This is a genomic window from Pseudobacillus wudalianchiensis, assembly GCF_001685015.1.
GTDB lineage: Bacteria > Bacillota > Bacilli > Bacillales > Domibacillaceae > Pseudobacillus > Pseudobacillus wudalianchiensis.
In genome coordinates, this window is sequence record NZ_MAYT01000012.1 from 346,030 (window position 1) to 403,700 (window position 57,671).

The following is a 57,671-nucleotide window of genomic DNA, read 5'->3' on the forward strand; positions in this document are numbered from 1 at the left end:
AATCATCCTTTTAAATTTTTGCCGCTGCGCTTTTTAAGCAAAAGTATTTTTAGTTGGCTAGAATGGGCCGGACTCCTATACGCGGGAATTGATACGAAAAAGGGAGAGTGGTTTAGACGGCAAAGTGATCCGATCTTTGGGAAGGAATTAAAGAACTTACTTAAAAAAGACAAAGTCACATTAAAACCAAAAGTCGTTTGCTTAAAAGGGATGGAAGCGACGTTTGAGGATGGCAGTACGGTTTCTTTCCCTAATATTGTCTGGTCTACAGGCTTTGTGCCCTCTTATGAGTGGATTCAAATACAAGAAGCGATTGATTTAGCAGGCAAGCCGATCCATCAGCGGGGGATCAGTCCGGTGAAGGGCATGTACTTTATTGGCCTTCCTTGGCAATACCAACGCGGCTCTGCGTTAATCTGCGGCGTTGGCCGCGATGCTGCCTACTTGCTATTCCCTATCGTCGAGATGAAGAAAAGACGATAGTGGCGATTTGTTCATTGCTCAGGTGAAGTTACTCACGTTTGAGCGGTTTTGGTTTAACTACGAAAGGCTGCCCTAAATAGGAGCAGCCTTTTTGTTTATTTAATCGTTTCATTTGCGAGCATAAGCCCGATTGAGTTATTTTGTTTCCAAATAGAAGAGAAGTAACTGATCGGTACTGGGCCATTGCCGACGTAAGGAGCTACTTCGATGGTAAATCCTGGTTTTTTCTGAGATTGGACGAACCAATCCTTATAACCGCCGCCGCTTGGATTTGGCTGCGGAGAGACGAGGCGATAGCCGGTCTTTTTATTTACTTTTACTGCTAAATTGTAGTCACGTGTTTTCAAAGCGCCTGTTTGTCCAAAATGCCAAAAGACAATTTGGCCGGAGCTATGATAAGAAACGGTCGTTTTGAAGTGATGATTTAATGTAAAATCGTATAATGCTTTCGCTTCTGGCTCACTCAGCGGCTTTGGTCCCTTATAATTTTGCGGGCTTGGTTTGCCGGGGTTACAGCAGATCGTTGGCCATTTGGCTGGGTATTGCCGGTTCAAATCAACGCCGCGTACATTAGCTTTCCAAGCAGCAAAGCTTGTTTTATTGCCGTTGATTCTTAAGGCTGCAGCCTTGTTTTTAGCACTGCTGGCTCCTTTTTGAACGAGTGCCACTCCATCTGGATTGACCATCGGCACAAAATAAATAGACGCACGGTTAAGGATTTGTCGAGCAGAATAGCCATCGATTTTTCCATTTGTTTCGTAGGCGTAAGCGTATTGATCGATCATTTCCATGGTTAGATTGGTAGTGATGTGCTCTCTGGCATGATGGGAGGCGTTGATCATGATTTCTTCTTTACCGGTGCCAAGCTTCAGAGCATAGAGATTCCGGCCATCCACCGATTTTCCGATTACTTCTAAGGAAGCAATCCCCGGATACCATTGTACGAATTTTTTTAAATCAGCCGTCATTTGTTCGTATGAATAGGCAGTAAAAGGATTTACATAATTTCCGCTAAATAAAGTAACATCGCTTTTCTTTACGTAAGCGTTTCGGCCGCCGATGTCTGTAATGTAGTAATCACGGTAGGTGGCAGTGAAGGTAATCATTTCGTTTGACTGCACCCTTGCCATAGAAGTAAGAGTGTTGTCTTTACTATAGAAAAGATCAGTCACTTTTTTCGTTATCGCTTTATTTTTATAGGGAGTGCCGGATTGGACACCGCCGGGCAGGGAAGTTGTCGTCACAGGAGTCGTTTCTGCTTTTAAAATATAAGCAGGCTGTCCGCTGAAGTTAATTGTTACATAACCAGCTTCTTCGCCTGTTTTTAGAAAAGTCTCTCCTTTTAATGCACGGGCAAATTTCGTGAACTTTCCATTCGCTTTCTTATAAATGGCAGCGTCCGCCGTTGTTTCAAAACGGGTGGCCTGCGGATAAATATCCCAATTACTGACGGCTGTTAAATCGGCTGAAGGAATCCATCCTTGCCGGCCGTTCCAATCGACCTTTGTTTTATCGGTCCCTTCAGTCAGCAGCTTTACATTTGTACCAGCCGGAATAGGAGAGGTTGTTGTGCTATCGTCGTCTGCATTTGTTACATAGAATTCGGAATCTCGTACCACTTTCATATAATGCTCTTCTCCAGCTGCAGAAACAGCGTTCGTGAAAGGCAAGAGCATAAGAGTAAATAAGAAAATGGCAAGGGAGATCCTCTTTTTATTGTTCATTCCTTTTCCTCCATTTTTTTCAATATCATTCATAGTTTAGCAGATTGTTAGGAAAAAAGAAGGGGGAGAATGAAAAAAAACAGAGCGATTTTTCGCTCTGTTCAAGCTGTTGACAAACGTTCGCTTTCTTCGTTGCTCGCCTGTCTGCGGTGCTCATGACCCTTTTGGTCACTCCGCTCCTCGCCAGGTGTCGCGCCTTGAAAGACAAACGCTTGCAGTCAATCCGATGGTATATATAGCAGACTTTGTCTATTATCGCAGTAGAGCGGTTTTTCCCTCTGTTGCGTGTTTTAAGACAATATTCCCATTAGCAATAATTTAAGCCGTTCTGTTTTGGACATTTGCTGCAGCTGCTGTTTTTGTACGGCTGTATAATCAAGCGGCGTAACAAATCCGCCATGATCGGTTAAGAGCTCTTCGGGATGGGCGACTACTTTTTCGCCAGGCTTTAATCCGCTCTTAATTTCTTGAATGCCGTCAACGAGCAGTCCTTTTTTAATGTCTCTTTTTTCAATTTGGCCCTTTGCATTTAAGACAAGCACGTATGACTTCTTGCCGTCCTTGATTAGAGCAGAAGCTGGAACCGTTACAGCTTGTAATGCCTCTTTTGTGACGACTGTCACGTTCGCTTTCATGCCTGGCAATAATTGATTAGCTGCTTCTTCCATTGTACTTTTGTCGAGCTGTGCAGTGAATGGGTACAGGCTTTTTCTTTTGACAGAAGGTTCTTGTTCTGGGAATTTTTCGATACTGGAGATTTCTCCATGAAACGTAACGGGCAGAGGATCGACGGAAGCATGAATCATCAATCCTTCATTTACCTTGTTCATTTGCTGTTCGTTAAAGACGCCTTGAACGGCTGCTTCCGGCGAACGAATCGTAATAATTGGGTTATCTAACCGGGAATTTAACGTTTTAACAATTCCTTCTCTTTCACTTCTCACGACCAGATTGCTTTTCTTTGACTCAGCTTGTGAAATTAACGTATCATACTTGCTAATTTCCTCTTGCAGTTTAAGCTTTTCTGTTTCCTGGTCAATGATGTCTTTTTCAACCGTTACTTTGGCTGCACTGTCTTTTTCTTTTTTATCGTCTGTCTCATCATTCGCTTCTTTTTTGATCTCATCTAAAATGGAATTTAATTTAGCTATTTGTCCATCGATTAGCTGAATCTGTTTCTCAGTTTGTGTTTTTTCTGCTTTCAGTTCTTCTATCTCTTGTTCAAGACGGGAGGATGAATATTCAAATAGCGGTGTGCCTGCACCGACTTTTTGTCCTTTTTCTACGAGGAATCTGAGAAATGTACCCTCATTTTTATCAAAGTAAATTGGATATTCATCTGCCGGGGTAATGACGCCGGTCGTCTGGAAGGTTTCAACGACATCATCATTCGCTGACTGCTTCCATTCCGACAGCCATTGTGATCGGTCAGCTTTGCTGTCTTCTTTAAGAGTTAAATAAAGGTTGCCGGCAATAATCAGCACGCTTGCTGTTAGCCAGACTGATTTCTTTACTCGTTTCATTTATTTCGCCGTCTCCTTCTCTATTAAAATAAGCGGCCAACCTGGATGGATGTAAATAAGGTGGAAAAGAGCCAGAGTGCAAGAGTCACGGCCAAAATTAATAAAAGAACAAAACGCGGACTTTTTGCCGAGCTTTGTGTTAAAAATTTATACTGCAGACTGATGGCCCAAATTTGAAAAAGTGTAATAAAGCTGAAAAAGCTCGTTACTAATTCATTTTTTGTTGCATATTGAGCAAGCACGCCGAGCGAAAAAGGGGAAGAGTCTCTCGGAATAGCGAGCGTCATATTTAATAGGATCAATAAGCAAAATTCAATGAGATAAATGACATAAACAAATGATTGCAAAACAACTAATTTTCGAAAATCTATTTCTAAAAAAATCCAAAATAAAAGCGCAGGCAGGAACAGAATAATAAGTGGATATAGAAAGCCCCAAATGGTGCTCCCGATCATGAACCACATTTTTTGTCCCTGAAATTCCGCGTTGTTTATGTTTGCCAGATGGGCAGAAACGGATTCAGATTGGATGCCTAATAGGCCGCTTAGAAAGTATAAGGCTGTACTCATGATGATTAATAAAGAGATACGGCTCCATAATCCTTTAAATTGTTCCGCATGGTCCAGCTGATAAAAACGATCGTTCGGGCGAAACAGCCCTTTAATTAGCTGCACACGATAAATCATCTAACATCCTCCAATGAAGTAATATAAATTGACATCTTTTTTTATTATATACAACTCCCTCCCTTCATACCAATATAATCTAACAGAATTTGATAAAAAGTGAGGGGATTTGAAGGTGTCATAATAGATAACGATCGTAAAATAATGTAACAAATAAAGGGCTAGACTTTAAAATAGCAATGAAATAACTGCTATTTTCTAAAACGATTAAATACGACAAAACCCTTGTTATATCAAGGTTTGTGCCGATTTTTGAAGAAGAAGTTTTATTTCAGAATATTATAACGTTTGAAATGTGTGTGTAAAGAAACAAACATGCTAGTGTAATAGTCTCGTTATATTTAAATGGTAGAATGAGGCACATGTTAGAGAAAAACAAGGGGGTCTTTCATTCGTGAGGAAAGCTATTATGTCTTTAGTTGTTGCTTGCGTACTATTTAGCACGTCTGCTGTAGAAGCAGCGTCAGTAAGTCACACAGTACAACAGGGAGATACATTATGGAGCATTGCACGAGAGTATAAGACGACTGTTAATCAATTAAAACAATGGAATAACTTAAAATCAGAACACATCAAAGTCGGCCAAAAATTGGTCCTTCAAAATACAACTACGAAAGCTGCAAGCAAGCCGCAGGCAGCAGTCAAAGCAGCAAAAGTTATTACAGTGAAATCAACAGCTTATACAGCTTCATGTAAAGGTTGTTCAGGAGTTACAGCAACAGGCATTAACTTAAAGAAAAACCCAAACGCAAAAGTAATTGCGGTTGATCCAAAAGTGATTCCACTTGGCACAAAAGTATATGTAGAAGGATATGGCCAAGCGGTTGCCGCTGATAAAGGCGGTGCTATTAAAGGGAATAAAATCGATGTTCATGTTCCGAATAAAGCACAAGCATCTCGCTGGGGAGTACGAACAGTAAAAGTACAGATTTTGAAATAAATAGATTGTAAGAAAAAAAGAAATCCGCTTTGCGGGTTTCTTTTTTTGTTTAGGTTCTAATAAAGATAAATGTTCATTGTTCAATAGTTAATTAGGGGAAAAGCGTCCGCCTGAAGTGAAAACCACTAATCAAATATAACAGAATCTTTATCCACGAAAAGAAAAAAACGCATTCTACAGCTTGCAGGAATTGTCTTATTTATTTCATCGAAGTTACAAGTATGCATAAAGTATCTTTTTGTAACAAGAACGTTATATAAGGCGGAAAAGCGTAATGGCATCTTAAAATCATTACACGCCCTCGCATGATACAATGAATTTCGTCAGCGGGTTATCGAGTGGATGACCGCGTTGTTTATATAAATCTCATTCCTTATCAATAGTGCCACTGGACGCATAGTTTTAAAAAAAGTTTCTTGCAGGCGGTTGTTTCTTATTTTCCCACTTCATTGGAAAGCTAAACTGGGAAGTTACCGCGTGTTAGAACAATCAGGAGGTTTTTCTATCATGAAAAAACAAATTATCGCACTTGCAGCTACTACAATGATCGGCGGAGGTCTTTTTGGAACAGCTGCATCCGCACAAACATATACAGTAAAAAGTGGAGATACATTATGGGGCATCTCTAAAAATCACAATACAACAGTTCAACAATTAAAATCTGCTAATAGCTTATCATCTGATTTAATTTTTCCTAATCAAAGATTAGAAGTAGGAGGCAAAGCGTCAGGAACAGCTTCTGCAGCATCCAACGGAAACGGTACATACACTGTTAAACCTGGAGATACTTTATTCAAAATTGCTTCTAGAAACGGTTTGTCTGTACAATCATTAAAAGCCATTAACGGCCTGTCTTCTGACAGAATTTATGCGGGTGATAAGCTTTCTCTTTCCGGTCAGGTAAAAGGAGTATCAGCTTCAAGACCGGCAGCAGAGACTAAGGCAGCATCAGCACCAGCTCAAGCTCCACAAGGAAAAACGATTTCTGTTTCTGCTACTGCTTATACAGCAGAATGTGCTGGCTGTTCAGGTGTGACAGCGACAGGCATTGATTTAAATGCTAATCGAAATGCGAAAGTCATCGCAGTGGACCCTAATGTCATTCCGCTAGGTTCAAAAGTGCATGTAGAAGGGTACGGTACAGCTGTTGCAGGTGATACAGGCGGTGCCATCAAAGGGAATCGCATTGATATCCACGTGCCAACAGAATCTGAAGCTCTTAACTGGGGACGTCGTACAGTCAACGTTACGATTTTAAACTAAGTCAAAAGCCGGCAACTGCCGGCTTTTTTTGATGAAAAATATAATCCAAAGTTGCCGGTGCGTGGACAATGGGCGCGGAATGGTGAGGATTCGTGAACAACAGGTCCGAAGCTATGAGCAAGGTATTGTTCGATAGGTTTTCGTTTAAAAAATAAAAGCCGGCTGCTGTAGAGAACATGTAGCAGTCGGCTTTTCGTTATTCTTTTAAGGCGTTTAGCACAGCGCGGGTTAATATATCAGTGCCAATTTGGATGGCACGCGGGTCAAAAGACATTTTGGGGTGATGCAATCCTGGCTTTAAGTCGGCCCCGATTCCCATCATGGCGGCTTTTAATTTTGACCGTTTAATCGTATAAAAGTGGAAATCGTCACTGCCTGATGTGATCAGCGGGTCCGCCAGCATGGCGCGGCCGCCATATTCAAGAATGCTTTCACGCAGTAATTCTTCGGCTTCTTTCGCCACTTCCGCTCCTGGAGTGAAATCCAGCCACTCTGTTTCAATTTTCACCTCAAATAGCTGGCTCACTTTTTTGATTTTCTTTTCAATGATTTTCTGCATGTCCATTAAGACTGAATTTTTTTGAGCACGGACATCGAGCCCAAATTTAGCAGAGCCAGGAATGATATTTAAGCTTTGGCCGCCGGCTTCGACGTGAGTCATTTTCACAGAGTACGGTTCAAAAGGTGAAAAGTGGATCAACTTTAGCTGTTCATTGAGCGCAGAAATGACATCGATTGCGTTAATTCCCTGATGAGGGCGGGCGCCGTGCGCATCGTCACCTATTACTTTTCCGGTTAGAAAGGTAACCGCGCCGTGGTGAATGGATGGAGTTACTTTGCCGAAGGGCAGCTCCTCAATCGGGCGCAAATGAATACCGAATAAATAGTCTGCATCATCGACTACGCCTTTTTCAACCATTTTCAAGGCGCCGCTTCCCGTTTCTTCAGCCGGCTGAAAAATAAAGCGGGCTGTACCGTTCGTTACTTGATCTTTCAGCTGTAAAATGGTACCGATCACGATAGACATATGGGCGTCATGTCCACATGAGTGATTGGCTTGGAAAACGCCATCTACCTCTTGCCAAAGGGCATCTATATCAGCACGGACGGCTACGATTGGCTTGCCATTGCCAACTTCAGCGATTAGTCCTGTACAATCATCAAATAGAGAAACAAAAATTCCTTCTTTCTTTAATAAATCTGCAATATAAGCAGTTGTTTCTTTTTCTTTCCAGCTAACTTCGGGGTGAGTATGCAAGTGCTGGAAAATATCCATTAGCTGGTTGTCTATCTTCTTCACGAATGATCCTCCTTTCTTATTTTATCATCGCTCGAGAGACGGTTAGTTCTTCTAAGATCGATTCATCGATCACAAGGCCGAGGCCTGGTTTTGTATTGAGGTGAACAAAAGGCACTTCATATGAGAGGTCGCCAATATCCTTACTGAACAGCAATGGGCCGGTCAATTCGGTGCTCGTAATGTTCTTCCGAGAGATTGCAGTGTGATAGCCGGCGGCTGAGCCGATTGATGATTCCACCATGGAGCCGATCTGGCAGTCGATTCCAGCGTATTCAGCGGCTTTGGCGATATGAATAGCCGGAAAGATACCGCCGCTCTTCATTAACTTAATATTGATTTTATCCACTGCTTCTTTTTTAATCATTTCCATTAATTGTTCGCCATTTTGGATGGATTCATCCGCCATAAGTGGAATCGTACAATGCTGCTTGATTTGCGCCAGGCCATCAATATCGCCCATTCGGATTGGTTGTTCCACCCAGGCAAGCTGTAAAGGTTCAAGCTGTTTCAGCGCCTGAATCGCCGCCGTATAGGTGTGCCAGCCTTGATTGACGTCTACCCGAATAGGAATATCAAAACCGACTGCTTCCCGAACTGCCTGAATTCGTTTGACGTCCATTTGTGTATCCAGGCCGACTTTTAGCTTTAATGAGTGGAAACCGTTTTGGATGGCTGCTTGTGCTTTTTCCGCCATTACTTCTGGTTCTTCGATGCTTAACACTTTTGGATAAGTCAATTCTGTATGACTCTTTCCACCGATCAGATCGTACACAGGCAGTCCAGCCGCTTTGCCCATTACATCATAGCAGGCAATATCGATTGCAGCTTTTGCGGCTGGATTGGCAGTGATCGCTTGATTCATTTTATGATGAAGGTGTTCGATTTGGAAGGGATGTTCCCCCAGAACGGCTGGTAAAAGAATGTGCCGCAACACTTCGATACAGCTATAAAAGTTTTCACCTGTTACATGTTCATCAGGCACGGCTTCTCCCCAACCGATTAGTCCGGTATCTGTTTCTAATTTAAGAATAACAGATGGCATAGAATCAAACGTGGCATAAGAAATAATGAAAGGGGATTTCAATGGCAAATGAATGCCAAAGAGTTCAGCTTTTACAATCTTCATTCGGCTCTCTCCTTTGTATGTATATATCCCAGTATAAGTGAAAAAGTCAGGTGAAGCAGAGGATTTTAAAATCCGTCTCACGAGTGAACAGAACTTTCAAATTTTTTCTTGAAATAAAAAATGCACCCAATAGCAGGAACCAGAACGAACGCCATTCCTAAAAAAGCAAGCCCGGGTTCTTCTTTGTATAAATAACCGCCAGCGACTGTCAGCAGCGAAGAGCTTAATCCCATGCTGAGGGAAGCGTACATTCCTTGAGCCGCTGGGATTTCACGACTGTCAAATTCTTCGTAAAGAAGACGGATAAAAGCGAAGTGTGCCAATGCAAAAGTCAGGGAATGTAAAAGTTGGGTCGCTATATAGACTGCCACATTAGGAAATAAAAATAAGAGCGACCAGCGCACGATAGAGGCGACAGCTGAAATAAGGAACATGGAAGAAATGCGTGTCTGCTTCTGCATCCGGTCAGCAACGGCGAAAAAAAGAATCTCGGAAACAACGGCAACATTTAGAATGACACCACCCCATGTGTTGCTGACGCCTAAATCCTGCAAGTAAATAAAGCCATAGCTATAATAAGAAGCATGTGCCCCTTGGACCAATAGAGAAATGACCATCGCGATCACGAAACGCTTAGAATGAAAGAGGGAACGAAAAGGGACAGAGTGTGTTTTGGATCGCTTTTTTAAAGAAGCTGGTGTGTAATAAAAAGCGGCTCCTATCATAAATAAAGAACCAAGCATCATCACATAGATGATAGAAGTATCTCCAAAAGAGGCGGTTACTCCGCCGACAACAACTAAAGCGACGGCATAGCCGATCGAGCCCCAGGAACGGCTTTTTCCGTATTGGACTCCTTCGTTTTGCATCATCGTTCCGATACTTTCTGTTAGAGGCAACATTAACGGGTAAACTAAGCTGAATAAAATCATGGCTGTCATGATCGCGTAAAAGGAATCAAAAGGGATAAAAACAAAAAGCAGGAGGGTGCTCACTGCTGGAAAAGCTTTGATCAATGTGCCGATGGAAAACTTAGCGCTTAATGATGGAAAGATGAAAAAGGTGGAAAAAGAACGGATGAATAAGCCAGCAGCGATGATGGTGCTTGCCGATTCAACGGTTACACCTTTATCGGCAATGAGCCAGGCCGTCCAATAAGGTAAAAAAACACCCCATGTAAAGAAAAAAGCAAAGAAATTAAGTGATAACCACGTCTGCGCTCTATACACAACGAAAACCTCACTTTTTTAATTTTGGCGATCTTTTATTATATCGAAACTAGCAATGGCTGTCATGGAAAAGAACACCAATTTAGGAGCGTTGGCTGGCACTTTTATTCACTTGCTCCATTTGTCAAAAAAAGAATATAATTGAAACTTTTTTCCGATCTGCTCGTAAATAAGGTATAAAGGATCGGAGAAAAAGGAGAGAACGTACATGACAAGTACAATGAAATGGATCACGGGCGGCATAGAAGCCTTCCTTGGCATACCGCTGATCGGTGGATTTTTTATTATGGGACACGCCTGGGCACCGCTTGGATTTATGGCGATTTTGCATATTATTACGTTGCTGATTGCCTTAAATGCCGGAAAAAGCTTAGCTGGCAGCATTCTTGGTATTATTACCTCTGTGGTTGGCTGGATTCCATTCGTCGGTATGGTGATGCACTGGATTACGGCATTAGTTCTTATCACAAGCGCTTTTAGAGGAAAGTAAAATAGTGTAAGTGGACGAGCAGAAGTAAAGGAGGCAAATTGGGATAGTCATCTCATTTTGTCTCCTTTTTAAGTTCCTCCTTTATTTACAATTAAAAATAGAGGGATTTCTCCCTGATTCAGCTAAGATAAAGAAAAACATAGAAAGAGGGGTCAAGATGAACATTTTAATCGCGCCTGATTCATTTAAAGGGTCGCTCTCAGCTATTGCTGCCGGAGAAGCGATAGCAGAGGGAGTGGCAAAAGCTGTTCCGCACGCTAAGGTGAAAGTGGTGCCGATGGCAGATGGCGGTGAAGGCACAATAGCAGCGTTAACGGGCATGCCTCAAAAGCTAACCGTTCATGATCCGCTCATGCGGCCAATTGAAGCTTCCTACCTTGCGATTGACTATGAGGGAAAGCCGGCAGCTTTGGTAGAATGCGCAGAAAGCAGTGGTTTAATTCTGCTGTCGGAGAAAGAACGGTCACCGATGATGGCGAATACATATGGGCTTGGTGAACAGATTAAAGCGGCACTTGATGATGGGTTCCGCCAAGTCATCATCTCACTTGGCGGCAGTGCCACAAATGACGGCGGTCTGGGGATGCTGCAGGCGCTTGGCTGGAGGTTATATGATCGTGACAAAAACGAAATCCGCACAGCGGGCAATCCACTGCTGTGTGTAGATTCACTTTCTGATGAGCAGGTTCATCCAGCTGTTCGAGAAACACGGTTTCTTGCAGCGAGTGATGTCCTGAATCCATTCCATGGGCAAGAGGGAGCCGCCTATATGTTTGCCCCACAAAAGGGAGCAAATGAGCGCGAGGTGCAGCAGCTTGATGAGAAGTTGCAAAAGCTCGCTCGTTTATTTCAAGAAGCGTACGGAATAGACGTGCAGGAGACGAGAGGGAGTGGAGCGGCCGGCGGGCTCGGCGGGGCTATAGCTGCAGCGCTTGGCGGTGAAATCGTATCGGGCATTCAAATGGTGATAGAGTTAACCGGCCTGGAAGCGGACATGAAGTGGGCTGACTTAGTTATCACGGGAGAAGGCAGCCTGGATGGACAAAGCTTGCTTGGGAAAGTACCGGTTGGCATAGCAAAACTTGCAAAGTTGCATGATAAAACCGTGATCGCTCTTGCCGGCAGACTTGGAAAAGATATCGAGGCACTCCACCCATATTTCGACGGTATTTTCTCTATTCAGACAGACTGTCTTACGATTGAACAAGCGATGAACCCTGAGACCGCTGTCCGTCAATTGAACCAAACTGCAGAGCAGCTGCTTCGTCTATACACAGTAAAGGGAACAAGGGGCTGAGTTAATCTGTTTCCTAAATGCTCAGGATGCATTTTTGCAAGTTTGTTCACCTGTTTGTTTGATTATTTTCATAGAGTCTAAATAGAGTGTTTCGGGACCGCATAAGTTACTTTTCCTTCTATACAGTTTTCTATATATGAAGCAAAATTGTGTTTGCTCTGAAAGCTTTTCTGTTTTTGTAAAAAGAGTTAAAAAGAAATCGTTGTCTATTGCTTTATCATAGAAAAGTCTTCTTGCAGAATTGCAAGTTAACTTGCAATTCTGCAAGAATGAAAAAGGGATTATCAGGAGAACTGTCGAATAGCGTTGCAGACAAGGGGAAAAAGAGGAGAGCCTAAATCGCATTAGAAGAAGCCTTCTTTTCAGAATTTTTGTTTTATTTATGTGTTAGTCTCTGTTTGGCACGATACTTGCTTATAGAAAAGCAGATGTAAACGTATTCAAATACGTTTCAGTCGTTTGACTGACACATAAAAGGTTCTTTTCCCGTTGATGCGATGGAAAGGGGTTTGGTCATGATGAGATGGAAATGGCAGGAGATCTTATTGCCTTTGCCACCCGGCGTATCAAGTGAAGCAACGGTACAAGATGCTATCAGCTTGCTTACCCGGGAAGAGAGCCAGACGGCATTTGTTTATGAAAAAGAGGAACTTGTTGGTTATCTCACGCTCGGCGCTTTGATGAAACAAGTAAAGGGAGCCGAGTCATTGAATCAGCGGATTCAGTATAAAAAAGACCTGCTTCTTGTTCGTGAAACGAGCTGGGTGGAGTTTTGCCACAACTGCCATATCGTTGCTGGCATGAATGAACAGAGAGAAATAGTAGGCTATATCACGATGCAAGAAGCAAAAAATCAGCTTGCTGAGCTGCAGTTGGAGATTTTAAATCATAGCTTGAACAGTGCTGAAATCGGTATTGTCACAACAAACCGGCAGTTTGAAGTAAATTTTATGAATGAGACCGCCGGCCAGATTTTAGGATTGCCCCGTTCCATCTTGGCAGGAAGAAATTATAGGAAAATCGTTGCCGCCGATGTGGATTTGGAAGAGATCCTGGCAGGAGAGAGGAAATTTGGTGTAGACAGTTCCTTTAATTTTAAAAAGATGACAGGCCACTTTTCACCTGTATACCATGAGGGGCAAATAGAGGGAGTCGTTCATGTATTTTACCTGCAGGAGCATTTAGAAAAAGCAGTAAGCGGATTGGAGTTTGTCCGTGAGCTTACGGAGGAGCTGCAAACGATTTATGCAGCCTCTAATGAGCAGATTATGGCGATACAACCGTCTGGGGAGATTTCCAATATAGCTGGTGCTTTTCTCGAAAACTTTTGGCAGCCCTATTCAAAGGGTGAATTAATTGGGCAAAACATTTACGAGCTTGAAGCAAAAGGTCTATTTGAGCCTAACATTGTGGATCTCTGTTTAAAGGAAAAGCAGAGGATCAGCATAACACAAAGCAGCCGGGGGAATGTAAAGATTCTATCGACGGCAGCGCCGGTCATGAAAAAAGGCAAATTGGAGAAAATCATTGTTCTCTCTCGTGATGTCAGCACAGAAGAAATTTCCGAGAGGAGACAGGAAGAAAGCGACCATTCGCTGGTGCCAGATTTAACGAAAAAGCTAGTGTATCGTTCACAGGAAATGTCAGAGCTTGTGAAAAAACTAAAGGAAGTAGCAGAAACAGAATCAACTGTGTTAATTACCGGAGAATCCGGAGCGGGCAAAGAAGTAGTGGCTAGTCACATTCATTCTTACAGCCGGCGTGCGGAGGCACCGTTTGTGACGATCAATTGCGGTGCGATCCCTGAGAATCTCTTGGAGAGTGAATTGTTTGGACATGAAAAGGGTGCCTTTACAAGTGCCGTAGAAAAAAAGAAAGGGCTATTCGAAGCGGCAGACGGCGGAACAATTTTTCTTGATGAAATTTCCGAGATCCCACTCCATATGCAAGTAAAGCTTCTGCGGGTCTTACAGGAACGCGAGGTTGTCCGCGTCGGCGGTCTTGTGCCTATTAAAGTGGATGTGCGTGTTTTAGCGGCAACAAATAGAAGCTTAAGAAAAATGGTCGCAGCCCAAACATTCCGGGAAGATTTATTTTATCGGCTGCACGTTGTTCCGCTTCAAATCCCACCGTTAAGAAGAAGAAAAGAGGATATTGCTCCACTCGCTCTTTCTTTCCTAGAAAAATTAAATGAAACCTACAATAAGGAAAAAAGGCTGTCGAGGGAGGGATTGCAGTTGTTGGAAAGCTATCAGTGGCCGGGGAACATTCGGGAATTGCAAAATGTGATGGAAAGGCTTGTCGTAATCGGAAAACAGGAAGTGATCTCTGGGGATGATGTATTTCGGGCTGTCTGGGACAGTGAGTCGGAAGAGCCGGGTCACTTAACTGTCCGGGGAATTATGCCGCTGAAGGAAGCGGTTCAGGAAGTGGAAGACCAGTTGATACGACTGGCTCTCGGCAAATATAAAACAGCGGCCAAGGCGTCAGATGCACTGGGAGTCAGCGCCTCGACAGTCAGCCGGAGAATGAAGAAGGCATCCAAATGAAGGAGAAAACAACATGCTAATTTTTCCGGAAACTAAATTTGACTTTTGTGGAGATGAGTACATCTACGCAGAAATTTCAACAGAAATGAGAATCGAGAGTAACTTTAAGTCCATTTCCATCACGAATGAATTAAGGAAGCGCAATATCCCTGGCATGATTGAAGTTTATCCGAGCAATGCATCCTATTTAATCCGTTATGATCCAACGGCGATCTCTCCCCATCATTTGCTGGATTATTTGCAGGAAATTGACCAGCAAAAAAGTCATCGCTCAGAATTGCATTTTAGCAGCCGGATTATTGAAATTCCGGTTTGGTACAACGACAAAATTACAAAAAATACGATTGAAAGATACCAGCATCTTCAGCCAGAAGCAGGTGGGGATGACTTTATACATGTTATGAGAGCGAATGGATTCACGGAGGCGGATGCTTTTATAGCGGCCCACTCATCACCGCCTTATTTTATTACATCACTTGGCTTCAAGCCAGGGACAGCGTGGGGATTTCCGCTTGGCGTGCCGCAAAATAAAATCATTCAAGCACCAAAATATCCAAGTCCGCGGTCCTACACACCAGGGGAGGCGCTAGGAATCGGCGGCGCTTTCACAGTCGTGTATCCGACGGAATCAACCGGCAGCTATCAGCTGATTGGAATCTCGGCTGTTCCTGTCTACGATCCGGGACAAAATCTATCTCTCTTCCGGGATTCATTTTTTCTCGCCAAGCCGGGAGATTTATGGAAATACCGACCGATAACAGAGGCGGAATATTATAATATCCGCGAAGAGGTAGAAAAGCGTACATATGAATACAAGGTGAAGGCCATTGAGTTTTCCGTAGAGCAATATGATGAAAAGGGTGATCACTACATTTCTCAACTGATGGAGGGATTTTAAACCGTGCTCAACATACTTGAACCAGGATTAAAGACAACTATTCAAGATACTGGCCGGTTTGGCCACTACCATATGGGCGTTCCTCCATCTGGAGCAGCAGATAAATACTCTTTTTTGCTAGGAAATACCCTCCTTGGCAATCCGCCTGACTATGCTGGTTTGGAAATGATGTTAACGGGTCCGGTCATTGAATTTCAAAAAAAGACCGTCATTGCCCTAACGGGGGCGTCAGCAGAAGTGAAATTGAACGGGGAAGTGATCCCGCTTTGGCAGCCCATAGCTGTATCACCGGGAGATGTGCTGATGGTGGGGAAGATTTACGATGGGATCTTTACTTACCTTACTGTCTCCGGAGGGCTCGCCACACCGGAAATTTTAGGCAGCCGTTCTGCCTGCTTTGCCAGCGGCTTTCCCGGCGTGCTAGGCCGAAAGCTGTTAAAGGGTGATCAGCTTCCGCTTAATGAACCGCTTCCGGGCGTTCTTCGACAAGTTGGAAAAAGCATACCGAATGAAATCAAGCCTGTTTTCAATCGGCAGCTTGATCTTCATCTCGTCTTAGGCATTGCCAGTGAAAGAATCAGTGACGAGGGGCTAACGGGGCTGCTCAATCAAGAATGGACTATTCATACACAGTCCAACAGGGTAGCTTATCGGCTGTACGGAGGGCGTGTCCGTTATAAAAAAGAGGCTGCCCCATTTGGATCTGGAAACAGTCCGGGCAACATTGTTGATATTCCTTATCCTATTGGCGGTGTCATTGTGCCGAACGAGGAAGAGCTCATCATTTTACTGAATGATGGCACGGGCGGCGGCGGCTTTGTGACAACAGGCACCGTGATTAGCCCAGACCTTAGTGTGCTCTCACAGGCGAAGCCGCACTCTGTGGTCCGCTTTCATGCGGTGACGGTTGAGCAGGCCTTCCAGCTGCGCCGTGAAAAAGAACAGCTCATTGAAAAAGTAAAAATGACCGTTCAGCAAGCGTAATTCAGCGCTTGCTATTGAAAGTTAGTTCAGAATATTCAGTCTCAATACTCATTTTGGGAGGTGGTGCCCAAAAGCACTAAAAAGGCAGCAGAGAAACATTTTTATAAATGAATCATTCATTTTATTAATAAACAATGGGGGCGATGAAGTGAGTAAATACCATGTAGCTGTTGATGTTGGAGGAACATTTACGGATGTGTTCATATTTGATGAAAAAACAGGAAAAATCCACGTAACGAAGACGTCTTCTACACCGTCTAATCCGGAAAAGGGAATGATGGATGGAATCGCTAAAGCAAAGCTGACAGGTGATCAAATCGCGATGTTCTCTCATGGTACAACAGTTGGAACAAACGCGCTGATTGAAAGAAAATTACCAAAAGCTGCACTTGTGACGACGAAAGGCTTCCGAGACGTAACGGAAATCCGCCGCGGGACGAAGCTTGATCTGTGGGATGCTTATAACGATGTAGCAGAGCCTTATATTAAACGCCGTGATCGTTTTGAGGTAACAGAGCGGGTAGATTTCGCTGGAAACATTATGACAGAGGTAAATGAAGCAGAAGTGCGTGAACTGGCAAGGGTATTAAAAAGACGCCAAGTAGAATCTATTGCGATCTGTTTTATGAATGCTTATGTAAACGGTGACAATGAAAAACGCGTAAAAGATATTTTACAAGAAGAGATGCCGGAAGTATACATTTGTACGTCTTCTGAAACATTGCCGGAAATCTTCGAACATGAGCGGATGAGTACAACAATTGTGAATGCAGTTCTTGGTCCGACTATTAGTAAGTATATTAAAGTGCTGGAAGAGGAAATGAAGGGAATTGGTTACAAAGGTGACATTCTTGTTCTTCACTCTGGCGGCGGCGTGATGACATCTGAAACGGTTCCCCGCTATGCAGCCCGCCTGGCAAGCTCCGGAATTGCAGCAGGAGCCATCGCAAGTAAACATATCGCCAACATGTGTGGCTTCAAAAATGCCATCGGGCTGGATATGGGCGGAACAAGTACAGACATTTCTTTAATGTATGATAACGATTTGCGTGTAACGAAAGATTGGTACATTGAATACGGCTATCCAATTGGCTTCCCAAGCATTGAAATTTTAACGATCGGGGCTGGCGGCGGAAGCTTATCATGGATCGATGAAGGCGGCTCTTTACGTAATGGTCCGCAAAGTGCTGGTGCTGTACCTGGACCCGCTTGTTATCAACGAGGCGGAACGGAGCCGACAAACTCAGATGCAAACGTCGTGCTTGGCCGGTTAGGAACGAAACTTCTTGATGGCCAAATGACATTAGATAAAGAAGCGGCTGTTAAAGCGATTGAGAAGACGGTCGCTTCGAAATTGGGCTATAGCGTGTATGAAGCAGCCGATGCCATTATTAAAGTGGCTAATGCTAATATGTGTGACGCGCTTCGCTTAATTTCTGTGCGCCGCGGTTATGATCCGCGTGATTTTGCTCTTGTTGCCTTCGGTGGTGCGGGTGCTCTTCACGGAGCGGAATTGGCGAAAGAGATGGAAATACCAAACGTTATCGTGCCGGCTCATCCGGGCGTAGCAGCAGCAATGGGCTGTTTACTCGTGGATGTTCGTCATGATGTAACGAAAACATATTTGGCGAACGTGGCAGAAATTGAAAAGGATGACGTGGAAAAAGAGTTTATTGAGATGGAAAAAGAGGCCATCCGCTTGCTTGAAGAAGAAGGCATCGCGCCAGAAAACATGAATTTAATCCGCTACGTTGATATGCGCTATGTAGGCCAGTGGAGAACATTGTCTGTCACGGTGGATCGACCGCTGCAATCACTTGAAAATGCAGTTGAACGTTTCCATCAAGAGCATGAACGTGAATTCGCGTTCAGAGACGAGGAAACAGGTATTGAAATTTACGGCTTGCGTGTAGAAGCGATTGGTACAGTAAATAAACCAGAATTTAATAAAGAAGAACCATCAGGAACGTTAGAAGAAGCATTAAAAGAAACACGTGAAGTGTATTTTGAAGAAGCGGACGGCTTTATTGAAACGGCTGTTTACGACCGGGTGAAAATTCCTGTTCTATCTGAGTTCTCTGGTCCAGCTATTATTGATCAGCTTGATTCAACGGTTGTTGTGCCTCCGTATTGCACAGTAAAAGTAGATGAATACCGCAACATCATTATGTCCTTCACAAAAAACAAAGAAAAAAGTCAAAATCAAACAGACGAAACAGTACCAACATTAGCTAACTAAAGGGGTGGGAGTATGAGCAAAGTATTTGAAAGCCAATTAGATCCTGTTACATTTGAGGTTTTAAAAAATGGTTTTGTCAACTTAGTTGACCAAATGTCTGAGCAAGTATTAAGAACTTGTTATTCCTTCGTTATTTATAACCGTGATTTTAGTGCCGCTTTATGTGATGCAGAAGGAAATACAGTGATGCAGGGAACGCAAGATATTTCTGTTCACGTCGGCACACTGCATTTAACAGCAAAAGCTGTTATCGAGGATTTCGGCGATGATATTCATCCGGGAGACGTTTTTATCGTCAATGACCCGTATCGCGGCGGTACACACTTTAACGATACACGTGTCATTCGTCCGGTATTTTATGAAGATAAGCTGATTGCTTTCATGCAGCTGAACGGTCACTGGGCAGATATGGGCGGTTCTGTGCCGGGCTCTTTTGATATTACGTCAAAAGACCATTACGGAGAAGGGGTAAGAATTCCTCCGCTGCGTATTTGGAGAAAGGGCGAATATTTGCACGATGTAGCGAACGTGCTTGTTTCCAACATGCGGCTGCCAGAAGAGCGTCTCGGCGACTTGCGCTCTCAGACAGAAGCGACAAAAACAGGTGAGACACAGCTGTTGGCTCTTGTTGAAAAATACGGATTAGATACCATTTTAACCGCTTTTGCGGAGGTGCAGGATTACGTAGAACGCCTGGCGCGGGCGAAAGTAGCTGCTCTTCCAGACGGGGAGTGGGAGACAACGGATTATATTGACATGGATCCTGAAGCAGGTGATGGACTCATCCCAATTAAAGTGAAAATGACCATTAAAGGTGATGAGATCTTTTACGACTTAGCTGGTTCCCATGACTATATCGGCTGTTTCTTGAACTCAGCATTTGGTTCTTCGCTGTCTGCTGCTTATGCCGGTACGAAAACCTTTTTCCCGGATATTCCGTTAAACTCCGGCTTCTATCGTGTCGTGCATGTGGACTTGCCGGAAAATTCAGTTGTTAATGCGGCATGGCCAGTGGCTGTAACTGGTTTCTGTTCCGGTGCTTATGAAAAAATTATGAATGCCTGCTTTGAACTTTGGTCTCACGTTATGCCAGAGCGCGCCCTTGCCTGCTCGTTCAACTTAGAGTATTTATTGATTGGCGGCTGGGATAAGCGTCAAGGCTATGACAATTACTTCATGTGGTACGACTGGATGGCAGGCGGACATGGCGGCCGTGATAAGCGTGACGGAGCAAACGCATTATCTCCAGTATTTGGCGTAGGTCTGAGCATTCAGCCGTGTGAAGGACAGGAGCGTCTCTCTCCGGTTATTACAACGAAACATGAAATCGTAACAGATTCGGCAGGTCCGGGACAATTCCGCGGCGGCTGTGGGGTCGAAAAAGGCGGGATTCTAACAGATGCAAATGACACCGTGATGTCTTATTGCTGTGACCGCTCCCGTTCTGTAACATGGGGAATCTTTGGCGGGCTTCCGTCTACTCCGCATGGTGCTTGGTTAAATAAAGATACAGAAGATGGAAAATTTTTAGGTGCCATTTTCTCGAACATTAAATTGAAAAAAGGTGATACGTTCACAAGACCATCGGCAGGCGGAGGCGGACTTGGTGATCCGCTCGAGCGTGATCCAAAAGCGGTGCTCGAGGATGTTATTGATGAATATGTTTCGATTGAACGTGCGAAAAAAGACTATGGTGTCGTCATTCGCGAGATTGATAGAGAGATTGATTTATTTGAAATTGATGAGGAAGCAACAAAAGCAGAAAGACAATTTATTCGCGATTCGCGTGCCGGTTGGCTCGAAGAAGATATGGACAGTGTTATCGCTAAATATCGCAGCGGTGAAATCGATCAATTAGACCTGATCCGCCGATATGGTGTCATCGTTGACATGGCAACAGAACAAGTCCTCACTAAAACGACAGAACAAAATCGCGAAATGATGAAAAAACGCTCACTCGCCTACTGGGCATAATGAAAACAGAGGGACTGGCCCCAGCGCTTTATAGCACTAGGGGTCAGTCCCTCATTGCTGTAAAGCGCTAAGCCGTTCACTTTCTGAAAATTTTTCATTGCGTGCAAATTTAAAGATACGTTATAGTGAGGGCAGGAAGGTTTGATTGTCATTGGGGGATTTTGGATGAGACCAATTGTGTTAGGTGTACTTTCTGCTTTTTTCTTTGCTTTTACATTTGTGTTAAATCGACTGATGGAGGCGGAGGGAGGCAATTGGATGTGGAGTGCTTCCCTGCGCTATTTGTTTATGGTGCCGTTGCTTGCCATCATTGTCGGCTGGAGAAAAGGCTTTGGTTCGCTATTTGCTGAAATGAGAAGAAGCCCTTCTGCCTGGCTGCTCTGGAGCATTATAGGGTTTGGTTTATTTTATGCACCGCTTTGTTTTGCAGCCGCTTACGGACCTGGATGGCTTATTGCAGGCACATGGCAAGTGACCATTATTTCCGGCTCACTCCTAGTACCGCTTTTTTACATAACGATTCAAACGCCAAGCGGTCCGAAAAGAGTAAGAGGGAAAATCCCATACAGAGGCCTTGCCATGTCACTTATTATATTGGCTGGTGTCGCTCTTATGCAGGCGGAACAGGCGCGTCAGCTGTCATTGCAGGCTGTTTTACTATGTATTGTGCCAATTGTTATTGCATCCTTTGCTTATCCGCTCGGCAATCGTAAAATGATGGATGTTTGCTCTAACCGTCTTGATGCTTATCAGCGTGTACTTGGAATGACACTGGCGAGTTTGCCTTTTTGGCTCATTTTATCAGGTATTGCTGTCTACACAGATGGATGGCCGAGTAAAAGCCAAGTCGTCCAATCAGGTCTTGTAGCCCTCTTTTCGGGCGTGTTTGCAACGGTCTTGTTTTTTGCAGCGACTGACCTTGTCAGAGGCAACATGAGTAAGCTAGGAGCAGTAGAAGCAACGCAATCATTGGAAGTGTTATTTGCGGTAATCGGAGAAATGGTATTGCTCGCTGCCCCTTTACCAGCCCCGATTTCGATGATCGGGATGATTTTAATCGTGATTGGCATGGTGCTGCACAGCTATGTCTCTCACGCAAAACAAACAACGCCAGGCACTTAAGTGTCTGGCGTTCAGGCTGTTGGCAAACGTTCGCTTTCTTCGTTGCTCACCTGTCTGCGCCTTGAAAGACACCCGTTTTCAACTAGCCTGATAGTTAGAGAATAAAGTTTACCAATAAACTTAGAAGAAGCTTGTCTCCTTCCGCAGCTGCTAGTGAACGAGAACCTCTAAAATAAACTTTGTCTGATGCGATGTTTGTTATAATAAAGAGAAGAGGCAGTGAAAGATCCGCTGAATGTAAATCCGGGGGTGAAAGGATGAAGAAATATTTGTTTTTAACCGGCCTGCTCGTACTGCTTTTCAGTCTAGCCGGCTGTAACAAACTAGCTTCACCGGAAGAACGGCTAAGCGAGTATACAAAGCTTTGGAACGATGAAAAGTTTGCAGAGATGTATAAAAGCTATGTCGCTCCTTCTAGCAAAAAACAAGTGAAAGAAAAGGATTATGTAGACCGCTATGAAACGATTTATAAAAGTTTAGGAGTAAAAAATATAAAAGTAACCTCACTTGCGAAAGAAGAAAAAGATTGGAAAGGGGACAAAGCGGTTCTTCCGATCAAAGTAAAAATGGATACAAGTGCAGGACCTGTTTCGTTTGAAAAGAAGGCCGTCTTGAAAAAGGAAGAAGTAGATAAGAAAGAGGCTTGGTTTATTGATTGGGACGCTTCTTATATCTTTCCTCAAATGGAGGCAGGCGATAAGATTCGAATCAAGACAACGAAAGGCAGCCGCGGCCAAATTTTTGACCGCAATGGCAACTCACTAGCTGTTAACGGCCATGGTTACTCAGTCGGAGTCCAAGCTGGCGAAATAGATGATAATTCGGCGGCTAAAAGCAAATTAGCTAGCTTGCTCGGTGTGACAACGGAATTTATTGACAAGCAGCTGCAGCAAAGCTGGGTACAGCCGGGCTATTTTGTCCCGTTAAAAGAATTATCCGCCTATGAGGAACAAAAGCTGCAACAGCTGCGGGCGATACCAGGAGCGGCGGCAGAAGAAATAACAATGCGCCAATATCCATATAAAGAAGCGCTTGGACATCTAACCGGCTATATTGGCGACATTAACAGCGAAGAACTCAAGAAGCTAAAGTCAAAAGGATATAGTGCACAAGATAAAGTAGGAAAACGGGGATTAGAGCAATTATTGGAAGATCAGCTTCGGGCACAAGACGGCAAAAAAATTTACATTGAAAAAGAGAAGGGTGAGCCGATAACGGTTGCAGAAAAGGCTCCGAAAAACGGGAAAGACATAAAAGTGGCCGTGGATGCTGAACTGCAAAAGATGATGTATGAGCAATTTAAAGGAAAGCCTGGAACTGCGGCGGCTGTTAATCCAAAAACCGGTGAAGTATTGGCATTAGCAAGCTCTCCAGCCTTCGATCCGAACGAGTTTGTTCTCGGTGTATCAAGCAGTCGTTATCAGCAGCTTGAAAATAATCCAGCTAAACCGCTTTTAAACCGTTTCGCCGCTACTTATGCACCTGGCTCATCCATTAAACCAATTACAGCAGCCATTGCGTTAAAAGCAGGCACGCTTGATCCGGCAAAAGAACGGCCGATTAAAGGGCTGAAGTGGCAAAAGGATGCTTCGTGGGGCAGCTATTCCGTCACAAGGGTGAAAGATCCAGGTGAACCGGTAAATCTCCAAAAGGCTTTTATCTACTCTGATAATATTTATTTTGCACAAACCGCCATTGAAGCGGGGAAAGACAACATGACAAACGGACTTCGTTCATTTGGCTTGGGAGAAAAATTCCCGTTTGCCTATCCGATACGGGCATCGCAGATCTCTAATAGCGGGACGCTAGATAAAGAAATTTTGCTCGGCGATACAGGGTATGGCCAAGGAGAAGTGCTAACAAGCATGCTGCATCTTGCCTCCACTTATAATGCAATTGTCAATGATGGCGTAATCATGAAGCCTCAGCTTTATGCGGAAGCAAAACCAGAAGTGTGGAAAAAAGACCTTCTTTCCAAAGAGTCAGCTGATTTGTTAAAGCAAGATCTGCGGCTTGTTGTCCAAAAAGGAACGGCTAAAGAAGCCGATTTACCGGGCTTTGCAATTGCCGGCAAGACCGGCACAGCTGAAATAAAAATGGAACAAGGCACAACCGGAAAAGAAAATGGGCTTTTTGTGGCGTATGATCAGCAAAACCCCGCCTTTATCATGGCCCTTATGGTAGAAGGAGCAGAAGAAGCAGGGGGAAGTAAGGCAGCTATTGGGATAAGCAAACAAATCTTTCTTAAGTGGAAAGAAATGAACTCTTAAAACAACTAACTAGTCGTCAGAAAAAACGAAGACTCTCGTTTTTTCGGCGGCTTTTTTCATATTTAAGAAGGGTATTTTTGCCTGTTGTAGAAGTAACATGTAGAAAGCTAGCTGTCGAAATTAAAAAAAATGAAAAATAACCGATAAAAAGAGAAAACGGATGGTCCGTTGCAGGCTGCAGATAAAAGTTTATTGTTCATGCTGCTAGGCTGATTGAAAGCGTTTGTTAAGCCACGGTGAAGCTTGGTGAGGAGCGGAGTGGCTGCTATAGACAAACGAGCAATGAAGAAAGTGAGTGTTTGTCAATAGCCTGAAACGGATTCAATCTAGTAATAAGGGGTTTGTGATGAGAAAAAAACTATTTACGCTATCAACTGCTGCTTTTTTTTCCACCGGGGCAGCCACGATGGTTCATGCAGCTGAACAGCATGTCGTCAAACCCGGTGAAACATTGTCCAGTATTGCTAAGCAATATGAAATGGATGTTAATACGCTCAAAGCCTTAAACCATTTGGAAAAGGATCAGCTTCAGGAAAATCAGGTGTTGCAAGTCTCCAGAAATACTGTAGCGACTTCAGAAAGAACACATACTGTTCAAGCTGGAGAAACAGTTTACTCGATTGCAAAGCTTTATCAAATGAAAGAAACTGAATTAGCAAGCCTGAATCATCTCGGAGATCAAACGATTTATGTTGGACAGGAGCTAAAAGTATATGCAAAACCAGCGGCCGGCCAGTCAGCTGCTGTTCAGCGGCCGCTCCCTGAGGCTGAGTCCCATACGAGAGCAGCCAAGCCTGCAGTAGAGGCACCTGCAAGGCAAACGTCAGCCACAGGAATCTATATCGTTCACAGTGGCGACACATTGGGGGCTATCGCAAAAGCATATCAAATGGATGATGCTCAATTGCGGGAATTAAATGGATTAAAAGATAATGTCATTTATGCTGGACAAGAGCTAAAGATAAGCAGTCCGGCAGCTCCGGGAAGAGAACCATCAGCCGTAAGCGTTAAAATGGCTTCAGTCAGCACGTATACGATAAAGAGCGGTGATTCGCTTAGTGCCATTGCAAAAGCACATAGTATGACTGTTGCCGAGTTGCAAAAATTAAACGGGCTGACGTCTCATTTTATTTACGCAGGCCAAAAATTAAAGGTAAATGGAAAGCCGGCTGCTGTAGCGCCGCAACCTCCAAAACCGTCTCCAACTGTGACAAGGCCTTCTTCATCAGGAGCTTACACAGTAAAGAGCGGCGATTCACTTAGTGCGATCGCTAAAAAGTATCAAATGAGTCTAGCTGAATTGAAGCAGCTGAATCATCTAATAGCTGACACAATCTTTGTCGGCCAATCGTTAAAAGTAAGTGGACAGGCTAAGCAGCCAGCTCCTGCACCGGCAGCGCCAAAGCCGTCTTCGCCCGTAACGAAGCCGGCTGCATCCGGGGTGTACACAGTACAAAGCGGCGATTCGCTAAGCCGGATTGCCCAAAAATATCAAATGAGCTTAACGGAGCTAAAACAACTCAATAACTTAACGTCAGATGCTATCTTCGTCGGTCAAAAATTAAAAATAAGCGGTCAACCAGCGCCTCCTGCACCGGCACCAACAACACCAAAGCCGTCTTCGCCCGTAACAAATCCTTCTGCAACAGGAACGTATACAGTGAAAAGCGGCGACTCGTTAAGCTTGATTGCCAAAAGATACAATATGAGCTTGGCTGAGCTGAAGCGGCTGAATAACTTAACATCAGATTCTATATTCGTCGGACAGAAACTGAAAGTTACAGGTGGAGAAACAAGTGCTGGACAGTCACCGTCAAGCCAACCGGAATTCTCTAATGCTCCTTTTTCGGTTGCTGCCTTAATCGCAGAGTCGAAAAAACATCTCGGTATTCCGTATGTGTGGGGAGGCGCTCAACCTTCAGGCTTTGATTGCAGCGGTTTTATTTACTATGTTTTTAATAAAGCTGGAAAAAATATTCCCCGAACGAATACGGATGGCTACTATAGCCGCTCTTACTACGTGGACAAGCCGCAAGCAGGTGATCTTGTTTTCTTTGTAAACACGTACAAACAGGGTATCTCTCATATGGGAATATACATTGGGGGCAACCAATTTATCCAGGCGAGCTCCTCGCAGGGCATTACGATCACAAGCTTAGACAACGCCTATTTTAAACAGCGGTTTGACAGCTTTAAGAGATTTTATTAAGTAATGCGAGAGATGCTCACTGCATTTCTAAGCCGTGTGAAATAGAAAACAAGTCCTTCCGCTAGCAAGGATAGAGCATAAACAGTTTTTCTTTCAGATAATATATCCATTAAATGAAAATATTTCTTGTAGAAATGTGGAGACATGGTACAATAAAAGTATAGTTTTCTGTTTTGTAATTTGAAAATAATAAAGTGGCAACGGTTGGATGGCCTGAAAGCATCTGCTCTTGATGAGCAGATGCTTTTTTCTTTTTTTATTAAGCTCTTTTATAACTTGGTTGTTGATTGTAGCTGCGATTAACGATTGAAAAAACAACACGCTTCTTTAAGGGGGAACTTTGTACAATCGTTATGTAAATGATGCTGTCATAAGGAAGGTATTCCTTGTTCTTGCGCACAACCTAATTATTCCCGTGTATAAAAGAAAGCTGCCGATGGTAGTGGCAGCTTTAACATGAATCAATTAATTGTTTTTTACTTGTACACTCCAGCTTGAAAGATCAGGAGTTTCATTTTTTACTAGTTCTTTTGGAAAAATAAAAGACCAAGGCTTCGTTGTATTTGGTTGAATCTCCAAGCTGCCCAAGTTGAACTGCCCTTCGGCGATCACTTGTTTTTGGCTGTCCAATACTTGCAGCGGCAGCTGTTCAATGTTAATCAGACGATTATAGCCATTGCGAATAAGAACCGTAACATGAAATTTGCTGTCCTCCGCCAGCTTCGCTTGCAACCCAGTAAAATTCAATTCATCTTTCCCAGGAGCACCGAGCTGCTGAACAATTTGCTGCAGCTTTTCTTTTTCTTCTTCCGGCAACGCCTCTTCCCAAGAATCGGCTAAGTCCAGTTTATGTTCTTTTGAAGTTAAGTCAAATGCCAATGTCCAGTTTTCTTTTTCAAGCGCCACTTGCTGATTGACTGAAGAGGCTGGAAAGATAAATGTCCATGGACGGCTGCTTTTAGCTGGGATTTCACCTACTTCAGCTAAGTTAAAGTCATGTCTTGCTTTTACTTCATTTTTCTCGTTGAGTAATAAAAGCGGCACATCGCCAAGTTTAATTCCTTTGTCTACCGAATTACGCACAAAGGCGGAAACGGCTAAGCCTGCTAGCTGTTCATCCCACTCAATACCAGATAACGACAGCTGGTTCGCTTTTAGGGGAGGGAGCTCATTGTTCAAAAAGCGCAGAACGTACATTTGCTCTTTCGGTACATTGGATGCTGGATGAAGCGAAAGTTCCGTTTCTACTTCTTCAGCTGATTCTGCTGTTGCACTATCTGTTAGTTCACTAGAAGCGATCGCGCTTTCGCGTCCATCATTTTTCAAGTTATCTGAATCACTTTTTTTCTTTTTAAAAAATGAAAACATAGTTATGGCAACTCCTTATGATTTAAGTCCTTAACGAGATGGCCGAATTGAATAGCGATCTCTTTTTGGAGCTGGTGATGCATGTCTGTAAAGATTTGAAGGCCTTCACGTGCGTAAATTCTCATTGGGTCTTCCTGTTGGTAGTAGCGAAGGCCAATGCCTTCTTTTAAACGCGTCATATTCTCCAAATGTTCGACCCAAAGACGGTCGATCGTAGAAAGGATGATCCGCTTAATGTACTGATCCCATTCTGGTTCGTATGCTGCAGTTAACTGTTCAACATAGGCCGATACAGCCTGTTCCGCGATTTCCCCAATTTCTTTTCTGCTTATTACTTCCTCAGGCAGCTGAACGGGATGGCTGCCTAACAAAGCACTAAGATTACCGGCAAGCTGATCTACCTGCCATTCATCTGAAGGCTCGTCCTCTGGGCACAGCCGGCTTATTTCGTCTTGAACAGCTTCCTTCATGATAGAAAGGAAACGGTCAAAGTGCTCGTCTAAGTCAACTGCTTTATTGCGCAAGCCGAAGATAATACCACGCTGCTCATTAATAACGTCATCGAGTTTTAAATTATATTCACGCATAGAGAAGTTTGCTCCTTCCACAATGCGCTGTACACGATCTACAAACTCAGACATTTTTTTATTGAGAACAAGGCCATTCTCATCTGTTTGCAGCTTTTTCTCAAGCTTTTCTAACTCTTCTTTTGCAAAACGGCGGAACATGGTGTCTTCAAGTGAAATAAAGAATTGGCTCGCTCCTAGATCACCCTGACGGCCAGAGCGCCCTTTAAGCTGATTATCAATCCGACGGCTTTCATGACGTTCCGTTCCTAGTACAAAAAGTCCGCCAAGTTCGGCGACTCCTTCCCCTAAGAGAATATCTGTACCGCGGCCTGCCATGTTGGTTGCAATTGTAATGTGATTTTTCTGACCGGATCTTGAGATTAATTCAACTTCCTGCTCGACGCTTTTGGCGTTAAGCAGCTCAAAGGATAAGCCGGCTTCTTTGAAATATTCAGCTACTTTTTCAGACTGAAGGATAGAAGTCGTACCGACAAGGATCGGCTGACCGTTAGCGTGCCGCTTTATTACTTCAGCTGTGACAGCTTTATATTTTGCCTCTTCGGTTGCATAAATATTATCCGGCATATCGATCCGTTGCTTAGGACGGTTCGTCGGAATTTGAATGACTTGCATGTTATAGACTTGCTGGAATTCTTTTTCCTCTGTTTTGGCCGTACCAGTCATGCCGGAGAGATGAGGATACATCCGGAAATAGTTCTGAATTGTAATGGAGGCTTGTGTTTTATTCTCATCTGTAATTTCTAAGCCTTCTTTTGCTTCAAGAGCTTGATGAAGCCCATCGCTTAATGTCCTTCCTTCCATTGTCCGGCCAGTGAACATATCAACGAGCAAAATCTTTCCGTCTTTTACGATGTAATCCACATCGCGTTCAAACATGACGTGGGCACGCACTGCTTGAATCATGTAATGGTACAAGGTTTGGTGCTCTAGCTCATATAAATTGTCGATGCCAAATGCTTTTTCAACTTTTTCGATCCCTTGTTCTGTTAAGCTGACAGCTTTTGTCTCGTCATCAAGATGATAATCTTCATCCCTGACGAAGCGGCTAGCGACGCGCGAACCAATGACGTGAAGGTCAGCGCTTGCGGGCATTTTGCCAGCGATAATTAAAGGCGTTTTGGCTTCATCAATTAAGACGCTGTCGACTTCATCGATAATAGCAAAATGATACGGGCGCTGCACACGCTGCGAAGGATGCCATACCATATTGTCGCGCAAATAATCAAAGCCGAATTCTGTCCCGACACCATATGTGATGTCGGCCTGGTAAGCCTTTTGTTTTTCAGTTGGATCCATCATCGGCAAATTAAGCCCGACTGACAGACCCAAGAATTCGTGAAGTGGACCGATAGTCTCCCGGTCACGGCTTGCCAAATAATCATTTACCGTAATGACATGTACGCCTTTTCCTTCCAAGGCGCGCAAATAGCTTGGCAAAGAAGCAACAAGCGTTTTTCCTTCTCCGGTTGCCATTTCGGCAATATTCGCTTCTGTTAATACCATGCCGCCAATTAATTGAACATCATAGTGACGCATGCCGAGCACGCGTTTAGACGCTTCACGGACAATAGCAAAAGCTTCAGCTTTAATGTCATCAACTGTTTCGCCATTTGCCAGTCTTTCTTTGAAGACAACGGTCATATGGGCTAATTCTTCATCGGAAAGCTTTTCAAAACTAGGTTCGAGGGCATTGATCTTTTCCACTATTTTGTAATATTTCTTTAATCGCTGATCGTTCGAGTCACTCAGCTTTTTAAAAAACGAAATCATCTATCTGTACGCTCCCTTGGAGAATTTTCAATTATGTGAGTTTGGGACCATGAATCATTATTCTATTTTACCAAAAGTAGAGGGGAATGACTAATATATCTAAAACGTTGTAAAAACAAAACAATTTTTCTATTAAAATCCAAAAACAAAGACGTTTAAAAAATCTTAAAAGCAGGAAAAAGAAAAATTACAGGCTGCAGATTAACGCTTGCTTTCTTTGCTGCTTGCCTGCTTCCACATCTTGAAAAATGAACGTTTTCAGCTAGCTTGGCGGGCAAGAATAGTCCTCATTTGCGCGTTGGATTAGTGAATTTTTGCTTGTTTTTTATGGAAGTTATTTTAAATTGCCATTATAATGTTGAAGGGAAATGAATTTATGAGAGAACATAAAATAAGCGGGTAATATTTATTTAATCACCGCCAATTTTTATTGAACCTACAATGTAAAACGTGTTTGTATATAGCTGAAGGAGGTACTTCATGGTTTCCCTTGTCTTTGTGATCTGTATTTTATTATCGCTTGTGATCACTCCGCTCGTTAAAAAGATGGCAATAGCTGTTGGGGCAGTGGATAAGCCCAACCACCGGAAGGTCCATGAAAAGATTATGCCTCGTATGGGTGGGCTAGCGATATTCATTAGCTTTATGATTGGTTTGTTTTTGCTGAAACCACAGTCGCCATTTAATTTTGCGATCGTAGTGGGAGGCTTCATTATTATAGTGACCGGCATGTTAGATGATCGATTTGAGCTATCGGCAAAAGCAAAACTTGGAGGCCAGCTGCTTGCTGCTCTAGTCGTTGTGTTATACGGTGGAGTGAAAATGGAGTTCATTACTTTGCCGTTTGGCGGCGAAATGGAGTTTGGATTTCTTAGTGTACCGTTAACCATTCTTTGGATTGTTGGGATTACCAATGCCATTAATTTAATCGACGGATTAGATGGGCTAGCAGCGGGGGTTTCGTCGATTGCGCTCTTGACGATCAGCCTGATGGCTTTTATGAAAGGTGATGTGTACGTAATGAGTGTAGCTTTGCTCGTTTTAGGAAGCACGCTCGGCTTTTTACGTTACAACTTTCACCCGGCTAAAATCTTTATGGGAGACACAGGCGCCTTGTTTCTTGGTTACATTATTGCCGTCCTTTCCTTGCTTGGTTTTAAAAATATTACCGTTATTTCACTAATTATCCCAATTATTATTCTCGGTGTACCGATTTCTGATACATTTTTTGCGATTATTAGAAGAAAAGTGAACAAACAGCCTTTATCGGCTCCGGACAAATCGCATCTTCATCACTGCTTGCTGAGGATGGGATATACTCACAAGCAGGTCGTTGTTATCATCTATGCGATTGCTTCTATGTTCGGCTTAGCGGCTGTCATTTTCTCCATGGCAACCATTTGGGGAGCTTTTATTATGATGGCGGTTATCATGATTGCCATTGAGTTATTCGTTGAAAGCATCGGTCTTGTCAGCTCTAACTACAAACCGCTGCTCAACTTTATGCGCGTTCGTGTCAAAAAGAATTAAATAAATAAAAAAGATCCATTCCCGTTGCTTTAAAGCAACAGGGATGGATCTTTTTCTTAATCAAGCCCAAGATGACGGGCAAGTTTGCGTTTAACGACTTCAAGCTCTTCGTCGTCGAGACGGTAAATATAAGCACCATTCGACATTTTGTCATCTGTCCCTTTTAAAGTAAGGGATTCAAAATCGATGTCTCCTGATTTTCCATAATTAATGAGGGCCTTCATTTCACCAAATGTCATGTTTGTTGTCATGTTAGAGCCGACTGCTTCCAGAATTTCATCGTATTTCGTAATCGAGTTAAAAGAAGTGGCTTTTTTAACAACGGCTCGCAATAGCTGTTGCTGACGCTTGCCGCGTTCAATATCACTGTCATAATGTCGCGTACGTGCCAAAGCGAGCGCCTCTTCTCCGTTCAATTCCTGGAGACCAGGCTCAAGCTGGATTGCATTATGCTTGTCATTAGAATCCTTTTCTGACAATTTATACGGAACATTAAATTTAATGCCATCTAATGCGTCGACTACATCCATAAAGGCATAAAAGTTCATGCGAACATAGTAGTCAACGGGTACATCTAGTAATTCTTCTACTGTATCGATGGTAGCTTTTGGCCCGCCATAAGCATGGGCATGGTTGATCTTTGTTTTGTAGCCGACTTTTGGAATGTATACGTATGAATCACGTGGAATGCTAAGTAATTTAATGGATTTATCTTTTACATTTAATGTAGCCAGCATTAAAGCATCTGAGCGCGACTTATCTTCCTTCGTGCGTACATCGCTTTCATCAATTCCAATAAATAAAATGGAAATATTATCTTTAATTGGATGGACTTTCGCGTCCCGTAAATCTGATTTTTTGCGGCCATCGTCCATGTAAGATCCGGTAAAAATCGTTTCTGCTTTTTTGTATAGAAAGGCACCATAACCTGCAGCTGTAAATGTAAGAAATACGATAGGCAATAGGATAAAGAATGCAATGCGGCGCTTTCGCTTCTGTCTCTTGCGCCTTTGCAAACGCTGTCTATCTGATGACATAAATTGTAGCTCCTTTAATAGAGTAATATGGCAGAGAATCATTACATTCAATAATTGAATTGTAATTTTCCAAAGGCCAAGTACTATTTTACTATGAAATGCAATGGGCGTAAATTTAATTTTTAAGCCAATTCTTAAAAATTTACAAAGATTTGACAACCTTCTCTTGATAAAGGAGAGAACCTTCTTTTATTTGGGCTTGCCCATTCGTTAATTCTATCATCCAGTTAGTGAAGTCTTCCTTTTTGCTTTCCTCAACAAACGTCTCTACTGTTACTTTATCAAGATAATGAATGTCTTTAATCGTATAAACAGATGAACGCAGCTCATTTTCCACTTTACCAAGCCACGTGTAATCGAGTGATGCTTCCATAATTTGCATAAGCCGGCGTTCAACCACTTCAGCAGCATTAATCCCTTCTGAAGCAGATTTTCCGTACGCGCGGATCAGTCCGCCTGTTCCTAGTTTGATCCCGCCAAAATAGCGAGTTACGACGACAACCGTATCTTTTAAGCCGCGTTTCTTTAATACCTCAAGAATAGGGAGGCCGGCAGTGCCGCTTGGTTCTCCATCATCGTTGGCCTTCTGGATCTGATCCTTTTCACCAATCAGATAGGCAGAGCAATTGTGCGTCGCATTCCAATTTCTTTTCTTAATGTCAGCAATAAACTGCTGCGCTTGTTCTTCGGTTTCTGCGCGATTGACGTAGGCAATAAAGCGTGATTTTTGGATGGTGATTTCCTCTTCACCATATCCTTTAACTGTATAATAATAAGGGAGCAAGATTCATTCCTCCAATAAAAATTAAAAATCTCTAAAATAATAGGTTTAATCGACAGGAAAATGGGTACTAATCATTCTTATGATATATGAAAACAGAAAAGGAGCAAAGCGATAATATCTTTATACGTAAAACGGAAATCTTTTTAACGCAATAGTAATTAAACTTTAATGTGTAGGAAATTTAGGCATGATATAATGAACGCATCCTTAATGTGTATAATCATAGGGAAGTCAGGTTAAAGTGGTAAAGAGGACCTAATGGGATGAAAAAAACATATTAAAGATTTAGTTCGAAATATACCTTTATTTGCCAATATCTTTAATTTTAAAAGGTCTTTTAGAGGGATTTTATACAAAAGCCTATCCTCATCATAGTGATACAGATGAAATGAAGGTAAAATAGGATTGTCGAGGAAGGGATTGCCTAATGGCTGCTAAGAATGCCAACACATCACTTTTAGATACCATTCTAAGAAAAATGATTGTAACAGTAGACCAAAGCAAAGGAGAATTATTTGCGATTGCTGAGCAGAGCAGACGCGATTATGAATCTTTGCTTGGAGAACTCGAACAAGTTCGCATTCAAGTACATACTTTGATTGCTGAGCAGGATGATTTAGAACAAAAGGTTAGAATAGCAAGAAACCGATTATCAGAAGTGAGCCGAAATTTTCATACATATTCTGAAGAGGCGGTCCGGAAAGCATACGAAAAAGCTCACGATCTACAAGTGACGCTGCTCGTTTCGAGACAAAAGGAGAAGCAATTACTTGAGAAAAGAAACGATCTGGAAAGACGGCTGTCGACTATCGAATCGACAATTGACCGAGCAGAACATCTTGTTTCCCAAGTATCTGTTGTCTTAAATTATTTAACACAAGATATGAAGCAAATCGGCGAAGTATTGGAGGATGCTCGTTTAAAACAAGAATTCGGCTTGCAAATCATGGAGGCGCAGGAAGAAGAGCGGAAACGGTTATCGCGTGAAATACATGATGGCCCTGCTCAAATGATGGCGAATGTGCTGCTTCGATCTGATTTAATTGAGCGGCTGTATAGAGAGCGGGGCGTGAATGAAGCATTTAAGGAAATTCGTAACATGAAACAGATGGTTCGTTCCGCTTTATATGAAGTCCGCCGGATTATTTATGATTTGCGTCCAATGGCTCTTGACGATCTTGGTCTTGTTCCAACATTGAAAAAGTATTTAGCAACCGTTGAAGAGCATGTTCAATCATTAAATAAGCAAACAAAAATTCAGTTTATAAACATGGGAGATGAAAGACGTCTTCCATCCAAATTGGAAGTGGCCATGTTTCGTCTCATACAAGAATCTGTGCAAAATGCGCTGAAGCATTCAGAGGCCTCGTCTATTACCGTTAAATTGGAAATAAAAGCACATCAAGTGCTGGCTGTTATTAAAGATAACGGCCGGGGTTTTGATATAAGAGAAAAAAAATCAAGTTCATTCGGCATTATGGGGATGAAAGAGCGTCTTGAATTGCTAGAAGGCGACCTTTCTATTCATTCCAAGCCGAATGACGGAACGCTCGTTATGATCCGCGTTCCGATTGTAGAGTAAGAGCGATTAAGGGAGGAAAGACGAATGACAACGAAAATCGTTATTATTGATGACCATCAATTATTCCGTGAAGGGGTTAAGCGGATTTTAGAATTTGAAAAATCTTTTGAAGTAGTAGCTGAAGGGGACGACGGTAAAGATGCCGTAAATCTGATTGAACAATTTCATCCAGATGTTGTCTTAATGGATATTAATATGCCAGAGGTAAATGGTGTAGAAGCGACACGTGAACTTGTAGTGAAATTCCCAGATACGAAAGTGATTATCCTTTCTATCCACGACGATGAAAATTATGTGACCCATGCTTTAAAATCTGGGGCTATGGGGTATTTGCTGAAAGAAATGGATGCAGACGCATTAATTGAAGCGGTCAAAGTGGTTTCGGATGGTGGCTCTTACTTGCATCCACGTGTTACACATAACTTGATTTCTGACTACCGCCGTCTTGCTAATGATGAAGGGAAAGGAAAGGGTTTCCAACAAACAGAAGTACGCCGCCCGCTTCATTTGCTTACTCGTCGGGAATGTGAAGTACTTCAGCTTCTTGCGGATGGAAAAAGCAACCGTGCTATCGGTGAGGCGCTGTATATCAGTGAAAAAACAGTAAAAAACCATGTTAGCAATATTTTACAAAAAATGAATGTTAACGATCGTACGCAGGCCGTTGTGACAGCGATTAAAAAAGGCTGGGTAGAAGTTAGATAATTGTTTTGTACAAGCTTTGTTTAGAATGTAAAGCAGCAGACGTTTATGTCTGCTGCTTTTTTTGTTAAAACAGGTTGTTGCATTTAGAACGAGATAAATGGTTAGCATTAGGCGAGTTCATTGCATAGGATGTAGGGAGTTTTCGATTAAAAGGAGGAAAACAGTATGTATCCTGAAGAGACTGAACTAATGACAGACTGGGCTGAGGAAGAGATGATGCGTCAGTCGCCATACGGCTTCGGGTATGGTTACCGTCCGCGTCCATATCCGTATTATGGTGGAAGCCCTTTTTTTGGAGGCTATCCGTATTATCCATATTACCCGCACTATCCGCATTATCACCATTATCACCATTATCCTTACTATCCTTATCGTCCGTATTAATCGAGAAGCACCGTTTGGATGCGCTTCAAGTATCCAAGCGGTGCTTTTTATAAAGGGTTATGAGATACATAAAAAAAGATTTCGTACCTCGGGATTCCCTGTTTCTAAGTACGATAGTTGAGAGGAGAAGGGATTATAGCATACAATAGGGCAGAAAGGACGTGAAGACGTTGAGGATAAGATTAATAGGGCTTGCTTTGCTAGTTGGCGTTCTCCTAGTTGGATGTGGAAATGAGGAAACAAAAGACGAAAAGCCAGCTCCATCAAAAACAATAGAAGAACCGAAGCCAGCAGCTGATCAGCCGGCCGAGACAAAACAGCCGACTGTGACTCAGCCGATTGAAGATGCGGATAATATTCCTCCTAAGGAAAAAGAAGAATTAATGAAGACACTCGCTCGGCATGTAGATGCCTTTAATGGAAAAAATCTGGATGCCTACATGGATACGATATCTAAAAATACAGAACGCAATTATGATGAGGAGCGCGCTTATGTAAAGAGGGTATTTGAGACATTCGATGCGAAAATGGCGCCGCAACATACAGCCATTATTAAATATGATGATAAGAAAAAAGAAGCCTATATATTTGTCGCAATGAAATCTATCACAAAAGATTTGCAGTCAGGAAAAGAAGTAGAAGAAACAACACGGCAAATCATGAAATTTAACAAAGAAAAAGACGGTTGGAAGCAAACTGCTTTGTCTGCGATGAAGTAGCCAAAACGGACAAGATACCTGATATAATAGAATAGGACAACTTTCTGATAAAGGAGCGATCGCAATGGCAGATCAAAAACAAATGAACGTAGAAAGCTTTAATCTGGACCATACGAAAGTAAAAGCACCTTATATCCGGCTTGCCGGCAAAAAAGAAGGGATAAATGGCGATCAGATCTATAAGTACGACCTTCGTTTTTCTCAGCCGAATAAAGAGCATATGGAGATGCCCGCCATTCATTCACTTGAACATATGATGGCTGAATTTAGCCGTAATCACTCGGATAGAATTGTCGACATTAGCCCAATGGGATGTCAGACAGGCTATTACTTATCTGTCATTAACCACGACGATTACGAGGACATTTTACGCATTGTGGAAGCAACACTGCAAGATGTACTAGAAGCGACAGAAGTTCCTGCCTGCAACGAAGTACAGTGTGGCTGGGCAGCTAGCCATAGCCTTGAAGGAGCAAAAGAACTGGCTCGTTATATGCTGTCAAAGCGTGAAGAATGGACTGAAGTATTTTAACAACAAAAGCGGAGCCTACTGTTCATCGAGGAACGCAGACTAAGTTCGCTACGTCCTGTAGCAACGTCTGCATGACCCGCATCCTGCGGCCCCCAAGCACAAGACAAGCCGTCCGGAAGGTTGTTCTGTAACCTTCTGGACGGAATGGCTTGTGACCTCGAGCCCCAAGGAGGCGGAGCTGGATGGAACGAAAGCGGAGCCGACTGCCTTTATAAGGAGTTTTTCGTGAAAAGCAAGAAAGAGACTGGCAAGCTGCCAGTCTCTCTTTTTTTACTCTTCACCAATCGGAACGAAATATTGGTCTTTTCGGTATACAGTGGCTTCCATTGTGGCGAGGAGGTTTCCTTCGCTTTCGACAGTGATGCGATACCAAGCAATTCGCCGAGTTTTCTTTTCTTCGGTCGCTGTTGCGGTTAAAACAGCACCTTTACGGCCGGGAGCCATGAAGTTCATATTTGTTGATAAGCCGACAGATACTTTACCGTAGGAATTGCTTGCTGCGGCAAACACATAATCGGCAATGGCAAACATGACGGCACCATGAACGGTTCCATGAGCATTTAGCATGTGCTCTTCAATGTGCATTTCAGCTGAAGCTGTTCCTTTTCCCAGCTCTGTTAGCTTGATGCCTAAATGATTAGCATAAGGTTCATTCTTCAATGTTTCCCTGATTTTCTCGTAATGTGTCTCGTGAATTTCTTGCTCATCGAGTTGTTTTGTCAACTTCATCACCTGCTTTCATTAATGATCTTTTGCAGAGCTAATGCCGTAGCCTGTGTTAGATTTGAACAGGACTTCTGCGAACGCTTCTTCATTTGCCTTTTCACGAGAAAGAATGGTTCCTAAGTAGACGCCAAGAAAGCCGAGCGGCACCGTGAAGATAGTCGGATTGGCCATATGGAAAATCGGATCGCCTGTAAAAATAGCGGCTCCTGGGACTGGATTCCATACATTCGGGCTTAAAAGAACGAGAACAACGGAACTGACAAGGCCGAATAACATACCGGTAATCGCACCTGCAGCGTTGAAACGTTTCCAGTAAATGGTGCACAAAATAACAGGCAGGTTTGCACTCGCTGCAATGCCAAGCGCCAATACGGATAAAAACGCAACGTTTAAAGTTTGGGCAAAAATAGCCAGTAGAATGGAAATAATGGCTACTCCAACGGAAGCAATCCGGGCAACGAGCACTTGCTCTTTTTCTGTCATGCTGCCGCCTTTAATGATTTGGCCGTAAATATCATGGGCAAAAGCGGAAGCAGACGTTAAGACAAGCCCTGAAACAACGGCTAGAATCGTGGCAAAAGCAACGGCAGAAACAAAGGCGAATAAAAACTCGCCGCCAACGATTTGTGCAAGCAGAGGAGCGGCCATGTTGCCTGCCGGATTAGCTGCTACAATTTTATCAAAGCCGACGAATGCAGCTGCGCCAAAGCCAAGGAAAATCGTCATGATAAAGAAAGCCCCGATAAACCAAGTAGAATAGACAACTGATTTTCGGGCGGTTGCGGCATCTTTTACTGTAAAAAAGCGGACAAGTAAATGCGGCAAACCTGCAGCCCCTAATACGAGTGACATATTAAGAGAAATCATATCAAGTGCATCTGTGTACTTATTTCCTGGATGAAGAAACTTCTCGCCAAGCGGCGTCGCTGTTTTTACGTGCTCAAACATATATGTTACATTAAAATTAAATTTTGCAAAAACGATAAACGTTAAAATAAACGAACCACAGAGCAGGAGTACTGCTTTAGTGATCTGTACCCAGCTCGTCGCTGTCATTCCACCAAAAATAACGTAGATCGTCATAAGAATACCGACGATCAAAACAGACAGCCAGTAATCAATACCGAGAAGAAGTTTAATAAGTCCGCCAGCTCCAACAAGCTGAGCAATCATGTAAAAAATCGAAATGACTAGTGTGTTCACTGCTGCCATTCCACGTACCTTTTTAGAATTAAAGCGTGCAGTGATCATATCAGCAAGTGTGTATTTTCCTAAGTTGCGCAATGGTTCTGATACGAGAAATAATAAAAATAAGAAAGCGACAAGGTTGCCGATGCTCATATAAAATCCGTCGAAACCGATTAAGGCGATGGCGCCGGTAATACCAAGAAAGGAGGCCGCAGACATAAAGTCACCGGCGACAGCCAATCCATTTTGCCAAGCTGTTAATCCGCCGCCGGCCGTATAGAAGTCGCTTGCATTTTTTGTTTTCTTAGAAGAGAGATACGTGATGAGAAGAGTTAAAAAGATGATCGCTAGAAATAAAGTCAATGATAATACGCTCATGTATCCAACTCCCCCTTATTTTTCGTTAAGATGGCTGCGGCCAGATTGTCATAATGAGCAGATTTCTTTATATAAACAATCCCGGCTGTCCAAACGACGATAAACTGTGCCAGTGCATATACCCAGGCCCATGTAAGACCAGCAAATGCATCTGCTTTCAAAATATTTGTGTAAGCGGCTAAAATAGGCAGCATGAAATAGAAAACGAGGAAGAAGACAGTCGCTGGTAGAATGAATGATTTCTTTTTCTTCATGAGATTTTGAAAATCTACCTCTTTTGTTAATTTTGAGTAGTTCGGTTTTTTTGCTAGAGTTCCTGTAGAATTGTATTCTTTTTGAGATAAGGCACTCATTTTGTGGCTCCTTTCCTTATCGAGGATGTATAATAGAATAAGTTCGCTGTGGTTCTTTACTGCGCTGCCTAAATAAAAACCTTAGCAGCAAGAAATAATCTTGCCTCCTTTCTCGTTCAATTCATAACAATAAGTGATACTACGATTTAAAAACGACACATATGAAAGCGCTTATAAATCTTGAAACAAAAATACCACAGCATTGTGTATGTGTAAATTAAAAATTCAAATATTTCTGTTAAATAGTTGATAGTTTGTGAGAAAAATAGAGCATTCTTGATCATAAAGGAATATAAAAAAGCTGGTAGTTATAGGAAATGAAGTGTCTAAGAATAAAGGAAAAATGGAAACGCTAACAAATCTGAATGCAAAGAATATACAAACCAGAAGTTCAAATATGAATTTTCAGAAATTATTATTGACAAGTAGCCGTTCAAATTTTAAAATTTAATTATATTACTATTATTTGAACTCCGTATTAAAATCGTTATGAATATTCGGGTGACAATTTCCAAACAAAAGTTATATATTACGCAATTGGAGGGCTACACATGTATAATCCACAAATTGAAACAATGGCGCGTTCCGAAATGGAAAGCTTACAGCTTGGACGCCTTCAGGAAACAGTTAAAAGAGTCTATAACAATGTTGACGCTTATAGAAAAAAATTCGAAGAGCTTGGGATTACTCCAGAGGATATTAAAAGTTTAAATGATATCGTCAAGCTGCCATTTACGAAAAAACAGGATCTGCGAGACAACTATCCATTTGGTTTATTTGCTGTTCCGCAGGAAGAAGTTGTTCGTATTCACGGATCGTCTGGTACAAGCGGAAAACCGACCGTTGTTGGCTATACGGAAAATGACATCAAAGTATGGAGTGAAGTAGTAGCCCGTTCCATTGCAGCGGCAGGTGGAAAGAAATCAGATATTTTCCATAACGCTTACGGTTACGGATTATTCACCGGCGGCCTTGGCTTGCATTATGGTGCAGAAGCTCTCGGCGCAGCAGTGGTTCCAATTTCAGGCGGAAACACGGAAAGACAAATTACAGTCATTGAAGATTTTAAACCGAGAGGCATTTGTGGTACGCCATCTTACATTTTAAATATTGCTGAAAAAATGCAAGAGATGGGTCTAGATCCAAAAGAGACATCCCTTGAATATGGAATCTTTGGCGCAGAGCCGTGGTCTGAAGAAATGCGCACTAAGCTCGAAGAAACGTTTAATTTGAAAGCGGTTGACATTTACGGTTTAAGCGAAATTATGGGACCTGGTGTGTCCATTGAATGTTATGAAGCACAAGACGGACTTCACGTTCAGGAAGACCATTTCTTTGTTGAAGTCATTAATCCGGATACACTTGAGCCGGTTGCTGAAGGAGAAGTGGGAGAGCTTGTATTTACAAGCTTAACAAAGGAAGCGTTTCCAGTGATCAGATACCGCACGGGTGACCTTGCTTCAATTACAAGAGAAAAATGTAAGTGCGGCCGGACAACAGTGAGAATGTCTAGAGTGAAAGGACGCACAGATGACATGCTCATTATCCGCGGCGTGAACGTTTTCCCATCAGAAATTGAGCGTGTGCTTCTTCAAATTGAAGGACTTGTCCCACACTACCAAATCCACCTCGTTAGAAAAGGCACAATGGATGGTGTGGAGCTTCATGTGGAAGTGGAAGGCGAATTATATAAAGAGATTGGAGAAGATTTAACTCATCTCCGCATTCAGCAAATGAAAAAGGAAATTCAGCATTTAATGAAATCTACATGCCTGGTGTCCATGAATACTGTCTTCAATGTGCCTAAAGCGATTCCTAGATCAGAAGGGAAAGCGATCCGAATCGTTGACTTGAGAAATTCTGATACGGTAGGCGTATAATAAGGGAATCACAAGATTTAAGGAGGAAATACAGAATGTCTGACAACCAGGAAATTTTTGACGTTACCATCATCGGAGGAGGGCCTGTTGGATTATTTACAGCTTTCTATGCAGGGATGAGACAAATGTCTTGCAAAGTCATTGAAAGCCTTCCGCAGCTCGGCGGCCAGCTGTCCGCTCTCTACCCGGAGAAGTATATTTATGATGTAGCCGGTTTTCCAAAAGTGAGAGCACAGGAGCTTGTCGATAACTTAAAAGCACAAATGGAGCAGTTTAGCCCAACTATCTGCCTCGAAGAAGCGGTAGAAGAAGTGGAAAAACAGGAAGACGGTGTTTTTAAGCTCACAACGAATGCGGGCACTCACTTTACGAAAACGATTATTATTACAGCCGGAAACGGAGCGTTCCAGCCAAGAAAACTGGAGCTTGAAGGATCAGAAAAATATGAAGGCCAAAACCTTCACTATTTTATCAACGATTTAAACCAGTTTGCCGGAAAGAAAGTACAAGTATTCGGCGGCGGCGACTCTGCTGTTGACTGGGCGCTCATGCTTGAGCCGATCGCGGAACAGGTGACAATTGCCCACCGCCGTGATAAATTCCGCGCGCATGAGCACAGTGTCGAAACGATGAAAAATTCTTCCGTGAACATTAAGACGCCGTTTGTGCCGGCTGAACTGATTGGCGAAGAGCGCATTGAACAGGTTGTTCTTCAAGAAGTGAAGGGGGAACAAAAAGAAGTGATCGACGTGGACGATGTAGTCGTGACGTATGGCTTCGTGTCTTCCCTCGGCCCAATCAAAAACTGGGGGCTGGAAATCGAGAAAAACAGCATCGTCGTCAATTCGAGAATGGAAACGAACATTCCAGGCATTTACGCAGCCGGCGACATTTGTACGTATGAAGGAAAAGTAAAATTGATTGCGAGCGGCTTTGGCGAAGCGCCGACTGCCATCAGCAATGCTAAAGTTTACATTGACCCGAAAGCAAGAGTACAGCCGCTTCACAGTACATCTGTGATGGGCGATTCAAAATAATTTAAAGCCTCACTAATCAACAAAGGAGGAAATCACATCATGCCAAAATATACGATTGTTGATCAGGACACTTGTATTGCTTGTGGTGCTTGTGGTGCCAGCGCGCCAGATATCTTTGATTACGATGACGAAGGTATTTCCTACGTTATTTTAGATGATAACGAGGGAACAGCTGAAGTGCCTGAAGAGTTTTTTGATGACTTGGAGGATGCGGCAGAAGGCTGTCCAACAGAGTCCATTAAAGTGGCTGATCAGCCGTTTTGTGCTGAAAGAGTCTGAATTAAATAATTTGATCATAAGATGATCCATATAAGCGCCGGTCGATTAGACGGGCGTTTATATGTATGTCGGTTTTTTTATGGCTCTGTTAAAGGCTGTTGTTAGTTTTTAGATAGGTCATTGGAACAGAAGTCGTGAAGATTCCTCCATCCTGCATTTCGCATGATCTCGTGCAGTGAGAATTTAAGGATGTCATTCAACGCCGTGGCATGCAAACCCACACTTGATTATCAACAGAGCTTTTTAATGATAACAAAGCTCATGAGAACAGCCTGAAAAAAATTTTAAATAAAATTATTCAGAATATATTTGCATTATGTATAACAATAAATTATAATTACGTTATAAAACTGTTATATATGATTTTAGAGATGGAGATAGAATTAAAGGAGGAGTAGACAATGTCTAACCTGACAATGATGACGGAAGAAGAGAAGTTAGAACAATTTACCCAGCGAATTGAGGCAGGAGATAAGATTGAAGCGGATGACTGGATGCCTGAAGAGTATCGCATGGCCCTCATTAAATTAATTTCTATGCATGGGATTAGCGAAATAATGGGAGCGCTTCCAGAGAAAGAATGGGTGCCGAAAGCCCCTTCCCTTCATAGAAAACTTGGCATTATGGCGAAAGTTCAGGATGAGATGGGACATGGACAGCTTCTTCTTCGGGTAGCAGAAGACTTGTTGAAACCTTACGGCAAAAACCGTGGCGACTTAATGCAGGATTTGTTCAACGGTGATTTGAAATTCCATAACGTCTTCCATATGGATACAAGAACATGGGGAGATGCCGGGTTGATCGGCTGGCTCGTTGACGGTGCAGCGATTATCACGCAAACGAACATGCTAGGTGCTTCTTACGGACCGTATGCAAGAGCTCTTCAACGCATTTGTGCAGAGGAAGTCTTCCACGCGCAGCACGGTGAAGCGATCATTATGGCACTTGCAGAAGGAACAGAAGAACAAAGAGCCATGATCCAAGATGCATTAAATCGTTGGTGGGATGCCCTCCTGATGTTCTTTGGTCCAGCAAGTAAAGATACAACTGGTTCATCTAAACAAGATGTAACAATTAAATATAAAATCCGTACAAAAACAAATGAACAATTACGACAGGCTTTCTTTGATAAATATGTTCCGCGTATTCTATCACTCGGATTAACTATTCCAGATCCGACGATGCATTATGACGAAGAAAACAAAGAATGGGTTTACCAACAGCCAGATTGGTCAGAATTCAAAAAAATTATTAAAAACCAAGGACCTCGTTCACAAGCCCGCTTGAACCTGCGCCGCACTTCTTATGAAAACAATGCGTGGGTCCGCGATGCACTTGCGGCAACAGTTAGCTGAGCGAACCGAAAGGAGCAGAAGAAAAATGGCAGAAAAAACATTTTACCAAGAATATGAAGTATTCAGTAAGCGGACGCCGAGCTCTGCATTCCAGCATCAGTTCAGCCTGCTTGCCCCGAACGAAGACATGGCACTCGTCATGGCCCAAGAAAACTTTATGCGCCGCGAGCCGGTTGCTGACATCTGGATCGTCAATCGAAAGCATATCCGGGCAATGGATGCCGAGGAAAAATTAACACTAGGACGATTAGACAATAAAGAATACCGCACAACAAAAGGCTATGGCTACTTAAAGAAAAAGTGGCGTCACTACGAACAACAAATGCTCGATGAAAAAGAAATCTTGTCATGGGGAGGCGACGGCAAATGAGCAGCACAGAAAACGTATTAAGCCCGGAATATAAAGAAGCAGTAACGAATCTGTTATTTCAATTAGCAGATGACGACTTCTTAATTTCTTATCGGGGCTCTGAGTGGCTCGGACTCGCTCCTCACATTGAGGAAGACGTTGCTTCTTCCTCTATCAGCCAGGATACGATGGGACACGCGGCAATGTATTATACGCTTCTTGAAGAAGTAGGAGCAGGAAAAGCGGATGATCTTGCCCACCTTCGTCCGGCTCAGGAAAGAAAAAACAGCATACTGGCTGAACGTGTGAACGGTGAAGGATATTACATGGAAACACCTCAATACGATTGGGCTTATGCTGTCGTGAGAAACTTCTTTTACTCGCAGGCGAAAAAAGTGAAAGTGGATTCTTTACGTCAAAGCTCTTATCAGCCGCTTGCAGAAACAGCGGTAAAAGTGAACATGGAACTTTACTATCACTTATTGCACTGGAAAACATGGTTTGTTCAATTGTTAAGCTCGACAGACGAAGCAAAACAAAAAATGAACGACGCAATTGATCTTGTAATGAAGGATTTTGGAGACGTTTTCTCGTATGGTAATGATAAAGCGGCTATTGAAAGCAACAATCTGATTGCCAGCGAAGAAGAATTGAAAGATAGATGGAAAGCGAACATGGCACCGATTTTTGAATCTCTTGGCTTGGCCGTACCGGCAATTCCTGAAGCGCCAGCTAAAAACGGACGCAACGGGGAGCATACAGAAGATTTAACAACGGCCCTATCCACTCTTTCCGAAGTATATAGATTGGACCCTGTAGCCGCTTGGTAATTTAACACCGAAAAGAGGTGGCCTTAATGAATACATCCATAGAATCTGCTAACAAACAAGTATATGAGGCACTAACAAATGTAAAAGATCCGGAGATTGATACAGTCAGTGTTATTGATCTCGGAATGGTAGAAGAAGTCATCACAGAAGGAAGCCGTGTCAAAGTCGTTCTTCTGCCGACATTTTTAGGGTGTCCGGCGTTAGAAATCATTAAAAAGAACACTGTGAACGCCGTCAAAGAACTTTCCTTTGTAGATGAAGTTGAGGTGGAATTTGTTTTTCACCCGCCGTGGACATCGGACCGGATTACAGACGAAGGGCACAAAGGCTTGCGCGCCTTCGGAATTGCCCCGCCGCCGGAGCACTTTGAAGAGGACGGCTCATGGCATGTAGATTGTCCGTACTGTGGTTCCACCTATGTCACCATGGAAAATATCTTTGGGCCAACAGCCTGCAGAAGCATTTTATACTGCAAGAGCTGCAAAAACCCATTTGAAGCAATGAAACCTGTTTCAACAATGATGTAAAAGTGGAGGGGATAGACAATGGCAAAAGTAGTGGCGTTATATAAGCAACCAAAAGATAAAGAACAATTCGACGAGCATTATTTCAATGTTCATGGACCGATCACAGCGAAGATTCCTGGACTTCGTGAAATGAAAGTAACAAGATTCAACAAAAATGTTATGACAGGCGGCGAACCAGAACATTATCTGATGTGCGAAATGATCTATGACAGCATGGAAGATTTAAAGAATGGCATGCGCTCCGATGAAGGAAAAGCTTCTGGCAAAGACTTAATGGGATTTGCAGGTGATCTCGTTACATTGATGATCGGTGAGGAAGTGGAATGAGCCGCTTTGAATTTATCGAAACATCTGTAACAAGCGGAACGGCGGTTGTCGAATTAAACCGCCCCCGCCAGTTAAATGCGCTGAACCGCAAAATGGTTAGTGAGATCGTGGAAGCGATCGAAACATTCGACCGTGACGAAGAAGTGCGCGTCATCGTCTTAACAGGAAAAGGCCATTCTTTCTCAGCAGGTGCTGACATTGACGAAATGGCAGAAGATGATCCGATCCGTCTTGAGTTATTAAATCAGTTTGCAGATTGGGACAGACTGTCATTAGTGAAAAAGCCGATCATTGGTGCTGTTAAAGGGTTTGTATTTGGTGGTGGATTCGAACTAGCTCTTAGCTGTGACATTTTAATTGCAGCGGCTGGTACAGAGTTTTCTTTCCCTGAGGTATCGATCGGTGTTATGCCGGGCGCAGGCGGCACACAGCGGCTGACAAAGCTCGTTGGCCGCACGAAAGCACTGGAATGGCTATGGACAGGTGAGCGGATTCCTGCAGAAGCCGCTCTCGCCCACGGTGTGATTAATAAAATTGTGGCACCAGAGCTGTTGATGGAAGAAGCGATGAAATTCGCAGGCAGAATCGCAAAACAGCCGCCTCTTTCCGTACGACTCATCAAAGATTCGGTCAACAAGGCAGTAGATTATTCACTGTATGAAGGCATGCAGTATGAACGGAAAAACTTCTACCTGTTGTTTGCTTCACAGGATCAAAAAGAAGGCATGAATGCGTTTGTTGAAAAGAGAAAACCGAATTATAAAGGAAAGTAAGGAGGCTTTGTCGAATGTTTGAAACGATCCGTTACGACGTAAAAGACGGAGTGGCCTGGTTATTTTTAAATAGACCTGACAAATTAAACGCCTTTACAGCGCAGATGAACCGTGAGATTAAAGATGCAGTAAAAGCTGCCTCACAGAATGACGAGGTTCGCTGCATCGTGATCACAGGGGAAGGGCGGGCATTTTGTTCTGGCCAGGATTTATCAGAAGTCGATGAAAGTATGGACCACGGTGACGTATTAAGAAAGCATTACGGTCCAATGGTGAAACAAATCAGACAATGTGAAAAGCCGATTATAGCTGCTGTGAATGGAGTAGCGGCTGGTGCAGGATTTTCTCTTGCGCTCGCTTGTGATTTTAGGCTTGTTTCAGAAAAAGCAAGTTTCATAAACGCTTTTATTCACGTAGGACTGATCCCTGACTCCGGCAATCTCTATTTTCTTACACAGCTAGTCGGCCCAGCAAAAGCAGCTGAATTATCGATTTTGGGAGAGAAAGTGTCAGCCGCGCAAGCAGCAGAGCTTGGCCTTGCTAATCAACTGATTCCTGCTGAAGCATTTGAAGACGAAGTGAGTGCATTTGCAGCCCGTCTTGCCGTTATGCCGACAAAGGCAATCGGCTTAATTAAACGATCATTAAAAGCCGCTTCAGTGCTTTCTTTTGAAGACTACCTTGAGCAGGAAGCGCAAGGACAGCGGACAGCAGGATTAACGGCTGACCATCGTGAAGGCGTCGAAGCATTTTTGCAAAAAAGAAAACCTGTTTTCTCAGGAAAATAAAGGGAGTGGAACTTATGTCAACGACTCAAGAAACGAAAGTAGAACAAGAAGCGGTCAAACGCGACTTTTATCATTTAATCATCAATGGCGAGAAAGTAAAAAGCAGCACAGGTGAAACGATCAAGACATACAATCCGGCAACTGGTGAATTAGTAGCTGAAGTAGCAAAAGCATCTAAAGAAGATACTGAAAAAGCGGTTGCAGCAGCACGCGAAGCATTTGATAACGGCAAGTGGAAGAAGTATCCTGTTGGCCGTCGTGCGCAAGTGTTGAACAAAATCGCAGCTATTATGCGCTCTCGTTTTAACGAGCTTGTTGAATTGGAAGTTCTTGATACAGGTAAGACAATCCACGCTGCCCAAGGACAAATCACACAGGCGATTGAAGACTTTGAATTTTACGCTGGAGCGATCGTTGGCCATCGCGGCACAGTGAACAATGTCCCTGGACAATTCCATAACTATACTGAAAAAGAACCGGTTGGCGTTTGTGCGCAAATTACTCCATGGAACTATCCAATGATGATGGCTGCTTGGAAAATTGCTCCTGCTATCGCTGTTGGCTGTTCCGTTATCGTGAAGCCAGCTTCTCTTACTCCGTTAACAACAATTGTTCTTGGAGAGATTTGTCAAGAAGCAGGCGTTCCTGCAGGTGTTGTCAATATCGTTCCGGGATCTGGAGCAGAAGTGGGCGACTATTTAGTAGGACATCCGCAAGTAGACAAAGTAGCGTTCACAGGTTCTACACCAATCGGAAAAGATATTATGGCGAAAGCTTCTCAAACATTAAAACGTGTAACTCTTGAACTTGGCGGTAAATCTCCTAATCTCGTATTTGCCGATGCAGATATTGACGCGGCAGTAGACGGTTCATTATTCGGAATCTTCTATAATAGCGGGCAATCTTGTGAGGCGCGTTCCCGCCTGTATGTTCATGAAGACATTTATGATGAGTTCGTGAGCAAGTTCGTTGAGAAAGCGAAAAATATTAAGCTTGGCGATCCATTTGATAAAGGCACACATATGGGGGCGATCATTGACCAAGGCCAGCTTGATACAGTTGACGGCTATGTGAAGTCTGCTATCGAAGAAGGCGCGGAAATCCTTGCTGGCGGAAAGGTAGCACAGCCTGAAGGCTATGAAAACGGCTTCTGGTATGAGCCGACGGTTATTGCCAATGTGAACCATGATATGAAAGTTGTAAAAGAAGAAATCTTTGGTCCAGTTGTTGTTGTCATGAAGTTTAAAGATGAAAAAGAAGCGATCAGACTGGCGAATGACACTGAGTTTGGCCTCGGTTCTGCGATCTGGACAAAAGACGGTGCTCGCGCAACTCGAGTAGCGAATCAAATCCAAGCAGGAATCGTGATGATTAACTGTCCGTTCTCTGCGTTCCCAGGCACACCATTCGGCGGATACAAACAATCCGGCTTTGGCCGCGAGCTAAGCATTGAGTCACTGGATCTCTACACAGAAACGAAGAGCATCCTGTCTTACTATGGCAGCCGTCCGATCAATCCATTAGGAGTTTAATTTATTGAGGAAGACGGACAGGTGGCATTCAGGCCTCTTGTCCGTTTTCACGCATAAGGGGGAGAACAACATGATCAACCGTATTGGAGTCGTCGGTTCTGGCGTGATGGGCAGAGGAATTGCTTATGTTGGAGCTGTCGGCGGTTACTCAGTAACAGTGGTAGATATTAATGAAGCTGCTTTGCAAAATGCTAAGCAGGAGATTGATGCAATTTTTGAAAAAGGTGTAGCGCGAGGGAAAATTACAGCCGAAGCCGCTGAGCAAGCACGCAAGAATTTAAGCTATGAAAGAGACCTGGTACAAGTAGCAGCTGCCGCTGATTTAATGATTGAAGCGGTTCCTGAAAAAGTGGAAATTAAAAAGCAAGTATTTGAAACGATTGAAGAGCATGCACCGGAGCATTGCTTCTTTGCAACGAATACTTCTACAATGAGCCCGACCGAAATTGCTTCATTTGCTAAGCGCCCGGAAAAAACAATTGCGATGCATTTTTTCAATCCGGTACACAAAATGCCGCTCGTTGAAATTATCCGTGGTTTAGAAACAAGCGATGAAACAGCCGCTGTTATTAAAGAAGTAGCCGAGAAGATGGGTAAGGAAACAGTCGTGATTAACGAATTCCCTGGATTCGTGACAAGCCGAATCAGTGCATTAGTGGGGAATGAAGCATTTTATATGCTGCAAGAAGGACTCGGTACACCAGAAGAAATCGATAAAGCGATCAAGCTAGGCTTAAATTACCCAATGGGTCCATTTGAATTAGTTGACCTTGTTGGTTTAGATGCCCGCTTGAACAACTTAAAATATTTGCATGAAAAGCTTGGCGAAAAATACCGTCCGGCACCGCTTCTTGAACAGTATGTTAAAGCGGGAAGACTTGGCCGCAAGAGCGGAAAAGGCGTTTACGATTATACGAACAAGGAAGAGTTGGTAAAAAAATGAGAGAAGTAGTCATTGTTGATGCAGTCCGCACACCGATTGGGAGATATAAAGGGGCTTTAAAAGACGTCAGACCTGATGATCTTGGTGCCGTCGTGATTAAAGCGTTACTTGAAAGAAATCCAAATCTTCCGCCTGAGCAAATTGAAGAAGTTATTTTCGGCAACGCTAACCAGGCAGGCGAAGACAACCGCAACGTCGCTAGAATGTCCGCGCTTCTTGCTGGCCTTCCAGTAGAAGTAGGCGGAACAACAGTGAACCGTCTGTGTGGTTCAGGGCTTGATGCTGTCATGTATGCTGCCAGAGCGATTGCCGTTGGTGAAGGAGATATCTTTATCGCCGGTGGAACAGAAAGCATGACACGTGCACCGCTCGTCATGGCAAAGCCTGATAAGGACTTCCCGCGTGGAAATATGGAATTGCAGGATACGACGATTGGCTGGCGCTTCACGAATCCAAAGCTTCACGAAATGTACGGTACAGATTCTATGCCGCAAACAGCAGAAAATGTAGCACAGCGCTATAACATTTCTCGTGAAGCCCAGGATAAATTTGCATTTGAAAGCCAGCAGCGCGCGAAAAAAGCAATGGAAGAAAATCGCTTTGCAGAAGAAATCGTGCCGGTCATCTACAAAGATCGAAAAGGCAATGAAGTGGTAGTGGATACCGATGAGCATCCGCGTCCAGATACAAGTCTTGAAAAACTAGGCAAGTTAAGAGCGTTGTTTGAAGGCGGTACGGTTACAGCTGGAAATGCTTCTGGTGTAAACGACGGAGCTTCTGCTTTGATTCTCATGAGTGCCGAAAAAGCAAAGGAACTGAATCTGAAGCCGCTTGCCAAATACGTGACAGGGGCAACGGCGGGTCTAGAGCCTGCCGTGATGGGTCTTGGACCAATTTACGCATCAAGAAAAGCACTGAGCCGTGCTGGCCTTACAGTGGCAGACTTAGGCTTAATTGAGTTGAATGAAGCGTTTGCTTCTCAATCACTTGAATGTATCCGTCAATTAGAGCTTGACCAAAGCAAAGTAAATGTCAACGGAGGTGCCATTGCATTTGGCCATCCGCTTGGCGCGAGCGGCGCTCGTATTTTAACGACGCTTCTATATGAAATGAAAAAACGTGATGAAAAATACGGCTTAGCGACTATGTGTATTGGTGTTGGTCAAGGGATTGCTGCGATCGTAGAAAATATAAACGACTAATGAGGAATGTAGAAGAGATCGATTTCTAGGCTCTTAGGCTGATTGAAAGCGTTTGTCTACAATCTGGGATAAATAGGATCACTCGATAAACAGGCTGTCCTTCAGGCGCCAGAGCTCTTTTCTGTTAAAGAAAAGGAAGAGCAGCGGCAGGCGTTGGACAGCTTTTTTCTATAGAAAGGGAGAATGAACATGTCGACTGTTTTATATACGAAAGAAAATAACATTGCTTATGTAACGATTAACCGCGAAAAAGCGCTGAACTGCTTTAACTACGAGACACTAAAACATCTGCAGGAAGTAACAGATGAAATTTCGATTGATCCAGAAGTAAAAGTCGTTATTTTTACCGGTGCGGGCGAAAAAGCATTTAGTGCTGGCGCGGATTTAAAGGAGCGCAAAACATTAACAGAAACGGAAGTACGCCGCAATGTAAAAGCGATTCGGGACGTCTTTAATAGCATCGCTGCCCTGCCGCAGCCGACCATTGCTGCGGTAAATGGTTATGCCCTTGGCGGCGGTTTTGAATTAATGATCGCTTGCGATTTTCCAATTGCAGTAGAAGGTGCCATGATGGGATTAACGGAAACGAGCTGGGCGATTATCCCGGGAGCTGGTGGCACACAGCGCCTGCCAAGACTTGTCGGCGAAATGAAAGCGAAAGAATTAATTTTTACCGCTAAGAAATTTACAGCCGAGGAAGGGCAGCAGCTTGGGGTTGTATTAAAAGTAGTGAAGAAGGAAGAGCTTATGACTGCTTGCGAACAGCTTGCTGCGGATATGATGAAAAACGGTCCCGTCGCGCTGAAACAAGCAAAATACGCGATTACCCAAGGAATGAACACGGACCTGCAGACGGGTCTTGCGATTGAATCGAAAGCATACGAATTAACGATTCCAACAGAAGACCGCTTAGAAGCACTTCAAGCATTTAGTGAAAAAAGAAGTCCGAAATTCACAGGAAAATAAGCTTTTTTCCTAATATCACGTTATAATAAGAGAAATAAAAGGAAAGTGATGCAAACGATCAAGGGAGAAAGAGTGGGAGAGATGGCGAACACACAATCAATGATTTTCACCATTTACGGCGATTACATTCGCCATTATGGCAACAAAATTTGGATTGGCAGCTTAATTCGTGTATTGAAAGAATTTGGCCATAACGAGCAATCAGTTCGTGTAGCCGTTTCACGAATGGTGAAGCAGGGGTGGATTCAGTCGGAGAAGAAGGGAAATAAGAGTTACTATTTCCTGACACCGAGAGGCGAAGTGCGTATGGAAGAAGCGGCCCGCCGAATTTTTAAATTACAAGCGCACGATTGGGACGGCAAATGGCGGATGCTGATGTATACCATCCCGGAGGAAAAAAGGCAGATTCGTGATGAATTACGAAAAGAGCTGTTATGGAGCGGGTTTGGGAGCTTTTCCAATGGCTGTTGGATTTCACCGAATAACCTTGAAAAAGAAGTGAAGATGCTCGTAGAGAAATACGACATTAGTGAGTATGTCGATTTATTTGTCGCGGATTATAAAGGGCCGCAGGAAGACCGCGCGCTCGTTGAAAAAAGCTGGCCGCTTGATGAAATTGAAGGAAAGTATGAAGAGTTTATTTCGACATACAGCAAACGGTATATCATCCATCAAAGCGCGATGGCGAGCGGGCAAATGACCGATGCGGAATGCTTTGTAGAACGGACAAACCTCGTTCATGAATACCGTAAATTTCTTTTTACCGATCCGGGACTGCCAAAAGAGCTGCTGCCGTCTATGTGGAACGGCGATCACGCTGCTCTTTTGTTCGCGCAGTATTATAAATTGCTCGCAGAACCAGCCAGCCGCTTTTTCGAGGAAGTGTTCCGTGAAGACAACGATATGCGCCGCAAGGATAAATCATATGATGCCGCGGATCATCCGTACATTGTAAATCAGAGCGCATACCAAAAATAAAAAGAGAAAGGCGCTCAAAATAGCGCCTTTCTCTTTTTTACGAGCAAAATGATGGGGAATGAGCGGAATGGGTGGATTTGTGATCGTGATCATGTCGAATATTCACTCAAACCACGAAAACATGAGTGATGGACTTAGTCCTTCTTAAAGATTTCGCTGAATTCATAGCCTTTTTGGACATATGTATCGATCGAAAGCTGGATAAGCTCGAAGTCTTTGTCGTTTAATTCACGTACGACTTTTCCCGGCGAACCTACGACGAGCGAGCGCGGTGGGATTTTCTTGCCGCTTGGAATTAACGTGTTCGCTCCAATAATGCATTCTTCGCCAATTTCAGCATGATCGAGAATAGTAGAGCCCATGCCGACAATAGAGCGCTTCCCTATTTTGCAGCCATGTAAAATAACGTTGTGGCCGACTGTTACTTCATCTTCTACGACTACTGGTGCCTCTTCATATAAGTGAATCGTTGAATTATCTTGAATGCTGCAGCGTTTGCCGATTGTAATCGATCCTTCATCTCCGCGGAGCACCGCATTAAACCAAATGGTCGATTCCGCACCGATGTGAACATCGCCGATGAGATAGGCTCCTGGAGCAACGAATACTGTTTCATCTAATTCAGGTTTTTTTCCGTTATACGCAACAATCATGGAATCCCTCCAAATATAAATTTACGCAATTGTTTTTCTTTTTTATTTATTATAACATTTCTTTTAAGAGGAGGAGAAAAAATGAAAGATGTTTGTGAATTACTCCAGATTGACTACCCGATTATTCAAGGGGGAATGGGCAATATCAGCAATGCCCAGCTGACAGCAGCCGTCTCGGAAGCAGGCGGCCTCGGCACGATTGGCTGCGGTACGATGACGCCGGATGAAGTAGAAAAAATTATTCTAGAAACACAACAGCGCACGAAGAAAAACTTTGCGGTCAATATCGCGCTCAGCGTATCGCCATATACGAAAGAGTTGATTGAGCTCGTGATTCAACATAAAATTCCTGTTGTTTCATTGTCAGCTGGGAATCCAGCCCCGTTTATTCCAGTGCTTCATGAGCACGGAATAAAAGTCATTACGCTTGTCGCTTCGGTAAAACATGCGCAAAAAGCGGAAGCTGCCGGAGCGGATGTTCTTGTGGCGGAAGGCTTTGAGGCCGCTGGCATTAACTCCAGCCTTGAACTGACGACCTTTACGCTTATCCCGCAAATTGTTAAGCATGTGAAGGTGCCGGTACTGGCCGCTGGAGGAATTGGGGATGGCAAAGGATTAGCGGCTGCTCTCATGCTTGGAGCGAGCGGGGTACAAATGGGAACCCGGCTAATTGCGACGAAGGAAGCTCCGTTTCATGAAGTGTACAAGCATAATTTAGTAGGTGCAGGCGACACTGAAACGATGATTTTTGGCCGGAGTGTTGGCCGGGTAAGAAGAATTCTAAAAACGCCTTATGCTAAACAACTGAACGAACGGGAACAAGCAGGAATGACATTGGAACAATATGCGGAATGGACATCAGAAGAAAAGCATATTAAAGGAGCTGTGGAAGGCGATATGGAAAATGGCTTTATTAACAGCGGTCAAATTGCCGGCTTGATTGAGGATGTGCCGACTGTCAAAGAACTGCTAGAAAGAATGATCGAAGAAGCCGATGAACAGTTGAATCGCTCAGCCCAAGAATTAAAAGAGATTAGGCTAAGAGCGGAAAAATAAACAGTCCACACTATTGCCGACAAGGAAGCATTCGTGGTAATATGTTCAGGTGAATCGTTATGAGAAGTGAAATCATTTTATCGAAAAAGCTTTTCAAGGGAGAGGGGATCAACCACTCTCTTTTTTTATCGGAAAAATGACTGTAATTTTGCAAGAGAAAGATTTTTCTAAAAACATTGTTGACTGGAATATTACCGATTGGTAAAATGGCGTATGAATAACGTTATACATAAATTGGGTAATGCAAAAGAAAAGAATGTAAGCGTTTTCTGATTTTAAAAACTTTATGGGGTGAAAAAATGGAACAGAAAGAACAGTGGTCATCGAAGCTGGGATTCATTCTAGCAGCAGCTGGTTCGGCTATCGGACTAGGGGCTATTTGGAAATTCCCTTACGTAGCTGGCACGAGCGGAGGAGGAATTTTTCTTTTAATTTTTATCCTCTTTACACTGCTTGTCGGTTTGCCGCTTCTGATCGGGGAATTTATCATCGGAAGAAGCACTCAGAAGGATGCAATTGAATCTTATAAGGAGTTGGCACCGAACTCATCCTGGCATTTTATTGGACGTCTCGGTATTTTTACATGTTTTGTCCTATTGTCGTTTTATAGTGTAGTAGGCGGATGGATATTAATCTATATTTTTAAAGGCTTTACCGGAGACTTAAGCGGATTGTCAGAAGCTCAATATGGTGCTTTGTTCGGCGAAACGATTTCCAATCCGCTGTTAGCCGTATTAGCTCAGCTTCTCTTTATGGTGATTACGATTTATGTTGTATCCAAAGGAGTAACAGCCGGAATTGAAAAGGCAAGTCAATTTATGATGCCGGCTTTGTTTATTTTATTTTTGTTAATCATTTTGCGTTCTGTGACGCTTGATGGAGCAATGGAAGGGATTGAATTTTTCTTAAAGCCGGATATAGGAAAAATCACGTCAGAAACGATCCTGTTTGCGATGGGGCAGTCTTTCTTCGCACTGAGCGTCGGGGTGTCCGTTATGGTGACATACAGCTCTTACTTATCTAAAAAGGAAAGCATTCCCCAATCCGCTATTTCGATCGTCGTGCTGAATTTGCTTGTCGCGATTTTAGCAGGACTCGCTATTTTTCCGGCCGTTTTCTCATTCGGTTTAAAACCAGATGCCGGTCCAGTTTTATTGTTCAACGTATTGCCAACTGTGTTCAACCAAATTCCATTTGGCGTTTTGTTCTTAATCGCCTTTTTAGTGTTATTCTTATTCGCGACTTTAACATCGGCTTTTTCGATGCTGGAAATCATTGTTGCCGTTCTGGCTAAAGGAAATGACAGCAAGCGGATGAAATTCTCATGGATCATCGGTTTGCTTATTTTCATCGTAGGTGTTCCTTCTGCTTTATCATTTGGGGTGTGGAGCGATATACTAATCTTTAATAAATCAATTTTCGATGCATCTGATTTTCTCGTCAGTAACTTGTTAATGCCGCTGGGTGCCTTGTTAATTGCTATTTTCGTTCCGTTGAAAATACCAAAGCAAAGATTGCTGGAGGAGCTTTCTTCTGGATCCTCTATCGGGAAAAAGATTTTTGCTGCTTGGTTCCTGTTAATTAAATATTTAGCGCCCGTGGCAATTATTATTGTGTACTTAGACGTACTTGGCATTATTTAAGAGCTAGACTTAACGTGACAAAAGGGTGTGAAGGTGAGCATATGGATGAAATAGATATTCAGTTACTAAAGACTCTCCAGGAAGACGGCAGGATTACATTAAGTGATTTATCGAAGAAGCTCTCTCTCAGCCGGCCAAGTGTAGCGGAACGGTTCACTAGATTAATGGAAAAGGGCGTTATTGATAAAATAAGCGCAAGAGTATCTCCTAATGCTGTCGGCCGCAACATTCTTTTATTCATCCAAGTGAGCGAGGTCAGCGTTCCTTATGACGTATTTGAGGATATGACGTGTAACCATCCGGACATTATTGAATGTCATCGCTTGACTGGAACCGTGAATTATTTACTAAAAGCCGCCGTTAATGACATGGAGCATTTAAATAAACTGATTGATTACTTAATTCAGTTTGGGATTATTCATACGTCCATTGTGCTCAAGTCACCTGTTCCTGAAAAAATTATTTTGCCGTCTGATGAAGAGCAGGAATGGCCTTAAATTGGGCATGCTATATCTAAAACAACTGCTGAAACCCCTTTAACTTAGATTAAAGGGGTTCTTTTTTATGGAAATGAAAGCGTTTTACAAAGTGAAGAGGGATA

General features: G+C 43.2%; 51 protein-coding genes (1 of these 51 running past the window's edge). 37 read left to right on the forward strand and 14 right to left on the reverse strand.

Annotated elements, in window-relative coordinates:
• Nucleotides 1-483: the 3' portion of a flavin-containing monooxygenase gene (locus tag A8F95_RS09440; protein ID WP_065410274.1), read on the forward strand. 573 nt of this gene lie to the left of the window's left edge; only the last 483 of its 1,056 coding nucleotides appear in the window; its start codon lies beyond the left edge, outside the window; it ends in the stop codon at nt 481-483.
• Between the two features lie 95 nt (nt 484-578).
• Here A8F95_RS09440 and A8F95_RS21685 read toward each other — a convergent pair whose 3' ends face one another.
• The 3 genes from A8F95_RS21685 to A8F95_RS09455 form a co-directional block, all read right to left on the reverse strand.
• Nucleotides 579-2,207, reverse strand: coding sequence for a M14 family metallocarboxypeptidase (locus A8F95_RS21685; protein WP_176713666.1), 1,629 nt, complete (start codon nt 2,205-2,207; stop codon nt 579-581).
• A gap of 290 nt (nt 2,208-2,497) precedes the next feature.
• Nucleotides 2,498-3,730, reverse strand: a complete 1,233-nt coding sequence (locus A8F95_RS09450) for an efflux RND transporter periplasmic adaptor subunit (RefSeq protein WP_065410275.1) — start codon at nt 3,728-3,730, stop codon at nt 2,498-2,500.
• 23 nt (nt 3,731-3,753) lie between these two features.
• Nucleotides 3,754-4,416 (reverse strand): hypothetical protein, encoded by a 663-nt coding sequence (locus tag A8F95_RS09455; protein ID WP_065410276.1) that lies wholly within the window; start codon nt 4,414-4,416, stop codon nt 3,754-3,756.
• 394 nt (nt 4,417-4,810) lie between these two features.
• On the opposite strand from A8F95_RS09455, the gene A8F95_RS09460 reads away from it, so the two are divergent.
• Together A8F95_RS09460 and A8F95_RS09465 are read left to right on the forward strand one after the other, a co-directional pair.
• Complete coding sequence (locus tag A8F95_RS09460) at nt 4,811-5,356, forward strand: 3D domain-containing protein (protein WP_065410277.1); 546 nt, start codon at nt 4,811-4,813, stop codon at nt 5,354-5,356.
• 507 nt (nt 5,357-5,863) lie between these two features.
• On the forward strand, nt 5,864-6,619 hold the full coding sequence (locus tag A8F95_RS09465) for a LysM peptidoglycan-binding and 3D domain-containing protein (RefSeq protein WP_065410278.1): 756 nt from the start codon (nt 5,864-5,866) through the stop codon (nt 6,617-6,619).
• A 196-nt stretch (nt 6,620-6,815) separates the two neighbouring features.
• Here A8F95_RS09465 and A8F95_RS09470 read toward each other — a convergent pair whose 3' ends face one another.
• The 3 genes from A8F95_RS09470 to A8F95_RS09480 form a co-directional block, all read right to left on the reverse strand.
• Complete coding sequence (locus A8F95_RS09470) at nt 6,816-7,895, reverse strand: M20 peptidase aminoacylase family protein (protein WP_425414991.1); 1,080 nt, start codon at nt 7,893-7,895, stop codon at nt 6,816-6,818.
• Nucleotides 7,896-7,935: 40 nt separating this feature from the next.
• Nucleotides 7,936-9,045, reverse strand: a complete 1,110-nt coding sequence (locus tag A8F95_RS09475; RefSeq protein ID WP_065410280.1) for a mandelate racemase/muconate lactonizing enzyme family protein — start codon at nt 9,043-9,045, stop codon at nt 7,936-7,938.
• Nucleotides 9,046-9,122: 77 nt separating this feature from the next.
• A complete protein-coding gene (locus A8F95_RS09480) occupies nt 9,123-10,274 on the reverse strand; it encodes an MFS transporter (RefSeq protein WP_065410281.1) in 1,152 nt (383 codons plus the stop codon).
• A 208-nt stretch (nt 10,275-10,482) separates the two neighbouring features.
• Between A8F95_RS09480 and A8F95_RS09485 the strand changes: the two genes are divergently transcribed.
• From A8F95_RS09485 to A8F95_RS09530, 10 genes are all read left to right on the forward strand, one after another.
• Nucleotides 10,483-10,764, forward strand: a complete 282-nt coding sequence (locus A8F95_RS09485; protein ID WP_049665015.1) for a hypothetical protein — start codon at nt 10,483-10,485, stop codon at nt 10,762-10,764.
• A 157-nt stretch (nt 10,765-10,921) separates the two neighbouring features.
• On the forward strand, nt 10,922-12,061 hold the full coding sequence (locus A8F95_RS09490) for a glycerate kinase family protein (protein WP_065410282.1): 1,140 nt from the start codon (nt 10,922-10,924) through the stop codon (nt 12,059-12,061).
• Nucleotides 12,062-12,576: 515 nt separating this feature from the next.
• Nucleotides 12,577-14,610, forward strand: a complete 2,034-nt coding sequence (locus A8F95_RS09495; RefSeq protein WP_077247299.1) for a sigma 54-interacting transcriptional regulator — start codon at nt 12,577-12,579, stop codon at nt 14,608-14,610.
• Between the two features lie 13 nt (nt 14,611-14,623).
• Complete coding sequence (locus A8F95_RS09500) at nt 14,624-15,508, forward strand: 5-oxoprolinase subunit B family protein (RefSeq protein WP_065410283.1); 885 nt, start codon at nt 14,624-14,626, stop codon at nt 15,506-15,508.
• A gap of 3 nt (nt 15,509-15,511) precedes the next feature.
• Nucleotides 15,512-16,492: a 5-oxoprolinase subunit C family protein gene (locus tag A8F95_RS09505; protein ID WP_065410284.1), complete on the forward strand. Its 981-nt coding sequence runs from the start codon at nt 15,512-15,514 to the stop codon at nt 16,490-16,492.
• 148 nt (nt 16,493-16,640) lie between these two features.
• Nucleotides 16,641-18,731 carry a hydantoinase/oxoprolinase family protein gene (locus A8F95_RS09510; RefSeq protein ID WP_065410285.1) on the forward strand — a complete coding sequence of 697 codons (2,091 nt, stop codon included), beginning with the start codon at nt 16,641-16,643 and terminating at the stop codon, nt 18,729-18,731.
• 12 nt (nt 18,732-18,743) lie between these two features.
• Nucleotides 18,744-20,705: a hydantoinase B/oxoprolinase family protein gene (locus A8F95_RS09515; RefSeq protein ID WP_065410286.1), complete on the forward strand. Its 1,962-nt coding sequence runs from the start codon at nt 18,744-18,746 to the stop codon at nt 20,703-20,705.
• Nucleotides 20,706-20,870: 165 nt separating this feature from the next.
• Complete coding sequence (locus tag A8F95_RS09520) at nt 20,871-21,827, forward strand: DMT family transporter (protein ID WP_065410287.1); 957 nt, start codon at nt 20,871-20,873, stop codon at nt 21,825-21,827.
• Between the two features lie 257 nt (nt 21,828-22,084).
• Nucleotides 22,085-24,097, forward strand: coding sequence for a penicillin-binding transpeptidase domain-containing protein (locus tag A8F95_RS09525; RefSeq protein WP_065410288.1), 2,013 nt, complete (start codon nt 22,085-22,087; stop codon nt 24,095-24,097).
• A 346-nt stretch (nt 24,098-24,443) separates the two neighbouring features.
• A complete protein-coding gene (locus A8F95_RS09530; RefSeq protein ID WP_065410289.1) occupies nt 24,444-26,306 on the forward strand; it encodes a C40 family peptidase in 1,863 nt (620 codons plus the stop codon).
• Nucleotides 26,307-26,771: 465 nt separating this feature from the next.
• On the opposite strand, the gene A8F95_RS09535 is transcribed toward A8F95_RS09530, so the two are convergent.
• Together A8F95_RS09535 and secA2 are read right to left on the reverse strand one after the other, a co-directional pair.
• Nucleotides 26,772-27,674, reverse strand: coding sequence for an accessory Sec system S-layer assembly protein (locus A8F95_RS09535; RefSeq protein ID WP_065410290.1), 903 nt, complete (start codon nt 27,672-27,674; stop codon nt 26,772-26,774).
• Nucleotides 27,675-27,676: 2 nt separating this feature from the next.
• The gene (gene secA2 / locus A8F95_RS09540) at nt 27,677-30,034 is read right to left on the reverse strand and encodes an accessory Sec system translocase SecA2 (RefSeq protein ID WP_065410291.1); all 2,358 of its coding nucleotides are present in this window, start codon (nt 30,032-30,034) and stop codon (nt 27,677-27,679) included.
• A gap of 480 nt (nt 30,035-30,514) precedes the next feature.
• Here secA2 and A8F95_RS09545 point away from each other — a divergent pair, with 480 nt between their 5' ends.
• Nucleotides 30,515-31,564 carry a glycosyltransferase family 4 protein gene (locus A8F95_RS09545; RefSeq protein ID WP_065410292.1) on the forward strand — a complete coding sequence of 350 codons (1,050 nt, stop codon included), beginning with the start codon at nt 30,515-30,517 and terminating at the stop codon, nt 31,562-31,564.
• Nucleotides 31,565-31,620: 56 nt separating this feature from the next.
• On the opposite strand, the gene A8F95_RS09550 is transcribed toward A8F95_RS09545, so the two are convergent.
• Nucleotides 31,621-32,601: an LCP family protein gene (locus A8F95_RS09550; protein WP_065410293.1), complete on the reverse strand. Its 981-nt coding sequence runs from the start codon at nt 32,599-32,601 to the stop codon at nt 31,621-31,623.
• A 142-nt stretch (nt 32,602-32,743) separates the two neighbouring features.
• Nucleotides 32,744-33,385 (reverse strand): YigZ family protein, encoded by a 642-nt coding sequence (locus A8F95_RS09555; RefSeq protein WP_065410294.1) that lies wholly within the window; start codon nt 33,383-33,385, stop codon nt 32,744-32,746.
• Between the two features lie 427 nt (nt 33,386-33,812).
• Between A8F95_RS09555 and A8F95_RS09560 the strand changes: the two genes are divergently transcribed.
• The 5 genes from A8F95_RS09560 (at nt 33,813) to A8F95_RS09580 (ending at nt 37,307) form a co-directional block, all read left to right on the forward strand.
• Complete coding sequence (locus tag A8F95_RS09560; protein ID WP_065410295.1) at nt 33,813-34,967, forward strand: sensor histidine kinase; 1,155 nt, start codon at nt 33,813-33,815, stop codon at nt 34,965-34,967.
• 24 nt (nt 34,968-34,991) lie between these two features.
• Complete coding sequence (locus A8F95_RS09565; protein WP_065410296.1) at nt 34,992-35,672, forward strand: response regulator; 681 nt, start codon at nt 34,992-34,994, stop codon at nt 35,670-35,672.
• 165 nt (nt 35,673-35,837) lie between these two features.
• Entirely contained in the window at nt 35,838-36,056 is a 219-nt protein-coding gene (locus tag A8F95_RS09570; protein WP_065410297.1) for a hypothetical protein, read from the forward strand.
• Between the two features lie 170 nt (nt 36,057-36,226).
• The gene (locus A8F95_RS09575; RefSeq protein ID WP_141676255.1) at nt 36,227-36,775 is read left to right on the forward strand and encodes a hypothetical protein; all 549 of its coding nucleotides are present in this window, start codon (nt 36,227-36,229) and stop codon (nt 36,773-36,775) included.
• A gap of 64 nt (nt 36,776-36,839) precedes the next feature.
• Nucleotides 36,840-37,307 (forward strand): S-ribosylhomocysteine lyase, encoded by a 468-nt coding sequence (locus tag A8F95_RS09580; protein ID WP_065410299.1) that lies wholly within the window; start codon nt 36,840-36,842, stop codon nt 37,305-37,307.
• Nucleotides 37,308-37,577: 270 nt separating this feature from the next.
• On the opposite strand, the gene A8F95_RS09585 is transcribed toward A8F95_RS09580, so the two are convergent.
• The 3 genes from A8F95_RS09585 to A8F95_RS09595 are packed head-to-tail and all read right to left on the reverse strand — an operon-like array spanning nt 37,578 to nt 39,952.
• Nucleotides 37,578-38,036 (reverse strand): PaaI family thioesterase, encoded by a 459-nt coding sequence (locus A8F95_RS09585; protein WP_065410300.1) that lies wholly within the window; start codon nt 38,034-38,036, stop codon nt 37,578-37,580.
• A gap of 12 nt (nt 38,037-38,048) precedes the next feature.
• Nucleotides 38,049-39,599 carry a solute symporter family protein gene (locus A8F95_RS09590; protein WP_065410301.1) on the reverse strand — a complete coding sequence of 517 codons (1,551 nt, stop codon included), beginning with the start codon at nt 39,597-39,599 and terminating at the stop codon, nt 38,049-38,051.
• Nucleotides 39,596-39,952 (reverse strand): DUF485 domain-containing protein, encoded by a 357-nt coding sequence (locus tag A8F95_RS09595; RefSeq protein ID WP_065410302.1) that lies wholly within the window; start codon nt 39,950-39,952, stop codon nt 39,596-39,598. Before A8F95_RS09595 ends, A8F95_RS09590 begins: the two co-directional genes overlap by 4 nt.
• A gap of 551 nt (nt 39,953-40,503) precedes the next feature.
• Here A8F95_RS09595 and paaK point away from each other — a divergent pair.
• The 15 genes from paaK to paaX all read left to right on the forward strand — a co-directional run bounded on the left by paaK (nt 40,504) and on the right by paaX (nt 53,718).
• The gene (paaK, locus tag A8F95_RS09600; protein ID WP_065410303.1) at nt 40,504-41,832 is read left to right on the forward strand and encodes a phenylacetate--CoA ligase PaaK; all 1,329 of its coding nucleotides are present in this window, start codon (nt 40,504-40,506) and stop codon (nt 41,830-41,832) included.
• A gap of 35 nt (nt 41,833-41,867) precedes the next feature.
• Complete coding sequence (locus A8F95_RS09605) at nt 41,868-42,869, forward strand: NAD(P)/FAD-dependent oxidoreductase (RefSeq protein ID WP_065410304.1); 1,002 nt, start codon at nt 41,868-41,870, stop codon at nt 42,867-42,869.
• 39 nt (nt 42,870-42,908) lie between these two features.
• Entirely contained in the window at nt 42,909-43,148 is a 240-nt protein-coding gene (locus A8F95_RS09610) for a ferredoxin (RefSeq protein WP_049664961.1), read from the forward strand.
• A gap of 401 nt (nt 43,149-43,549) precedes the next feature.
• Nucleotides 43,550-44,503 (forward strand): 1,2-phenylacetyl-CoA epoxidase subunit PaaA, encoded by a 954-nt coding sequence (paaA, locus tag A8F95_RS09615; RefSeq protein WP_065410305.1) that lies wholly within the window; start codon nt 43,550-43,552, stop codon nt 44,501-44,503.
• A gap of 25 nt (nt 44,504-44,528) precedes the next feature.
• Nucleotides 44,529-44,873, forward strand: coding sequence for a 1,2-phenylacetyl-CoA epoxidase subunit PaaB (paaB, locus tag A8F95_RS09620; protein WP_065410306.1), 345 nt, complete (start codon nt 44,529-44,531; stop codon nt 44,871-44,873).
• Nucleotides 44,870-45,682, forward strand: coding sequence for a 1,2-phenylacetyl-CoA epoxidase subunit PaaC (gene paaC / locus A8F95_RS09625; RefSeq protein WP_065410307.1), 813 nt, complete (start codon nt 44,870-44,872; stop codon nt 45,680-45,682). Before paaB ends, paaC begins: the two co-directional genes overlap by 4 nt.
• 26 nt (nt 45,683-45,708) lie before the next feature.
• Complete coding sequence (gene paaD, locus A8F95_RS09630) at nt 45,709-46,209, forward strand: 1,2-phenylacetyl-CoA epoxidase subunit PaaD (protein ID WP_049664950.1); 501 nt, start codon at nt 45,709-45,711, stop codon at nt 46,207-46,209.
• An 18-nt stretch (nt 46,210-46,227) separates the two neighbouring features.
• Nucleotides 46,228-46,536, forward strand: a complete 309-nt coding sequence (locus A8F95_RS09635) for an EthD family reductase (protein ID WP_049664949.1) — start codon at nt 46,228-46,230, stop codon at nt 46,534-46,536.
• Nucleotides 46,533-47,309 carry an enoyl-CoA hydratase/isomerase family protein gene (locus A8F95_RS09640; RefSeq protein WP_049664947.1) on the forward strand — a complete coding sequence of 259 codons (777 nt, stop codon included), beginning with the start codon at nt 46,533-46,535 and terminating at the stop codon, nt 47,307-47,309. Before A8F95_RS09635 ends, A8F95_RS09640 begins: the two co-directional genes overlap by 4 nt.
• 14 nt (nt 47,310-47,323) lie before the next feature.
• Complete coding sequence (locus A8F95_RS09645) at nt 47,324-48,097, forward strand: enoyl-CoA hydratase-related protein (RefSeq protein ID WP_065410308.1); 774 nt, start codon at nt 47,324-47,326, stop codon at nt 48,095-48,097.
• Between the two features lie 14 nt (nt 48,098-48,111).
• Nucleotides 48,112-49,629, forward strand: a complete 1,518-nt coding sequence (locus tag A8F95_RS09650; RefSeq protein WP_065410309.1) for an aldehyde dehydrogenase family protein — start codon at nt 48,112-48,114, stop codon at nt 49,627-49,629.
• Nucleotides 49,630-49,699: 70 nt separating this feature from the next.
• Nucleotides 49,700-50,572, forward strand: coding sequence for a 3-hydroxyacyl-CoA dehydrogenase (locus A8F95_RS09655; protein WP_065410310.1), 873 nt, complete (start codon nt 49,700-49,702; stop codon nt 50,570-50,572).
• Complete coding sequence (locus tag A8F95_RS09660) at nt 50,569-51,774, forward strand: 3-oxoadipyl-CoA thiolase (protein WP_065410311.1); 1,206 nt, start codon at nt 50,569-50,571, stop codon at nt 51,772-51,774. Before A8F95_RS09655 ends, A8F95_RS09660 begins: the two co-directional genes overlap by 4 nt.
• 189 nt (nt 51,775-51,963) lie before the next feature.
• Nucleotides 51,964-52,740: an enoyl-CoA hydratase-related protein gene (locus A8F95_RS09665; protein ID WP_065410312.1), complete on the forward strand. Its 777-nt coding sequence runs from the start codon at nt 51,964-51,966 to the stop codon at nt 52,738-52,740.
• 81 nt (nt 52,741-52,821) lie between these two features.
• On the forward strand, nt 52,822-53,718 hold the full coding sequence (paaX, locus tag A8F95_RS09670; protein ID WP_049666767.1) for a phenylacetic acid degradation operon negative regulatory protein PaaX: 897 nt from the start codon (nt 52,822-52,824) through the stop codon (nt 53,716-53,718).
• Between the two features lie 134 nt (nt 53,719-53,852).
• Here paaX and A8F95_RS09675 read toward each other — a convergent pair whose 3' ends face one another.
• Nucleotides 53,853-54,371 carry a gamma carbonic anhydrase family protein gene (locus tag A8F95_RS09675; RefSeq protein WP_065410313.1) on the reverse strand — a complete coding sequence of 173 codons (519 nt, stop codon included), beginning with the start codon at nt 54,369-54,371 and terminating at the stop codon, nt 53,853-53,855.
• A gap of 81 nt (nt 54,372-54,452) precedes the next feature.
• Between A8F95_RS09675 and A8F95_RS09680 the strand changes: the two genes are divergently transcribed.
• The 3 genes from A8F95_RS09680 to A8F95_RS09690 all read left to right on the forward strand — a co-directional run bounded on the left by A8F95_RS09680 (nt 54,453) and on the right by A8F95_RS09690 (nt 57,567).
• Nucleotides 54,453-55,427: an NAD(P)H-dependent flavin oxidoreductase gene (locus A8F95_RS09680; RefSeq protein WP_065410314.1), complete on the forward strand. Its 975-nt coding sequence runs from the start codon at nt 54,453-54,455 to the stop codon at nt 55,425-55,427.
• Nucleotides 55,428-55,726: 299 nt separating this feature from the next.
• Nucleotides 55,727-57,070, forward strand: coding sequence for a sodium-dependent transporter (locus A8F95_RS09685; protein WP_065410315.1), 1,344 nt, complete (start codon nt 55,727-55,729; stop codon nt 57,068-57,070).
• Nucleotides 57,071-57,111: 41 nt separating this feature from the next.
• Nucleotides 57,112-57,567, forward strand: a complete 456-nt coding sequence (locus tag A8F95_RS09690; protein WP_065410316.1) for an Lrp/AsnC family transcriptional regulator — start codon at nt 57,112-57,114, stop codon at nt 57,565-57,567.
• The last annotated feature ends 104 nt before the right edge of the window (nt 57,568-57,671 follow it).

What these genes read in the sequence shown, in the direction of transcription:
- A8F95_RS21685 (WP_176713666.1), bottom strand. Translation starts at nt 2,207, where the DNA reads ATGAACAATAAAAAGAGGATCTCCCTTGCCATTTTCTTATTTACTCTT.
- A8F95_RS09450 (WP_065410275.1), bottom strand. Translation starts at nt 3,730, where the DNA reads ATGAAACGAGTAAAGAAATCAGTCTGGCTAACAGCAAGCGTGCTGATT.
- A8F95_RS09455 (WP_065410276.1), bottom strand. Translation starts at nt 4,416, where the DNA reads ATGATTTATCGTGTGCAGCTAATTAAAGGGCTGTTTCGCCCGAACGAT.
- A8F95_RS09465 (WP_065410278.1), top strand. Translation starts at nt 5,864, where the DNA reads ATGAAAAAACAAATTATCGCACTTGCAGCTACTACAATGATCGGCGGA.
- A8F95_RS09470 (WP_425414991.1), bottom strand. Translation starts at nt 7,895, where the DNA reads ATGGATATTTTCCAGCACTTGCATACTCACCCCGAAGTTAGCTGGAAA.
- A8F95_RS09475 (WP_065410280.1), bottom strand. Translation starts at nt 9,045, where the DNA reads ATGAAGATTGTAAAAGCTGAACTCTTTGGCATTCATTTGCCATTGAAA.
- A8F95_RS09485 (WP_049665015.1), top strand. Translation starts at nt 10,483, where the DNA reads ATGACAAGTACAATGAAATGGATCACGGGCGGCATAGAAGCCTTCCTT.
- A8F95_RS09490 (WP_065410282.1), top strand. Translation starts at nt 10,922, where the DNA reads ATGAACATTTTAATCGCGCCTGATTCATTTAAAGGGTCGCTCTCAGCT.
- A8F95_RS09495 (WP_077247299.1), top strand. Translation starts at nt 12,577, where the DNA reads ATGATGAGATGGAAATGGCAGGAGATCTTATTGCCTTTGCCACCCGGC.
- A8F95_RS09500 (WP_065410283.1), top strand. Translation starts at nt 14,624, where the DNA reads ATGCTAATTTTTCCGGAAACTAAATTTGACTTTTGTGGAGATGAGTAC.
- A8F95_RS09515 (WP_065410286.1), top strand. Translation starts at nt 18,744, where the DNA reads ATGAGCAAAGTATTTGAAAGCCAATTAGATCCTGTTACATTTGAGGTT.
- A8F95_RS09520 (WP_065410287.1), top strand. Translation starts at nt 20,871, where the DNA reads ATGAGACCAATTGTGTTAGGTGTACTTTCTGCTTTTTTCTTTGCTTTT.
- A8F95_RS09525 (WP_065410288.1), top strand. Translation starts at nt 22,085, where the DNA reads ATGAAGAAATATTTGTTTTTAACCGGCCTGCTCGTACTGCTTTTCAGT.
- A8F95_RS09530 (WP_065410289.1), top strand. Translation starts at nt 24,444, where the DNA reads ATGAGAAAAAAACTATTTACGCTATCAACTGCTGCTTTTTTTTCCACC.
- A8F95_RS09535 (WP_065410290.1), bottom strand. Translation starts at nt 27,674, where the DNA reads ATGTTTTCATTTTTTAAAAAGAAAAAAAGTGATTCAGATAACTTGAAA.
- secA2 (WP_065410291.1), bottom strand. Translation starts at nt 30,034, where the DNA reads ATGATTTCGTTTTTTAAAAAGCTGAGTGACTCGAACGATCAGCGATTA.
- A8F95_RS09545 (WP_065410292.1), top strand. Translation starts at nt 30,515, where the DNA reads ATGGTTTCCCTTGTCTTTGTGATCTGTATTTTATTATCGCTTGTGATC.
- A8F95_RS09550 (WP_065410293.1), bottom strand. Translation starts at nt 32,601, where the DNA reads ATGTCATCAGATAGACAGCGTTTGCAAAGGCGCAAGAGACAGAAGCGA.
- A8F95_RS09560 (WP_065410295.1), top strand. Translation starts at nt 33,813, where the DNA reads ATGGCTGCTAAGAATGCCAACACATCACTTTTAGATACCATTCTAAGA.
- A8F95_RS09565 (WP_065410296.1), top strand. Translation starts at nt 34,992, where the DNA reads ATGACAACGAAAATCGTTATTATTGATGACCATCAATTATTCCGTGAA.
- A8F95_RS09570 (WP_065410297.1), top strand. Translation starts at nt 35,838, where the DNA reads ATGTATCCTGAAGAGACTGAACTAATGACAGACTGGGCTGAGGAAGAG.
- A8F95_RS09580 (WP_065410299.1), top strand. Translation starts at nt 36,840, where the DNA reads ATGGCAGATCAAAAACAAATGAACGTAGAAAGCTTTAATCTGGACCAT.
- A8F95_RS09585 (WP_065410300.1), bottom strand. Translation starts at nt 38,036, where the DNA reads ATGAAGTTGACAAAACAACTCGATGAGCAAGAAATTCACGAGACACAT.
- A8F95_RS09590 (WP_065410301.1), bottom strand. Translation starts at nt 39,599, where the DNA reads ATGAGCGTATTATCATTGACTTTATTTCTAGCGATCATCTTTTTAACT.
- A8F95_RS09595 (WP_065410302.1), bottom strand. Translation starts at nt 39,952, where the DNA reads ATGAGTGCCTTATCTCAAAAAGAATACAATTCTACAGGAACTCTAGCA.
- paaK (WP_065410303.1), top strand. Translation starts at nt 40,504, where the DNA reads ATGTATAATCCACAAATTGAAACAATGGCGCGTTCCGAAATGGAAAGC.
- A8F95_RS09605 (WP_065410304.1), top strand. Translation starts at nt 41,868, where the DNA reads ATGTCTGACAACCAGGAAATTTTTGACGTTACCATCATCGGAGGAGGG.
- A8F95_RS09610 (WP_049664961.1), top strand. Translation starts at nt 42,909, where the DNA reads ATGCCAAAATATACGATTGTTGATCAGGACACTTGTATTGCTTGTGGT.
- paaA (WP_065410305.1), top strand. Translation starts at nt 43,550, where the DNA reads ATGTCTAACCTGACAATGATGACGGAAGAAGAGAAGTTAGAACAATTT.
- paaB (WP_065410306.1), top strand. Translation starts at nt 44,529, where the DNA reads ATGGCAGAAAAAACATTTTACCAAGAATATGAAGTATTCAGTAAGCGG.
- paaC (WP_065410307.1), top strand. Translation starts at nt 44,870, where the DNA reads ATGAGCAGCACAGAAAACGTATTAAGCCCGGAATATAAAGAAGCAGTA.
- paaD (WP_049664950.1), top strand. Translation starts at nt 45,709, where the DNA reads ATGAATACATCCATAGAATCTGCTAACAAACAAGTATATGAGGCACTA.
- A8F95_RS09635 (WP_049664949.1), top strand. Translation starts at nt 46,228, where the DNA reads ATGGCAAAAGTAGTGGCGTTATATAAGCAACCAAAAGATAAAGAACAA.
- A8F95_RS09640 (WP_049664947.1), top strand. Translation starts at nt 46,533, where the DNA reads ATGAGCCGCTTTGAATTTATCGAAACATCTGTAACAAGCGGAACGGCG.
- A8F95_RS09645 (WP_065410308.1), top strand. Translation starts at nt 47,324, where the DNA reads ATGTTTGAAACGATCCGTTACGACGTAAAAGACGGAGTGGCCTGGTTA.
- A8F95_RS09650 (WP_065410309.1), top strand. Translation starts at nt 48,112, where the DNA reads ATGTCAACGACTCAAGAAACGAAAGTAGAACAAGAAGCGGTCAAACGC.
- A8F95_RS09655 (WP_065410310.1), top strand. Translation starts at nt 49,700, where the DNA reads ATGATCAACCGTATTGGAGTCGTCGGTTCTGGCGTGATGGGCAGAGGA.
- A8F95_RS09660 (WP_065410311.1), top strand. Translation starts at nt 50,569, where the DNA reads ATGAGAGAAGTAGTCATTGTTGATGCAGTCCGCACACCGATTGGGAGA.
- A8F95_RS09665 (WP_065410312.1), top strand. Translation starts at nt 51,964, where the DNA reads ATGTCGACTGTTTTATATACGAAAGAAAATAACATTGCTTATGTAACG.
- paaX (WP_049666767.1), top strand. Translation starts at nt 52,822, where the DNA reads ATGGCGAACACACAATCAATGATTTTCACCATTTACGGCGATTACATT.
- A8F95_RS09675 (WP_065410313.1), bottom strand. Translation starts at nt 54,371, where the DNA reads ATGATTGTTGCGTATAACGGAAAAAAACCTGAATTAGATGAAACAGTA.
- A8F95_RS09680 (WP_065410314.1), top strand. Translation starts at nt 54,453, where the DNA reads ATGAAAGATGTTTGTGAATTACTCCAGATTGACTACCCGATTATTCAA.
- A8F95_RS09685 (WP_065410315.1), top strand. Translation starts at nt 55,727, where the DNA reads ATGGAACAGAAAGAACAGTGGTCATCGAAGCTGGGATTCATTCTAGCA.
- A8F95_RS09690 (WP_065410316.1), top strand. Translation starts at nt 57,112, where the DNA reads ATGGATGAAATAGATATTCAGTTACTAAAGACTCTCCAGGAAGACGGC.